Genomic DNA, 44,243 nt, shown 5'->3' on the forward strand with positions numbered 1-44,243 from the left:
GGCGGGCAGGGCACGGTAGCCCCGGTCGCGCCGCTGTGCCGTTTCGGCGTGCAGCAGCCAATGATCCGGCTGACGGGGGAAGGGGGCATGGGTGGGTTGCAGCCCGTTACGCCGCGCCCGGTTCAGCCGGTTGCGCCACTTCTGCGCCATGGCGGCTTCGCGGCTGTCCGCCCCGGCGGAGAGGTCCAGCACGGCCCGTGCCTGGGGGGTCATGACGGGAATGGCCCCACTTCGGCGCAGGGCGTGATCCATGGCGGCATCGGGGGAAGAGATCAGCGTCAGCCCGGATCGGCCCCGCAGCACCGGCACCTCGCTTGGGGCCGGAAGCCAGAGACAGCTGAGCCCGGCGATCCTGCGGCGCACACCGAAGGTCCCGTCCGGCATCAGGGTGATGTCGCTGCCAAGCTTTGTCAGCGTCTTGGCGTAGAAGGCGTGACGCTGCATCCGGTCGTCGGGGAAAGCTTCGGGAGAGACATGTTTCATGTCCCGGATTAACGCCCCGAAAACCTTATTCGCGGTTAATGGGGTTCATGAAATCGACGCCCGACACCCGGATATGCGAATGCCGCCCGACATGGCAGGCGGCATTGCTGGTCTTTCTTGGACTGTCCGCGCCGGTCTTTGTCATCCTGACGCTGATTGACTGGATCGTCTGACGATCAGAAGGGGATCTCGTCGTCGATGTCGCGCGACGGGGCACCGCCGCCGCCACCACCGCCACCGCCGGAAGAACCACCGCCGTAGCCTCCGCGATCATCGTAGCCGCCACGGTCGTCGTAACCGCCGCCACCGCCGGAAGATCCGCCACCGAAGTTGCCGCCGCCACCGCCACCGCCGCCGCCTTCACCGCGACCGTCAAGCATGGTCAGTTCCCCGGCGAAGGGACGCAGCACGACTTCGGTGGAATAGCGGTCCTGGCCAGATTGGTCCTGCCACTTGCGGGTTTCGAGCTTGCCCTCGATGTAGACCTTGGAGCCCTTGCGCAGGTATTGCTCTGCCACGCGCACCAGGGGTTCGTTGAAGATGGCAACCGTGTGCCACTCCGTACGCTCACGGCGCTCACCGGTGTTGCGGTCTTTCCAGTTCTCTGAGGTGGCAATGCGCAGGTTGCAGACCTTGCCGCCGTTCTGGAAAGAGCGGACTTCCGGGTCGCGGCCCAGGTTGCCGATCAGGATGACCTTGTTGACGGATCCGGCCATGCGGTGCCTCCTCATATCCTTCGGGAAGCGCCCCCGGCGAATCCGGCGGCGCGTGTTTCGCACGGTTACAGCAGAGCCGGGCGGCAGGGGCAAGTTCCCAGTCCGGTTCCATGGAAATTCACGGGATGTTTCAGGATGGGCGATGGCCTGCCGAAAGCGGCCCTTCGGGGGTGCAAAAACCGGCCACGCCCGCTATAGAGAGCCTCGATAAAAGGGACAGTCAGAGGGAAATTGCCGGTGCGATTGCAAATTCTTTGCTGCGCTCTTGCCGCGACGTTCGTGGTGGAGGGTGCCTCGGCGGATGTGTTCGGCTCCAGGACCCGGAAGGCGCAATTCGGCGACCAGACCCGTGTGTTGGACAGCCGGGCCGCAAAACAATACGCCAATTCGGTGCGCTTGACGCCGCGCGCGATTGAAACCCCGACGATCTGGGGTTCTGGCGTGGGCTACGAGGGCAGCTACAACGGGCCCTTCCTGGACATGGCGCGCTCTGCCGCGCGGCGCAACAACGTGCCAGAGGGGCTATTCCTGCGGCTGGTCCAGCAGGAAAGCGGCTGGCGCGATACTGCGCTGTCGCCCAAGGGCGCGATTGGCCTGGCGCAGATCATGCCGCAGACGGCGCGCCTGCTGAACATCGACGCGAATGACCCCTATGAGAACCTGGATGGCGGCGCGCGCTACCTCGCGCAGCAATACCGCGAGTTCGGCTCCTGGCCGCTGGCCCTGGCGGCCTATAACGCCGGTCCCCACGTGGTGAAGCGCTACGGCGGCATCCCGCCTTATAAAGAGACGAAGAATTACGTGAAGGTGATCTGGGGCGGCTGAGCTCTGGCCAACCAGCGCCGGGGACCTGCCTTTGCGCGCCGTGTTCTGCACAAACTGAAAGGTCCGGGCAGCATTTGTCCGGGCCTTTTGCGTGAGGGGTGTCCTATTTCGCAGCAACCTTGATGATCGGCTCCATTTGGCGGAATTTATCCTCGGACAGGTGGCACTTGATCTGGTGGCGCGCGCCCATGTCACGCAGTGGGGGCACCTCTGTTTCACAAAGCGCCCCGGGTACCATGGATTTCCAATGGCAGCGGGTCTGGAAAGGGCAGCCGGGGGGCGGGTTCATGGCAGAGGGGATGTCCCCATCCAGCACGATATGCTTCTTCTCGACAGAGGTATCGGCGATGGGCACGGCGGACAGCAGCGCCTCTGTGTAGGGGTGATAGGGCCGGGAAAAGACCTGGTCCGTCGTCCCGATCTCGACCACGTGGCCCAGGTACATGACCATCACCCGGTCACTGAGATAGCGCACGATGGAGAGATCGTGCGAAATGAAGAGCAGGGTGGTCTTCTGTTGCCTCTGAATTTCCATCAGCAGATCGGTGACGGCCGCCTGGACAGAGACATCCAGCGCCGAGGCCGGCTCATCCGCGACCACGATCCGCGCGTTGCCGGCAAAGGCCCGCGCGATCCCGACGCGCTGTTTCTGCCCGCCCGAAAGCTGGCGCGGCATCCTGTCGGCAAAGGCGCGGGGCAGCTTCACCAGGTCCAGCAGGGTCAGCATCCGCTCGCGTCGCTCCTGGTCACTGTCCCCGATCCCGAAGACCTCCAGTGCGCGGATGATCTGGCGTCCGACGGTCATGGAGGGGTTGAGCGTGTCGAAGAGGTTCTGGAACACCATCTGCACGTCTGACACCGTGCGGGTATCGCGGGTCTCGATCGGCGTTCCCTGGACCTCGCGGTTGTCCAGAAGTATGCGGCCGTCGGTGGCCGTCTCCAGCCCCATCAGGACCTTGGCAAAGGTGGACTTTCCGCACCCGCTTTCGCCCACGATGGCCAGCGTTTCGCTTTCTCTCGCTTCGAAGCTGAGCGTTTCATTGGCCTTCACCACCTTCTTCTCCCGCCCAGAGAACAGGGCAGAGGCGGCGACCTCGTAGTATTTCTTCAGGTTCTCGACCTTCAGGATCGGCGCGCCAAGGGTGCCTTTCTGCCTAGTCTGCGTGGCGACCCTGGGGGCGGTCCAGTCGATCTCCTGCGATCTGAGGCAGCGGGTCACGTGGCGCGCGTCCTCCTCGATCCGGATCATGGGGATCTTCTGCGCATCGCAGCGCCCGGCCTCGAAATAATCGCAACGCGGGCCGAAGTTGCAGCCCGCAGGGCGTTCATGGGGCAGGGGGAAATTGCCCGGAATGGCCAGCAACGGGCGCGCTGTCTTGTCCGCGCCGGGCAGGGGGATCGATCGGAAAAGCGCCTGGGTATAGGGGTGGCGCATGTTGTCGAAAACATCCGCGATGGAGCCGCGCTCGACCGCCTCGCCGGAATACATCACGCAGATGCGGTCGCAGGTCTCAAGCACCAGGCCAAGGTTGTGACTGATGAACAGCATAGAAGTGCCGTATTTCTTGCCGAGGTCCTTAACCAGGTCGACGATCGCGGCCTCCACCGTCACGTCAAGCGCCGTGGTGGGTTCATCCAGGATCAGCAGCGACGGCTTGGACATCAGCGCCATGGCGATGACGATCCGCTGCTGTTGTCCGCCCGAAAGCTGGTGGGGAAAGGCCTTCAAAATTCGCTCGGGGTCCGGCAGCTTGACGTCGGTCACGACCTGAAGGGCCCGCTGGTAGGCTTCCTTTTCGGTGATGCCCTCGTGGATCATGGGCACTTCCATGAGCTGCTTGCCGATCCGCATGGCCGGATTCAGGCTGGCCATGGGTTCCTGGTAGATCATCGCGATCTCGTTGCCGCGCAGCTGGCGCAGCTCTGCGGCGCCCATCTGGCCCAGGTCGCGGCCCTTGAACTTGATCGTGCCCCCCACGATGCGGCCGCTCACGCCCAGGTCCTGCATCACGCCAAGCGCCACGGTCGACTTGCCGCAGCCCGATTCCCCGACCAGCCCCACGGCTTCCCCCGGTTGGATTGAGACCGTGAAATCCATCACCGCCGGGATCTCCCGCAGCCGCGTGAAGAAGGAGATGGACAGGTTGTCGATCTCAAGGATGGGTCCGTCATAGTCGGTCATGACACCTCTCCCAGGGGCGGTTGCCCCGATTGTCACGTTTCGCAGACCGCGGGGCAGGGCAGCGGGCTCCGCTCCGCGGGATCAATCCTTCAGGCTTTCCTCGCGCAACCCATCGGCCAGCAGGTTCAGCCCCAGGACAAGGCTCAGCAGCGCTACGGCGGGCACGATAGCGGGATGCGGGTAGATGGACAGCAGCTTGCGGCCCTGGTTGATGGTGCTGCCCCAGTCCGGGCTTTCCGGCGGCAGGCCCAGGCCGAAGAAGCCCAGCGTGCCCAGCAGGATCGTGGTGTAACCGATGCGCAGGCAGAAATCGACGATCAGAGGACCACGGGTATTCGGCAGGATCTCCCACAGCATGATGTACCAGGGGCCTTCGCCTCGGGTTTGCGCGGCGGCCACGTAATCGCGCGTCTTGATGTCCAGCGTCAGCCCGCGCACGATCCGGAAGACGGTGGGCGCATTGACGAAGACGACAGAGACGAAGACCACCAGGATGCCGCCGGGAATGTTGAACAGGTCCAGCGCGTCGGGCAGGAAGGCGACCCGCGTTTCCGGGTCTGATATCAGCGACAGGTAGCTCCAGCCCAGCACCACGATCAGCCCCGTCAGTATCACGTTCCGCCGGGCGGGCTGCGTGTAGTAGCGGGCGTTGATCAGGATCGTCAGGAAGATCAGCGGGAAGATGAACAGGACCATCGCCATGTAGCTTGGGATCCCGGTCTGCACCATCTCAGGCGTGACCAGCAGGTAGAAAAGCAGGATTACCGGAAAGGCCAGGATCAGGTTGGCCAGGAAGCTCAGCACGGTGTCCAGCTTGCCGCCGATATAGCCCGCCGGCAGGCCGATGGTGATCCCCACCATGAAAGCGAAAAGCGTGGCCAGCGGCGCGATGCGGATGACCACCCAGCTGCCCGCGACCATGCGCGAAAAGACATCCCGCGCCAGGGTATCGCCGCCCAGGATGTAATGGGGGTAGTCGCCGTCTTCTGCGCCGCGCAGCGGTGTGCCCGGCGGCTTGTTCTTCATGCCAATGGCCGTGGACAGCGGATCATGCGTGATGATCATGTCGAAGATCCCCGCGAAAAGCGCGGTGTAGACCCAGAACATGACCAGCCCGAAGCCGACCATGCCGATCCAGTTGTCAAAGAGCTTGCCGTAAAGCCCAAGCCGGCGCTTGTAGGTGATCGACAGTGCAAAGGTGATGCCTAGCGCGATCCAGACCGGCAGAAAGCGCCCCAGCAGCGCGATCATGATCTGTCCCCAGGAAAGCGGTTCCATGCTTTGCACTCCTCAGGAAATGCGGATGCGCGGGTTGAGGTAGACGTAGCCGACATCCGAGATCAGCTGCGTCACCAGCACCACGATCACAGAGACGACGGAGATCCCCAGAAGAAGGTCGATATCGTTGTTGCCGGCCGCCTGCACCAGCGCCCAGCCCAGGCCCTTGTAGTTGAACAGCGTCTCGACCACGACGACGCCGTTCAGCAGCCAGGGAAACTGCAGCATGATCACCGTGAAGGGGGCGATCAGCGCGTTGCGCAGGGCGTGTTTGAGCACGATGTTGTGGAAGGCGACCCCCTTGAGCCGGGCGGTGCGGATATATTGCGTCGTCATCACCTCTGCCATGGAGGCACGGGTCATGCGCGCCACGTAGCCCATGCCAAAAAGGGCGATGGTCAGCACCGGCAGGAAGAAGTTCTCGAAGGTCGCGCCGTCCATGGCAGAGGTCGCCGTGCCTTTGAACCACTTCAGCCCCACGGCGGAAGAGGCAAAGACCGCGATCAGGATCACGCCCGAAACATATTCGGGCGTTGCCGTCGTGGCGATGGAAAAGGTCGAGAGCGTCCTGTCGGTGAACGAGCCATCCTTCATCCCCGCCAGAACGCCGATCACCAGCGCGGTCGGGATCATCAGAACCATGACCCAGAACATCAGCTTTCCGGTCTGGGCCAGGCGTATGGCGACGATGGTGCTGACATCCTCGCGGAAGACGCGGCTTTCGCCCCATTCGCCCTGCAGGATCCCGCAGAAGTCCGGAGCCTCTTGCGCCACCATGCCGCTTTCGATGCAGCGGCCGCTCACCTTGCCGTCGGCTGTTTCGTGGGTCCATCCCGGTACCACCCCCAGCCATTCACCGTAACGCACGATCATCGGCTGCTCAAAGCCGTTGTTTTCCAGCCAGCGGTCGACCTCTTCATCGGACATGCGGCTGTTGCCGGCGAACTTTGCGACCTTTTCCAGGTTTGGCGGCAGGTTGGTCAGGAAGAAAACGATGAAGCTGAGACAGAGCGTCGTCAGGATCATCGTGCCGGTCCGTTTCAGCAGGAAAAGAAGCATGAACTATCCCTTTCACTGGCAGCCGGGTACAGAAGGACCGTGGCCTTGGCCGGAGCGCCCGCATGGGCCGGCGCATGTGAAGCGGGGCCGTGCATCACTGCGCGGCCCCGGTCCTGTCAGCTGTCGAGCCACCACTTGTAGTGATGCATCTCGAAGGTCGGATGCATTTCCGCGCCCTTCACCTCTGGCTTGTAGTGCCGGAAGAGGGACCGCCAGTAGGGCTGCACCATCACGCCTTCGTCCAGCATGATCTGTTCAAGCTGAGCCATGATCACCCGGCGCTTGTCCGCATCGGCGATGGACATGGCTTCTGTCAGCAAATCGTCGAACTCGGCGTTGGACATGGCGCTTTCATTCCAGGCCACACCGCTGCGATAGGCCAGCGCCAGGATCTGTACACCCAGGGGCCGCATGTTCCATTCGGTGGCAGAGAAGGGATAGGCCAGCCAGTCGTTCCAGAAGGTCGAGCCGGGCAGGATCGTGCGCTTGATGTTGATCCCGGCGTCGCGCATCTGGGCCGCAACCGCGTCACAGGTTTCCGATTGCCACTGGTCGTCGATGGAGATCAGCTCGAACTCTGTATCGGCCATGCCCAGCTCTTCGAGCTTGGCAAGCGCGGCCTCTGGGTCCGTGGGCAGTGGCGGGATCTGCGCGTATTCCGGGTGGATCGGGCAGACGTGATGGTTTTCCGCGACGGTGCCATAACCGGCATAGCCAAGTTCCAGGATGACCTCGTTGTCCACGGCCATGATAAGGGCCCTGCGCAACTCTGGATCGCTGTAGGGCTCCTGGCTCTGGTTAAAACGCACGCAGATCGTGGCCGCCGTCACCGTTTCGGACTGGACCCAGTCCATGGCGTTCAGCACCTCGATGTATTCCCCGGTCGACTGGTAGGTCATGTCGATCTCGTCGGAATCGGCCGCTGCCACCCAGGAGGCCATGTCAGTCCCGAAGTCGATGAACTCGATCCGGTCCAGCCAGGCGCCTTCGCCCCACCAGTTGTGGTCGGTGTTCTTGACCAGCACCTGGGTCACGCCGACTTCGTTGGTTTCAGGCAGGAAGGGGCCGGTGCCGATCGGGTTGTCGGCTGGATCACCGCCATCGTAGCCTTGGTGAACCACCGCTGCCGGGTAATCGGCAAAGCTTGGAATGATCGTGATGTCGGGGGCCGAACAGGCCAGCTTGACCGTCAGGTCATCCACCACCGTGATCGCCCCTTCGGCGGCCTTGCCCGTGCTTTCGTCGATCAGGACCGTCATGCGCGAGGCCATGGAGTTGCCTTCGACCGTGGAATCGCACCAGCGGTCCAGGTTGAAGGCCACGTCCTCGGCGGTGAAGGGATCGCCGTTGTTCCAGGTCACCCCGGGGCGGACGTGCAGCATGTACTCGGTGGCGTTGTCGTTCACCTCCCAGCTTTCAAGCAGCATCGGCTTGAAGGAGCCGTCCCGCTGATATTCGATCAGGTATTCCAGCCAGCCGCGAGAGAAGTTGGCGTGCTGGGACCAATCGTAGGTGCGCGGATCCTTCAGCGCCTTGGTCTCCATCTGCACGCGCAGGGTGCCGCCGGATTTCGGGGTCTCCTGGGCTGCTGCGGGCTGAACCAGCCCGCCAAGGGCATAGGCGGTGGGTGCGGCAACGCCCAGGGCTGTGGCGCGGGTCAGGAATTCGCGGCGGCTCAGCTTGCCGGCCTTGAACTCATCGGCGTACATGCGGGCCGCGGGATGGACTGACCCCTGCGGTTGATTGCGATGCGTCATTGACGTTCTCCCTGCGACGTTTCTTCCACGATGCCCCGGTGGCCGACCGGCCCGAAGCCCAAAGATCTTTCCCCGCCCACCTTTCGCGCGTCTTACCTGACGCGATCATTTCCACATGGAAGCGGAAGATCCGTCAATCTGCACGTTCGCCATAACGGGGTCGGAAAGCGACGTATTTATATTTCAAAAGCGACATGGTCCCAATCCCAAGTGAAAAGGCGGCCACGCGCTCTACTCCCAGGTCAAAGTAGCGCGTTTTTCAGAACTTGGAGGCTTCATTTGCCTCCACGCGGCGCAGGGGTGTCACGTACCCGGCCCGACCGTGCCGCGGTCAATCAACAAAGGGTGCCGGGACGAGGCTTGCCGGTTCAATCCGGGTCTATGGGCTGCCAGTCCTTCATGCGGGCGCGGAACCAGGTTCGCTGACGCTTGGCGAACTGGCGTGTGGCGGTGATCGCGTTCTCGCGGGCCGCCTCGAAACTCGATTCGCCGCGCAGGTAGGTCACCAGTTCCGGCGCGCCGATGGCCTTGGCCGATGGCAGGGTGGGGTCCCAGGTGGGCAGGTTATCCTCCACTTCCTGAAGGGCGCCTTCCTCCAGCATCATGTCGAAGCGCCTTTCGATCCGCGGGCTCAGCCAGTCCTTCGGAGCGGTAAAGACCAGCCTTTCACAGGATTCCGGCGGCAGCAGCGGCGCGGGTGTGTCATCCTGCCAGGCGGCGATGCCACGGCCGGTGCTTTGCAAGACCTCCCATGCGCGTTGCACCCGTGCGGGATTGGCCAGGTCGATCCGTGCGGCGCTTTCGGCGTCCAGTGCCTGGCGCATGACGTCCATCTCCCCGGCCTCGCGCAGCGCATTGCCCTGGGCGCGGACCTCTTCCGGGATCGGCGGGATTTCGGCCAGCCCCTCTGTCAGGGCGCGGAAATACAGCCCGGTGCCACCGACGATGATCGCCCGCTCAGGGCCGCGCAGAATCGCTTCGACCTCTCTCAGCCATTCGCCGACGCTGTAGGGATGCGTCCGCCCGACATGGCCGAAAAGCCTGTGTGGCAAGGCTTCTTCGTCCTCTGCTGGCGGGCGGGCCGTGAGGATGCGCCAGTTGTCATAGACCTGTATGGCGTCGGCATTGACGATGACCCCTCCGTCCCGTGCCGCGATTTCCATCGCCAGGGCGGATTTTCCCGAGGCCGTTGGCCCCGCGATAAGTACCGGATGTGTAACGGAAAGGCGCTTTGCCCATGGCTTCTGCAAAGGGAACTCCCGAACGGGCCGAAGGCCAATTCGCGGATTGAACCCGCAGGGCTTTTCGGACATTTTGCCCGCGATCCTAGAACCCCGCTGCAGAGGAATGCAACATGGCCGATATCGCGCTTCAAACCACCTACAAGCGGGTGCTCCTCAAGATCTCGGGCGAGGCCCTGATGGGACCGCAGGGGTTCGGCCTGCATCCGCCCACCGTGGAACGCATTGCCCAGGAAGTGAAATCCGTTGCCGACCTTGGCGTAGAGGTCTGCATGGTCATCGGCGGTGGCAACATCTTCCGCGGTCTGGCCGGCTCTGCCCAGGGGATGGAGCGGACCACTGCCGACTACATGGGGATGCTTGCCACGGTGATGAACGCGCTGGCAATGCAGAGCGCCCTTGAGGGGCTGGGTGTCTTTACCCGCGTGATCTCTGCCATCACCATGAACGAAGTGGCAGAGCCCTATATCCGCCGCCGCGCCGTGCGCCACCTTGAAAAGAAGCGGGTCTGCATCTTTGCCGCCGGCACGGGCAATCCCTATTTCACCACCGACACCGCCGCCACGCTGCGCGCCAATGAAATGGCCTGCGAGGCGATCTTCATGGGCAAGAACGGCGTCGACGGGGTCTATGACAGCGATCCCAAGACCAACCCGGATGCGAAGCGCTACGATGACGTGACCTATGACGAGGTGCTGGCAAAGAACCTCAAGGTCATGGATGCCTCGGCCATCGCCCTGGCCCGCGACAACCGCAAGCCGATCATCGTTTTCTCGCTGGATGAGCCGGGCGGTTTCCTGGGCATCCTGGCCGGGCAGGGGACCTATACCAAGGTTCACGCCTGATCCGACAACGGCCCGGTACGCTTGCGCAACGTCATCCGTTTCACGGAGGGCCGCGTGGCTTGGCCGGGCCGATTTCTTTCAAAGTGACGCGCTCGGGCTTCCGCGCATGGGCCGGAATCCCCGCGTCCCGGGCTATACAAGCTCGCCCCGGTGGCGCTATAGGTGCTGCCATCACGCTAGACCGAGGACCAAGAGCAGATGGCTGAAGATTTCGAGCTGGATACCGACGATCTCGCGCGCCGCATGGATGGCGCAATGACGAGCCTGAGGACCGAATTCGCCTCGCTCCGGACAGGCCGGGCTTCGGCCTCCATGCTGGAGCCGGTGATGGTGGACGCCTACGGCCAGCTGACCCCGATCAACCAGGTCGGCACCGTGAACGTGCCGGAACCGCGCATGGTCACGATCAACGTCTGGGACAAAGGTCTTGTCGGCAAGGTCGAGAAGGCGATCCGCGAAAGCGGCCTGGGGATCAACCCGCAGCTGAACGGCACCATCATCATGCTGCCGATCCCCGAGCTGAACGAGGAACGCCGCCGCGAGCTGACCAAGGTTGCCGCGCAATATGCGGAACATGCCCGCGTTGCAGTCAGAAACCTGCGTCGTGACGGCATGGATCAGGTCAAAAAGGCGAAATCCGATGGCCTTTCCGAAGATGACCAGAAATTCTGGGAACAGGAAGTGCAGGATTTGACCAATACCTATATCGGCAAGATCGACGAAGCGCTGGAAACCAAGCAAGCGGAGATCATGCAGGTTTAAAACGATTTGATAAGAAAAGCTGGCTATAGCCGGTGGTCAGGACAGAAGGAGAGCTCATGGCGCAGGACGAGGGAACCCTGGTGGTGAAAGCCCCGCGCCATGTTGCGATCATCATGGATGGGAACGGCCGCTGGGCGCGGATGCGCGGGCGGCCGCGTCTCTTCGGGCATCACGCCGGCGCCCGCCGCGTTCGTGAGATCGTCGAGGCCTGCCCCGACCTGGGGGTAAAGTACCTGACGATCTTCGGGTTCTCGACAGAGAACTGGAAGCGCACCCAGATCGAGGTCGCCGGCCTGATGAGCCTGTTTCGGTCCTACATCCGCAAGGAAGCCCGTGCCCTGCGCGAAAAGAACGTGCGGGTGCGCTTTATCGGCGACCGTCCGGGGCTGGACGAAAAGCTACGGTCCCTGATGGACGAGCTTGAGGAAATGACCGCCGGTTGCACGGGCACCAACCTGACCATCGCGCTGAACTACGGCGGCCGGGACGAGGTGGCGCGTGCGACCAAGCGTCTGGCCGAGGATGTTGCGGCCGGCAGGCTTGATCCAGCCCAGATCGACGAAGAAACTCTTCCCAAATATCTTGATACCTGTGTGCTGCCGGATCCCGACCTGGTGATCCGGACCAGCGGAGAAGCGCGGATCTCCAATTTCCTTCTCTGGCAATCGGCCTATGCAGAGTATGAATTCATAGATACGCTCTGGCCTGATTTCAGCCGCGATGTGTTCGCGGGTGTCGTCCAGAGCTATGGTATGAGGGAACGCCGCTACGGCGGCGCAAAGGCCTAGGGGCCAAATTATGGCAGAACGCAATTGGTCCGACCTGATGCCGAGGGTCCTCTCCGGCGTCGTTATGGTCGTCCTCGGGATCGCATTGATCCTTTTGGGCGGTCCTTTCTTCAGTACGGCCTTGGCGCTGATATGCGGCGGCATGGTCTGGGAACTGGCGCGCATGGTCGCGCCCTACGCCAAGACCCGAGCCTTGCAGATGGGGGCGGCCGCGACGGCCTGTTTCCTGCTGGCACTGGTGCTGCCCCGGGGCTTTGGCCTTCCGCTGCTGCTGTTGCCGTCGATGCTGGGGATTTCCATGATCCCGCAACGCCGCACGATGTTCCTGACCTTCACCGCGATGATCCTGCTGGCCGGCTACGGCATGGCGCGTCTGCGCATGGACCAGGAAGTCATGTGGCTGGGCTGGCTGGTGGCCGTGGTGGTCCTGACCGATATCGCGGGATACTTCGCCGGGCGGGCGTTCGGTGGGCCCAAGTTCTGGCCGCGTGTGAGCCCCAAGAAGACCTGGTCCGGCACGATCGCGGGCTGGGTGGCAGCTGCCGTCGTCGGTGGGATTTTCGGTGTCTGGTCCGGGTTCGGCCCTGGTCTTGCCGGGATTTCCGTCGCGCTTTCCATGGCCTCCCAGATGGGGGACATCGCCGAAAGCGCCGCGAAGCGGAAGGTGGGGATCAAGGACAGCTCCAACCTGATCCCGGGACACGGCGGGCTGCTTGACCGGTTTGATGGAATGCTTGGGGCCTCTCTCATGCTGCTGCTGACGGGGCCCTGGACGGGGCTCTTCGCGACGACGACAATGGGAATGAACTGATGCGGCGGATCACCATACTGGGCGCAACCGGCTCGATCGGGCAAAGCACGATCGACCTGATTGCCCGCCAGCCCGAGGCTTTCGCCGTCGAGGCGCTGACCGGTGGTCACAACGTGGAGCTACTGGCTCGGGATGCGATCCGGCTGAACGCGAAGCTTGCCGTGACCGCCCATGAAAGCCGTCTTGGTGATTTGCGCGCCGCCCTTGCGGGGACCGGGATTGAATGCGCCGCCGGCGCCGCGGCCCTTGTCGAAGCGGGGCAGCGGCCTGCCGATTGGGTGATGTCGGCCATCGTGGGCGCTGCTGGCTTGGCACCCGGCCTGGCGGCCCTGAAGAACGGCGCGGCCCTTGCGCTTGCCAACAAGGAAAGCCTGGTCTGCGCCGGCCCGCTCATCATGTCCGAAGCGGCCCGCAGCGGTGGGCGCATCCTTCCCGTGGACAGTGAGCACTCTGCCGTCTTCCAAGCTCTGCTGGGCGAGCAGATCGAAAGCGTGGAGCGCGTGATCCTGACTGCCTCGGGTGGGGCCTTCCGCGACTGGCCGCTTGAAAAACTGGCCTCTGCGACACCTGAGCAGGCCTCGACCCATCCCAACTGGGACATGGGGCAGCGCATCACGATCGACAGCGCCTCCATGTTCAACAAGGCGCTTGAAGTTATTGAAGCGCATGAGTTTTTCGGAATTTCCGGGGATCGGATCGAGGTGTTGGTGCACCCCGAAAGCCTGGTCCATGCGCTGGTGGGCCATGTCGATGGCGCCATCCTTGCGCATTTGGGGGCGCCGGACATGCGCCACGCCATCGGCTATGCGCTGAACTGGCCCGAACGCGTCGACCTTCCGGTTGCGCGACTTGACCTCGCAAAAGTCGGCACGCTGAATTTCCGCCTCCCCGAAGAGGCCCGTTACCCGGCCCTCGGCATTGCCCGGCGCGTGATGGAACGGGGCGGCCTGTCTGGCGCCGTGATGAACGCTGCAAAGGAAGTTGCGCTGGACGCATTCCTGGCTCGGCGTATCGGTTTCATGGACATGGCTCCGCTTGTCTCGCGCGTTCTTGATCGGGCAGAGGGTGACAGTTGCGCGCTGGATGCGGAATGTACCCTTGACCATGTACTGGCAGCGGACCAGATGGCACGGAACTACGCGTCCGAGGAAATCTCAACGGGCGCGGAACAGAAGGCTGGTATCTCCTGATGAATTTTCTGCCCGAGTTCGGCAGCTCGCTCTACACGCTTGCCGCATTCATTATCGCCTTGTCGATCATCGTCGCGATCCATGAATACGGGCACTACATCGTTGGTCGCTGGTCCGGGATCAAGGCGGATGTCTTCTCGCTCGGGTTCGGGCCGGTGCTGTTCTCGCGTGTCGACCGGCACGGCACCCGGTGGCAAGTCGCGGCTCTTCCGTTCGGTGGCTATGTGAAGTTCCGCGGCGATGGCGATGCGGCTTCGGCAACGGCAGATGGTGAGGCCCTTCGCGGCATGAGCGCTGCTGAACGCCGGGCCACGATGCAGGGCGCGCCGCTTTGGGCGCGAGCCATCACGGTCGCCGCCGGGCCATTCTTCAATTTCATCCTCTCGACGCTGCTCTTCGCGATGCTGCTCTTCTTCCGTGGAGAGGTGGCAGAGCCGATGGCCGTGGGCGATATCCGCCCGCTGCCACCGCTGGAAAGCGCCGAGGAGACCCTGCAACCTGGTGATGAGATCCTTGCCATCGGCGGTGTGGACGTGCCGTCCTTCTCGGACGGCGCGGCAATGTCGGCCTTTTCCGCCGCGCTGCCTGTCGCGCCGGAGATGGACTACCGTGTGCGGCGCGGGAACGACGTGCTGAACGTGACCGGGCCTTACCTTTACCCAGCGATCATCCTGCAGCTTGCCCCGAACTCCGCCGCCTATGAGGCCGGGCTGGAGCAGGGCGATGTGATCACCGCCGTGGACGGCGCGCCCATCTTCGCCTTCGATCAGCTGAAGGAAGCGGTGGAAGGCTCTGCCGGTGCCACCCTGGCGCTCACCGTCTGGCGCGAGGGGGCCGCAGAACCGCTAAGCTTCGATCTGACCCCGCGCCGTGTCGATGAGCCGAACCCGGAGGGCGGTTTCCGAACCGAATGGCGGATCGGGATTGCCGGTGGAATGGCGATTGATCTTGCGACGACCCGTGCCGGGTTCTTCGAAAGCCTGACAGGGGGCGTGAGCCAGACCTGGGCCGTGATCACCAGCTCGCTGTCCGGCCTCTATCATATCTTCACCGGTGCGATTTCCTCTTGCAACATGAGCGGTCCGATCGGCATCGCCAAGACATCCGGCGCGATGGCCAGCCAAGGCGTGGTCAGCTTCGTCTGGTTCGTCGCTGCGCTCTCGACCGGGGTAGGGCTTCTGAACCTCTTCCCGGTGCCGGTGCTGGATGGCGGCCACCTGGTCTTTTACGCCTATGAGGCGATTGCCGGCCGGCCGCCTTCTGACAAGGCGCTTCAGGTGCTTATGATGGCGGGGCTGACACTGGTCATCGGCCTGATGCTCTTTGCCATCAGCAATGACGTTTTCTGCCCCTGAGCATGACATGCCGACCCGGGCGAAATTGCCCGGCCTGTCAGCTTGTCACCGAGACGTCGCGATAGGGCGCAGATTGACCGACAGGGCATTTTGACAAGTGATATCATTCCCGATACTGACTTGCTGAACGGAAGTCTAAACGGGTCCCAAAAATGCCAAAGAACCTCGCAGCGGAGGCCTCCGAGTCTCTTCCCATTCGGCGCCTTCATCTGCTGTTCCCGACCCTGGTTTTCCTGCTTCTCACGGCAGTTTCGGGTCTTAGCCCGGTACAGGCCCAAGCGCAGGCCTACAGTTTCAGCAACGTGACGGTGGATGGGAACGCACGGATCCCGACCGGAACGATAATTTCCTACGCGGGAATCGCACGCGGAGAGGCTGTCTCGGCAGCTCAGCTGAACGATGCCTACCAGCGGATCGTCGCCTCCGGTCTTTTTGAAACGGTGGAACTCACGCCGCGCGGCAATACGCTTGTGATCGAGGTCACGGAATATCCCACGATCAACGTCATCAACTTCGAGGGCAACCGCCGGATCGATGACGAAGCCCTGACAGCGATCGTGGAATCCTCTTCCCGGCAGGTCTTCTCGCCCACGCAGGCAGAAGCCGATGCCGCTGCGATTTCCGAAGCCTATTCCCAGCAGGGCCGGCTGGCCGCGCGCGTCACGCCGCGGATCATCCGCCGCTCCGACAACCGCGTTGACCTGGTCTTTGAAGTCTTCGAAGGCGGCAACATCGAGGTCGAGCGCATCTCGATCGTGGGCAACAGCAACTTTTCCGACCGCCGGCTGCGCCAGGTCCTGCAATCGAAGCAGGCCGGTCTGCTGCGCTATTTCTTCCGCTCCGACACCTTCATCGCGGACCGGATCGAGTTCGACAAACAGGTGCTGACCGATTTCTACCAATCGCGCGGTTTCGTCGATTTCCGTGTGACCGGCGTGAACGCGGAACTCTCGCGTGAGCGTGACGGCTACCTAGTGACCTTCAACGTGCTAGAGGGGCAGCAATTCCGGTTCGGCCAGATCACCACCACCAGCTCTTACGAAGGTGTCGATGCGGCGATCTACAACGACGTGCTCAAGGTCAAGCCGGGTGTGGTCTATTCGCCCACGGTGGTTGAGAACTCCGTCGCGCGGATCGAACGCCAGGCAGTGCGCCAGGGGCTCGACTTCCTGCGCGTCCAGCCGCGCATCACCCGCAATGACCGCGACCTGACGCTGGACGTGGACTTTGAACTGACCCGTGGTCCGCGCATCTTTGTTGAACGCATCGACATCGAGGGCAACACCACCACGCTTGACCGTGTCATCCGGTCCGAGTTCAAGACGGTGGAAGGCGACCCCTTCAACCCGCGTGCCATTCGCGAGGCGGCAGAGCGTATCCGCGCTCTTGGCTTCTTCGCCGATGCACAGGTCAATGCGCGTGAGGGCTCTTCCTCGGATCAGGTCATCGTCGACGTTGACGTGGAAGAAACGGCCACCGGCTCTCTCTCTCTGGGCGGTACCTATTCGACCACCGATGGCTTCGGCCTGGCGGTCAGCTTCCAGGAAGCGAACTTCCTGGGGCGCGGTCAGAACCTTCAGCTTGTGGTTACCGGCGTCTCTTCCGAGCGGGTCTACAGCCTTGCCTTCTCTGAGCCGCACTTCCTTGGACGGGACGTGAGGTTCAACACCAGCGGTAGCTGGCAGACCACGGAATCGAACTACGCCAACTACGATACCACCCAGGGCCTCTTCAACACCGGCTTCGTCTTCCCGGCGGGTGAGCTGTCTTCGCTTGATCTTCACTATTCGATCGACAGCACGGATATCTCGATCCCCTCCGGCTCCAACGTGGGTCCCCTGATCCAGTCCGAAGCGGCGCGCGGCAACGTGCTGGCAAGCATCGTGGGCTACAAGTATTCCTACGACTCCCGGCTCTCCGGTCTGAACCCGAACGCGGGCGTCCTGCTTGAGTTCGGCCAGGACTTTGCTGGCGTCGGTGGCGACACGGAATACGTCCGTACCTCGGCCCGCGCGATTGCGCAGACCAAGGTCTGGAACGAGGACGTAACCCTTCGCGCCACCTTCCGCGCCGGTTCGATCGAGACGCTGGGTTCCTCCAATACGTTGGTCACGGATCGCTATCTGATCGGCGGCAGCATCATGCGTGGCTTCACCCCGGACGGACTTGGTCCGCGTCAGTACCAGGCTGGGTCTTACAACGATGCCATCGGCGCGACGGCCTATGCAGTGGCCCAGTTCGACATGGAATTCCCGCTTGGCCTACCGGCTGAATACGGCGTGAGCGGCGGCCTGTTCTATGATGTGGGCAGCGCCTGGGGTGTCGACGGCAACGCGTCGAACATCCTCTATGCCGATGCTTCCGCGCGTCAGGTGCTTGGTGTGTCGCTCTTCTGGGATACGCCGATTGGTCCGCTGCGCTTCAACTGGTCGAGCGCTCTTCAGAAGGAAGAATTCGACGAAGAGCAGAACTTCGACCTGACCATCCGGACGAACTTCTGAGGCTGACATGATGACGGCTTGTCCGCTCCGCCGGCTTGGCCGTCTTCTACCGGTACTTGTGCTGGGCCTTTCCCTGGGCCCGGCACCACTTCTGGCGCAGCAGGCCCCAACGGCGCCGGCTGCTGCTGCGGAAGCAACGCTTCCCACCAGTCCTGTTCTGACCATTGATAGTGAACGCCTGTTTTCCGGCAGCCGCTTCGGCCAGGTCCTGGCCAGCAAGCTGGAGGCGGAAGCCGCCGCCATCGCTGCCGAGAACCGCGAGCTCGAGGCCAAGCTGGCCGACGAGGAACGCAGCCTTACCCAACGGCGCGCGACCATGGATCCGGATGCCTTCCGTGCTCTGGCGGAAGCCTTCGATGAAAAGGTCACCCGAATCCGCAAGGAGCGTGAAGAGCGCGCCGTGAATTTCGGGCAAAGCAGCGATGCGGCCCGCCAGCAGTTCCTTTCCGCCGCCGAACCCGTCCTGAAGGACATCATGCGTGAAGCCGGTGCGGCAGTCATGTTGGAACAGCACAGTGTCTTCCTGTCGCGGGAGGTGGTCGATATCACCGATGAGGCCGTCGCCCGAATTGACGCGACCCTATTGCAAGAGGAACCGCAGGCTGACTCCGATGCCAACACCCTACCGGAGGCGGGCGAAGCCCGTCCGGAAGGCAATGATACCGCAGCCGATCCGGCCACGTCCGCTGACGATGGAGCTAACAGTCAGGCACCGGAAAACGGCGACAAAACGGATCCCTGACAGATGGTCGCCGGATTGGCCGCGCTTGCCGCAGCCCCGATGTCTTGCTAGGGACAAGCTGAAAAGAAGGGCCGTCGCGGGCCCGCTACTTCCAAGAGGATGATTTTGCTATGAATGAAGTGCTGGAAAGCGCCGATATCGACCGTATCCAGAGGATCATCCCGCATCGCTATCCCTTCCTGCTGGTAGACAAGGTTGTGGAGATTGACGGCTACAAATCCGCGCTCGGCATCAAGAATGTCACCATGAACGAGCCCCATTTCACCGGGCACTTTCCGTCCAAGCCTGTGATGCCGGGCGTTTTGCAGGTCGAGGCGATGGCCCAGACCGCGGCCGTCATGGTTGGCGTGGCACTTGGCCTGGAAGACAAGAATATCCTGATCTACTTCATGTCGATCGAGAAGACGAAGTTCCGCCGCATGGTGGTGCCGGGCGACCGTCTGGAAATGCGTGTTGAAACCTTGCGCGGCAAGCCGGGTGGCAAGATCTGGAAGTTCGGTGGCGTGGCCTCGGTTGACGGTGAGATGGCCTGCGAAGTTGAATTCATGGCGATGCTCGAACAACCGGCGGAGACCTGAGCCAATGGCAATCAGCCCCGAAGCAAATGTGCATTCTCATGCCCTCGTGGAAGAGGGGGCAGAGATCGCGGCCGGGGCCAGGATCGGTCCCTTCTGCCATGTCGGGCCCAAGGCGGTCATCGGCCCGGACGTCGAGCTGATGAGCCACGTCGTGGTGCAGGGCATCACCGAGATCGGGGAAGGAACGCTGGTGCACCCTTTCACGGTCCTCGGCGGCATCCCGCAGGATCTGAAGTTCAAGGGCGAGGAAACTCGGCTTGTCATCGGCAAGCGGAACCGTATCCGGGAATCCGTCACCATGAACTCCGGCACTGAAGGCGGCGGCGGTCTGACCAGCGTGGGCGATGACGGGCTGTTCATGGCCGGCTGCCACGTGGCCCATGATTGCCGCGTCGGCAACAACGTCATCGTGGTGAACAATGCGGCCCTCGCGGGGCATTGCGTGATCGAGGATGAGGTCATCATCGGCGGCCTGTCCGGCGTGCACCAGTGGGTGCGGATCGGACGTGGTGCGATCATCGGCGCCGTAACGATGGTCACCGCCGACGTGATCCCCCATGGTCTTGTCCAAGCACCGCGCGGCAAGCTCGACGGGTTGAACCTGGTCGGTCTGAAACGCCGCGGCGTGGCGCGATCGGATATCACGGCGCTGCGGGCGGCCTTCCAGATGCTCGCACAGGGCGAGGGCGCCTTCCAGGAACGGGCCAAGCGGCTGGGCGACGAGACGGAAAGCGACTACGTGCGGGAAATCGTGAATTTCATCACCGGTGGCAGCGACCGTTCCTTCCTGACCCCGGGCAAGATCTGATTCAGGACGATGGCTGAAGTGCAGGATAATGTGACCGCGGCTGTGACCGGGACGGGCCGTCTGGCCGTTATTGCCGGGGCCGGCGGGTTGCCGGTCAAACTGGCCGAAGCCTATGGGGAGGCTTTCTTCGTTTCCCTCGCCGGTGTCGACTGTGATCTGTCAGAAGAGCAGCTTTCCCGTTTCCGCTTCGAACAGCTTGGCGCCATGTTCCAGGCCCTTGAGGCGGCAGGCGTAAAGCGGGTCGTGATGGCCGGGGCGATGTCCCGCCCGGATTTCGATCCCGCTGCCATGGACCAGAAGATGCAGCTTCTGGCGCCGCGTCTGGGCGCGGCGATGGCCGAGGGCAGGGATGATGCCCTGCTGCGCCTGATCATTTCCCTTTTCGAGGAAGAGGGCTTTGCCGTCGTGGGCGCGCATGAGCTGCTGCCTGACCTGACCGCGCCTGCCGGGCTTTTCGCCGGGACGGGGCTTTCGGACACGGCCTGGGCCGATGCCGCGCGGGCCCGTGAGATCCTGGAAGGACTTGCGCCGTTTGATATCGGCCAGGGCTGCGTCGTGGCCGGTGGCCTGTGCCTGGGGATCGAGACCGCCCAGGGCACCGATGCCTTGCTGCGCTTCGTCGCCCAGACCCCTGAACACCTTCGTCGGGGCCGTGGTGTCCTGTGCAAGCTGCCCAAGCGCGGGCAGGATCTGCGTGTGGACATGCCCACCGTGGGGCCGGACACGCTGCGCGGTGCTGTGACCGCCGGCCTGGAAGGGATCGTGATCGCTTCGGGTCAGGTGCTCTTGCTTGAACCCGAGGTTTTGCCAACCCTGGCCCGTGAGCTTGGGCTGACCATCGTGGCAGAGGATATCTGATGCGCGTCTTCGTCATTGCCGGGGAGCCATCCGGCGACCGCCTTGGCGGTGCTGTCATGGCCGGCCTCAAGGCGCTGGCCGGCGAAGAGGTGACCTTTGCCGGTGTCGGCGGGCCGCTGATGCAGGCGCAGGGACTGAACAGCCTATTCCCGATGGAAGAGCTGTCCGTCATGGGCTTGGCAGAGGTCCTGCCGAAGTACTTCGATCTGAAGCGCCGGATCCGCGAATGTGCCGATGCGGTTCTGCAGGATCCCCCGGATGTGCTTCTGACGATCGACAGCCCGGATTTCTGCCTGCGTGTCGCACGACTGGTCAAGGCGCAGTCCAACATCCGCACGGTGCACTACGTTGCGCCCACGGTCTGGGCCTGGCGTCCAAAGCGGGCGGACAGAATGGCGCAGGTGATTGACCAGGTCCTGGCGCTTTTCCCATTCGAGCCGCCATTCATGCAGGCCGCTGGCATGGACTGCGACTTCGTCGGGCACCCGGTCGTGACGGAACCACTGGCAAATGATGAAGACGTGCGGGCTTTCCGGGATGAAGCCGGGATCGGGGATGCCCCCTTGCTGTTGCTCCTGCCGGGGTCGCGCCGGGGCGAGGTCACCCGTCTGGCACCGGCTTTCGGCGAAACGCTGGCACAGATTAAAACACGGTTCCCCGATTTGCGTGCGGTGCTGCCCACCACGGAGAACGTCGCGGAACTGGTTGCGGAGCAAACCCGGGACTGGCCTGTCAAACCTCTGGTCCTCGACCCGCGCGGGCGGGAGCCGGGCGCACATGCCGCGCGCAAACGTGCGGCCTTCCGCGCCGCCGACGTGGCCCTTGCCGCCTCTGGCACCGTTTCGCTGGAACTTGCTGCTGCCGCCACCCCGATGGTCATCGCTTATGACATGCATTGGCTGACGGCACAGATCATGCGGCGGATGCTGCTGACGGATACGGTCACCCTGGTGAACATTGTCTCAGAAACCCGGACAATCCCCGAGTTCCTGGGCAAGGAATGCCGGGCCGAAAAGATCACCCCGGCGCTCGCCCGGGTTCTGTCTGATCCCCAGGCGCAACACGCGGCGATGGACCGAACGATGGAGCTCTTGGGTCGGGATGGCGAAGCGCCCGGCCTGCGCGCAGCCCGGGCGATCCTCAACCGGCTTTAAGCGCCTTTCCAGATCCAGCCGCCACCCAGGATGCGGGTGCCTTCGGTTTCATAGAAGACGCATGCCTGACCCGGAGAGACGCCTTCTTCGGCCGTCAGCAGCTCGACTTCTGCTTCCGTCTCAGAGATGGGTCGCAGGATCGCCTCACGCGGGGGGCGCGTAGAGCGGACCTTGACGGAGATCTCGTAGAAGGGCTGATCGGTGAAGTTCCCTTCACCCAGCCAGTTGATCTCACGAACAGGAATGATTCGCGTTGAAAGCATCTCTTTCGGGCCGACGATCACCTGCTTCTTGTCGACGTCGAGCTTAACGACATAGAGCGGCTCTGACAGCCCGCCGATGCCAAGACCCCGGCGTTGGCCGATCGTGTAGTGGATCACACCTTCGTGTGTGCCAAGAACGCGACCGTCTGCATGGACGATTTCACCGGATTCGGCTGCGCCGGGGCGCAGTTTCTCGATCACTGAGGCGTAGTTGCCGTTGGGGACGAAGCAGATGTCCTGGCTGTCCGGCTTGTCGGCGACGGACAGGCCGTATTGCGCGGCAAGGGCCCGGGTCTCTGCCTTCGACGCCAGATTGCCAAGGGGAAAACGCAGGAATTCCAATTGCTCGGGCGTGGTGGAGAACAGGAAATAGCTCTGGTCGCGGTTGGCATCGGCGGCGCTGTGCAGCTCCGGTCCGGTCTCACCCATCTTGCGCTGAATGTAGTGGCCGGTTGCCATGCAATCGGCGTCCAGGTCTTTCGCGGTCTCCAGCAGATCCTTGAATTTCACCCGCTCATTGCAGCGGATGCAGGGCACGGGCGTGGCGCCGGCAAGATAACTGTCGGCGAACTCGTCGATCACCGCGTCCTGGAAAATGTTCTCGTAATCAAGGACGTAGTGGGGGAATCCCATCTCTTCGGCGACCCGGCGGGCGTCATGGATATCCAGACCGGCACAGCAGGCGCCCTTCTTGGCCAGGGCCGCACCGTGGTCATAAAGCTGCAGGGTCACACCGACGACGTCATAGCCTTCCTCGGCCAGCTTGGCGGCCACCACGGAACTGTCGACGCCGCCAGACATGGCAACGACCACCCGAGTCTCTTCGGGCGGTTTGGGAAAACCTAGGGAATTCAGTCCGGTGACTGCGTCGAGTGCCATGATGTCTCCTGAATCTGCCCGTTTTCGGGGGCAGGACCGAAACAATATAGGAAAATGCGACATACTCTCAACCCGCTGTTTCACTTGCCGTTAAAGCCCAGGCCCAAGAATAGGCCCGATTTTGCAAGGGTCAGAGCGATGTATCTGAAGAAAACGCAGGGGCCGCGTGCCGTGAAGCTGGCCGATGGCAGTGTCCTGACGCGTGCGGATCTTCCGCCGCCGAACACGCGCAGGTGGGTCGCGTCACGCAAGGCCGCCGTTGTGCGGGGTGTGGTGCATGGGCTGGTGACCCAGGAGGAAGTGCAGGAAATGTATTCGATTTCTCCGGAAGAATTCCTAGAATGGGTCAGCGCCGTTGCCAATCACGGGGAAGAGGCGCTGAAGGCGACAGCCGTCCAGAAGTTCCGGCAGCCCTGAGTTGTTGAATGAATGCTGTATACACGGTAACGTGGGGTTAACCATTTCACGTCAGTGTCGGGAACGTCAAAAGAAGAACGGAGAGAACTCGGCATGCGTGTGCTTCTTGTAGAAGATGATCCGACGACGTCGAAAAGCATCGAACTGATGCTGACCCATGCCAATTTGAACGTCTACACGACGGATCTTGGTGAAGAAGGGATCGATCTGGCGAAACTCTATGACTACGATCTGATCCTGCTTGATCTCGGCCTGCCTGACATGAACGGCCATGAGGTGCTCAGGCAATTGCGCCTTGCCCGCATCGAAACGCCCATCCTGATCCTCTCCGGCGCGGATGATACCGAAAACAAATTGAAGGGCTTCGGCTTTGGTGCGGATGACTACCTGACCAAGCCGTTCCATCGCGAAGAACTGGTGGCGCGGATCCACGCGATCATCAGACGCTCCAAAGGGCACTCGCAGTCCGTCATCAGTACCGGCCGGATCGAGGTCAACCTTGATGCCAAGACGGTCGAAGCAGATGGCAAGCCAGTGCACCTAACCGGCAAGGAATACCAGATGCTGGAGTTGCTGAGCCTGCGCAAGGGCACGACGCTCACGAAGGAGATGTTCCTGAACCATCTCTACGGCGGCATGGATGAGCCCGAGTTGAAGATCATCGATGTCTTTATCTGCAAGCTGCGCAAGAAACTCTCCACCGCGACGGATGGGGATAACTACATCGAAACCGTCTGGGGTCGCGGCTACGTGCTGCGCGACCCAGAGCCGGGTCAAATGGATGAAGCGAAGATGGCAATCGGCGCGGCCAGCTAAGTCAGCTGGCTGTCCTTCACCCCGTCCACTCACGACTGGACCTCACAAAAATCGCCCCCTATCACTTTCTGCAAGACCGGTGTACCGGGACGGCGAAGTGAGAAGGGGGCGTTTGTATGTCAGCGCGGATGGAAGGGCTTGGGTCAGAGAACCTATCGCCCGAAGAGCTTACAGAAGAGCAGGCGCAAAAGGAACTTGCGGCTCTGGCAGAGGCTCTGAACGCCGCAAACCGTGCCTATCACCAGGAAGATGCGCCAGAGCTTTCGGATGCCGATTACGATCAGCTGAAGCGCCGCAACGCCGCTCTTGAAGCAGCTCACCCGGATCTTAAGCGCAAGGATTCTCCAAGCGAGCAGGTTGGGGCAGCCCCGGCAGAGGGGTTCGGAAAGGTCCGGCATGACGTGCGGATGCTGTCGCTGTCCAATGCCTTCGAAGATGAGGACATCACCGAATTCGACCTGCGGATTCGCCGCTACCTGAACATCGGCGAAGCGGAAGCGCTGACCTTCACAGCCGAGCCCAAGATCGATGGCCTGAGCCTGTCGATCCTGTACGAAGATGGCCAGCTGGTTCGTGCGGCCACCCGCGGGGACGGCGAAGAAGGCGAGAACGTCACTGCCAATGCCAGGATGATCGCCGATATTCCGCAAAGGCTGACGGGCGCACCGTCCCGGCTGGAAGTGCGCGGCGAAGTCTATATGAGCCACGCGGATTTCGAGGCGCTCAATATCCGGCAGGCAGAGGCCGGAGCGAAGACCTTTGCCAACCCGCGAAACGCCGCGGCCGGATCCCTGCGCCAGCTTGATGCCGAAATCACCCGGTCCCGTCCGCTGCGGTTCTTTGCCTATGCCTGGGGGGTGCTCTCCGATCCGCTGTCCGACACGCAGATGGGTTCCATCGAACGCCTGGAAACCCTGGGGTTCCAGGTCAATCCCTTGACACGTCTCTGCGATGGTCCGGAGGAAATGCTGAAGCACTACCGGCACATTGAAGAGCAACGCGCCACGCTTGGCTATGACATTGATGGCGTGGTCTACAAGGTGAACGATCTAACGCTGCAGGGGCGGTTGGGCTTCCGCTCCACCACGCCCCGCTGGGCAATCGCGCATAAATTTCCCGCAGAACTTGCCTGGACGCGCCTTGAAGCCATCGACATCCAGGTGGGGCGTACCGGCAAACTCAGCCCGGTCGCGCGCTTGTTGCCGGTGACTGTCGGCGGTGTCGTCGTTTCCAACGCCACGCTGCACAACGAGGATTACATCCTTGGCCGTGATAATCGTGGCGGGGAAATCCGGGGTGGCAAGGACATCCGCATTGGTGATTGGGTGCAGGTTTACCGCGCCGGGGACGTGATCCCGAAGATCGCAGATGTGGACCTGAGTAAGCGCCCGGACGATGCCACGCCCTACCACTTCCCGGAGACATGCCCGGAATGCGGATCCGATGCTATCCGCGAAGAAGGCGACAGTGACCGCCGCTGCACAGGCGGCCTGGTCTGTCCGGCACAGGCAATCGAGAAACTGAAGCATTTTGTCTCCCGTTCGGCCTTCGATATCGAAGGTCTTGGCGCGAAACAGGTCGAGTTCCTTCATGCGATGTGCTGGATCTCCGAACCTGCGGATATCTTCAGCCTGCCGGAGAGGGACGGCGCCGGCGAAAGGCTGACAGTCGATCCGCGCGACCGGCTCTCACATACGCTGCAGGCCAGCGACCGGCATGGCGACCTTTTGGCGAACCTTTCCGAGATGCTGCGCAGCGTCGGCATCCCGGTCGATGAAACAGACCCGGACCATGTGATCGCAGCGATCCGCCAGCTGGCGACCAAGTCCTTGGCCCAGCTGAAAGGGTGGGGTGAGAAATCCGCGGATAACCTCTTCGCCGCGATCGAGGAACGCCGCCGGATAGACCTTAACCGCCTGATCTTCGCTCTGGGCATCCGGCACGTCGGAGAGGTCGTGGCGACCGACCTCGCGCGTCACTTCGGAACATGGCGCGCGCTTCTGGAAACTCTGGATGCTGCACGTCCCGCGCAGGAACGCTATCTGCTTGCGGACGGGGCGGAGGCTGAAGAACGCGCTGCCGCGGCAAGCGAAGGTCGCAGGGCGCGGGTCAAGGAAAGCCGGGATGCGGTCTGGGCCGCGGAGCCGGCGCTGGAGCAGGCAGCAACCTCCGCCTGGTCGGAGCTGATTGGCATCGACGGGATTGGCGCAAAGGTCGCCACTTCCCTTGTCGCTGCCTTCGCGCAGCCTGCGGAACGTGCCTCGATCGACCGTCTGGCCGCCTATTTGGATATCCAGTCCGTCGAAGCCCCGCAGGACAGCGGCAGCCCGGTAGCGGGCATGACAGTGGTCTTCACCGGCACGCTGGAAAAGATGACCCGTTCCGAGGCCAAGGCCCGCGCGGAAGCGCTTGGCGCAAAGGTCTCCGGCTCCGTCTCGGCTAAGACCGATCTGCTGATCGCAGGCCCGGGTGCCGGGTCCAAGGCCAAGAAGGCCGCCGATCTTGGTGTGGAAACAATTGATGAGGACGGCTGGCTAAGCCTGATCGGCGACGCATGACAGGCCGGCCGGAGGTCCTCTTCCCGCTCTTCGGCAAGCTCGAGGCCTTGCCAGGTATCGGCAAGAAAACGGCAAAGCACCTTGAGCAGTTGAATGTGCATGTGCCGCGCGACATGCTGTTCCTGCTCCCCCATGCCATGATTGATCGCACACCGCGCGCCACGATCCAGGGCGCGCCTTTGCCAGCGACCGTGACGGTTGAGGTCACGGTCGGGCGGCATACGCCGCCACGGGGGCGGGGGGCCTACCGCGTGCAGGTGCTGGACGAGGAAACCTCTTTCGACCTCATCTTTTTCCACGCCCGTGGCGATTACCTGGAGCGGATCCTTCCGACCGGGTCGCGGCGGATCGTGTCGGGCCGGGTAGAGCAGTACGACGGCCACGCGCAGATGCCACATCCCGATTATGCCCTCCCTCCTGAGCAGGCAGACGATATTCCACGGTATGAACCCGTCTATCCGCTGACCGCCGGCGTGACGCAGAAGCTGATGGCCAAGGCCGTCGGGGGCGCTCTCGAAAAAGCCCCTCACCTGGCCGAATGGATCGATCCGCAACAGCGTTCCGCTGCCAGCTGGCCCGGATGGCGCGAAGCACTGACAGCGGCCCATCACCCAGAGAATACCGGCGCGGTTCAGCCACGAGATCCGGCACGCGAACGTCTGGCCTACGATGAATTGCTCGCCCACCAGCTGACGATGGCCTTGGCACGGGCACGGGAACGAAAAGCCAGCGGTCGCTCAAGCACTGGCAAGGGCCACCTGCGCCAGAAGGTGCTGGAGGCTCTCCCGTACAAGCCGACCGGTGCCCAAAGCCGCGCCGTGTCTGAGATCGCGGCCGATATGGCTGGCGCAGAGCGCATGGTCCGCCTTTTGCAGGGGGACGTGGGCGCGGGGAAGACGCTTGTCGCCTTCATGGCCTTGCTGATCGCCGTTGAGGCGGGCGGGCAGGGCGTGATGATGGCCCCGACAGAAATTCTGGCCCGCCAGCACATGGAGGGGCTAGCGTCGCTGGCAGAAAGCGCCGGCGTTCGGGTGGAGATCCTGACCGGGCGCGACAAGTCCGCGCCGCGTCAGGCGAAGCTCGCCGCCCTTGCCTCGGGTGAGATCGATATTCTTGTCGGAACCCATGCGGTCTTCCAGGAAAGCGTTGTTTACCACGATCTGCGGCTTGCCATCGTGGATGAACAGCACCGTTTCGGGGTCAAGCAACGCATGGAGCTTGGGCGTAAGGGGCGGGGGGCGGACATGTTGGTCATGACCGCCACGCCGATCCCGCGCAGCCTGTCGCTGGCCCAATATGGTGACATGGACATCTCCGTGCTGGATGAGAAGCCGCCGGGGCGCAAACCGGTGAAGACCACCTTGGCCTCTGCCGCGCGCATGGACGAGATCATCAATCACCTTGATCGGGCCACGGCGGGAGGGCGGCAGGCCTATTGGGTCTGCCCGCTGGTGGAGGAAAGCGAAAGCGTTGATCTGCCATCGGCCGAAGAACGGTTCCGCGCGCTTCGCGCCCGGCTGGGTGAAGGACGGGTCGGCCTGGTCCATGGGCAGATGGCGGCTGAAGAGAAAGACGCGGCCGTTTCCGCGTTTCAGCGCGGAGAGACCGATATCCTGGTTGCGACGACCGTGATCGAAGTCGGGGTGAACATCCCCAATGCCTCGATCATGGTCATCGAACAGGCCGAGATTTTCGGGCTCGCGCAATTGCACCAGCTCAGGGGGCGGGTCGGGCGCGGCAGCGCCGAATCCACTTGTCTGATGGTCTATCAGCCGCCGCTTTCGGAAAGCGGCCTGCGGCGCCTGTCGCTTCTCAGGGATACGGAAGACGGCTTCCGGATTGCAGAGGCCGACCTGGAAATGCGCGGTGCCGGTGATCTGATCGGCACTGCCCAAAGCGGCTTGCCCCGCTTCCGGATCGCCGATCTGGAGTTGCAGCCGGACCTGTTGAGGATCGCCCAAAGCGATGCACGCACGCTCTTGCTGCGCGATCCGGAGCTGACCTCTGACAGGGGGCGAGCAGCGCGAATCCTCTTGTGGTTGATGGGTCAGGACGAGGCAATTCGCCTTATGTCTGTCGGTTGAAATCAGGCACTTAGCCCTTATGTTCGCAAAAGTTCTTAAAAAGTTCTTTACTCAGCGACATCAATATGAGAACAAATAGGCAACACGCAACGTCAGCCTTATGAGGTGGGAAATGAGTGAAGTCCTGAAAATCGCACGCCGGTCCAAAGCCACGCTTCTGCAGGATCTCCTTGGGGTTGTCGCTTTGACAGTTCTGCTTGTCGGATCCCTTTACCTGCCCGTGATGCTCTAGGCCGCAAGCCGCATTCGATCTGCCTGCAAGTCGTTCAAGACGCCGCATGCCCCTGCGTTTCCGGGACCGCCTGTCCCCGAAGTCCGGGTCGCCTCATCCCCCGGTCCGCGTCTGGTCCCAAGCGACATTGCAAGACTGGCCGCCGCACTCCTGCCCGAGTGCGGCGGTTTTTTTATGAAGCGCGGTCAGAAGCCTGCACGCATGTCGGAGGATCAAAACCGATAGGCCAGGCGCAACCCACCCCAATGGCGGTTCCTCACGAAGATCGGGGCGGATAGATCCTTCATCAGGACAAAGTCCCCTCCGCCCATGTCACGCCGATAGATCTGCAGCAGGAAGGGTTCCTGGTTCCGCCCGGCCTTCAGACCCACGCGATCATCGAAGATCCGGCGGTTCCGGCAATGCGCCATGTTCCAGACCGGGTCGTCGCTCTGCGGTTCGGAGAATTGAGCGTTATGGGTCGGCAGGTAGCCATTGCGGTCGACAGCGGCGCAGAAGACGATACGCGGATCCAGTTCCAGCGCGGGTTCCTGGATGGCGGGCAGAAGGGCATCCGTCAGCGCGGTGAAACGCGCCACCACCTGTTCGGGATCGCTGTCGTGGACGGTGCGGTAGTCATGGTCAAAGAGATCCTCAAAGGCGATCCGCCCGTTTTCCACGGCCTCCTCGAAAAGCTCAGTGATCTGGGTGGCGCGCTCCTGCACGGCTTTGATCATCGCGCTGTCCGCGGAGCCGCCGCCGGCGAAGATGCTGTCCTGAACCAGCCGCTCTGACAGATCCACAAGCTCATGCAGGCGCTCATGGGCTTCTTCGATCCCTTCGGCGCTTTCCCGGACGGTGTTGAACGTGCTCTCGATCTGGGGGGCATAGTCGCGCAGGGCCTGATCCGCTTCCACCGCATCATCGCGGACAAGTTTCATCTGGGACACGGATCGATCCAGCGCCACGCGAACCTCGGCGTTCTGGGTCTGAGCCTCCTCGCTGACGGTTGAGAGCTTCAGGGAGGTTTGGCTGACCTTCTCCGTCTCTTTCTTCAGCTGAAGAATCCAGTCCTCCAGCCGGCTGACGTTGTCACTGATCTTTTCAGCAGCAACGCCGGTCTGGCTGGACAGGGCGTTGATCGCATCGGCCACCACAGAGAACCCGCGCCCCGCTTCGCCGGCCCGCGCCGCTTCGATCTTTGCGTTGATCGCTAGCATGTTGACCTGGGAGGCGATGGCGGCAATCTGATCGTTGCTGGTCTGGACGTCCTCCAGCACCGTTTCGACGGCACCGTTGCGCGCGTCCAGCGTGCCGATCCAGCTGCGCACTTCCTTGCCAAGCCGCCCCGCTTCCTGGGATTTTGTCAGCCCGGCAATGAAGCTTGCCTGGGTTTCCTCAAGATGAGCGTAGGCCTTCTGGATCGTGGTCATGACGCTGGCGTTCATCTGCAGCACATGACCGGATCCCTGGTGCACGTCTCGCAGCTGTTCCAGTAGGACAGCTGTGCGCGTGGTCAGATCCGTAAGGAAGCCATCGACATCAACAATTTCCTGGCTGACGGCCGCGGCATTCTCAGCCAGCCGGTCCAGCGACGGCGTGATGCGGGTCGGATCGGGAAAATCGGTTTCGTGTTCCATGCCTGACCGGTCTTGTAAGGGCCAGACCAGGCATAGGGGGCATTTCGGAAGAAGCGGTTAAGCGCAGTCGCTTTGCGCGGCCTTTTCCATCGCTTCACAGAGCGCATCCAGCGAGAGCATGATAGAGGCATGGCGGTTCTTGTATTCGCTTGCCGGGCTCAAGACTTCCAGGCCGTCGAAGGGGGCAGGGGGAACCGGTCCACCCTCCTTCAGCATGGCCTTCAGGCTGTCCCTTGCCGCATGAACCTGATCGCTGGTCTGGCCGATGACCGCGCCGCCGACGATACTTGCCGCGGCCTGTCCAAGCGCACAAGCGCGTACTTCCTGCCCGTAGTCGGCCACCTTGCCATCCTTGACCTTTACGTCGACCGTGATGGTCGACCCGCAAAGCGGCGCGCGCTTGCGAACCGTCGCGTCGGGATCTGCCAAGCGGTCTTGGCGCGGAATATCCGTCGCAAGGGCCAGGATCCGGTCCGAATAGAGTTTGATCAGGTCGCTCTCGCTCATGCGGTTCCTTTCCGCGCTGTTCATTTCAGCGCATCCCCCCTAGATAGACCGCGAACCATCCAAAGCAAAGAGCGACCCAATGAGCTTCAATCCGGAGACACTCAAATTTGATGCCAATGGTCTGATTCCCGCGATCGCCCAGGAAGAGGCGACCGGAGAAGTCCTGATGATGGCCTGGATGAATGCAGATGCCGTGGCGCGCACGCTGGACAGCGGGCGGGTGACCTATTGGTCCCGGTCCCGCCAGAGCTTCTGGGTGAAGGGCGAAAGCTCCGGCCACGTGCAGGAGCTTGTCGAAATGCGCGTGGATTGTGATCGTGATTGCCTGCTGGTGCTGGTGCGCCAGAAAGGGCCGGCCTGTCATACCAACCGCAGAAGCTGTTTCTACACGGCCATCCGCGATGGCGAAGAGACAGAGATCATGGCGCCCCTGACCGAAAGCTGAGGGCGCGCCATCGGTCTGAGGCCGCTTGCCAGACGAACCCTCAAAGCCCCAGCCGTTGGCGGATATCTCCGGGTGTCAGCCCCTGTTCCCGGTAGGTCGCAATGGCGCGGGCATCATCGCGTTTCGCCAACCGCTTGCCGGCATCGTCCCGGATCAAACAATGGTGGTGGTACCGGGGTGTCGGCAGGCGCAGGAGGCGCTGAAGAAGCACGTGGATCGCGGTTGCTTCGAACAGATCGCGGCCTCTGACCACATCGGTGATCTCCTGCTCGGCGTCATCGACCACCACGGAGAGGTGATAAGAGGTCCCCATGTCGCGCCGTGCCAGGATCACGTCTCCGATATTGTCGCACATATGGGCTGCTGACAGGTGAATTGTTCCGGTCTCTCCGCCAGGTCCCGCGCCCGTCTCATGGAAGGACAGCTCCAGGCCCTCCAGTGCCTTGGCCATGTTCAGGCGTAGCGGCAGATCATCCGGCATCTCTCCGGTGGGGGGCGTTGAAGGGCGGCAGGTGCCCGGATAGACCAGGCCATCCGGCCCAAGCACGGGCTCTGCGCCTTCCTGGGGCGCGGCCAGGGCCGCAGCGATGTCCCGTCGGTTGCAGCTGCAGGGATAAAGCAGACCCCGATCCCAGAGCGCGCCAAGCGCCGCGCGATACTGGGGCAGGCGGTCGGACTGTCGCATCACCGGCGCTGGCCAGTCCAGGCCAAGCCAGTGCAGGTCATCATAGATCTGTGCCTCCCATTCCGGGCGTGCACGGGAGCGGTCGATATCCTCGATCCGAAGCAGGAAGCTGCCCCCCGCCTGTGCCGCCAGCTTCTGCGCCGTCAGCGCAGAGAAGGCGTGACCCAGATGCAGCGGGCCTGTCGGCGAGGGGGCGAAGCGGGTTCTCAAGGGTCAGTCGTTGCGCCCGTATTGCCGGGCACGACGGTCTTCACGGCCCTGGAGGATCAGGATCCAGGCCAGTAGGATGAACATCGGGTGTGTCAGCCCGCCTGAGAAGATCACGGCGGGAATCCAGATCACAAAGGTCACGATGGCCACGATGGGCCGCCCGGCGAAAAGGATCGAAAGCGGCGGCAGCAGCAGGGCAAGCACATAGTTCATGCGGTTTCCGCCTCCTGAGCGGCAAGCCATTCGGCCCAGAGTTCCTTGGCGCGGTCGGTGTAACCCTTGTAGCGGCCCTTGCGGCCGCGACGGCCCCCGCGCACGCCTTCCAGCGGGGGGAAGAGCCCGAAGTTGACGTTCATCGGCTGGAAGGTCTTCGCCTCTGCACCGCCGGTGATATGGGTGACAAGCGCCCCAAGCGCGGTTTCCGGCGGCGGCGGTGGCAGATCACGGCCAGCCATCTCAGCGGCGGCCATGCGTCCTGCCAGCAGGCCCATGGCGGCGCTTTCGACGTAGCCCTCGACCCCGGTGATCTGGCCTGCGAACCGGATATGCGGCTGGCTTTTAAGACGCATGCGGTCATCGAGCAGCCGGGGGGAGTTGATGAAGGTGTTGCGGTGGATGCCGCCTAGCCGCGCGAACCGCGCCTCTTCAAGGCCGGGGATCATCCGCAGCACCTCTGTCTGGGCGCCGTACTTCATCTTCGTCTGGAAGCCAACGATGTTGTAGAGCGTGCCCAACTTGTTGTCCCGGCGCAGCTGCACCACCGCATAGGCCTTTTCTTCGGGCTTGTGCGCGTTGGTCAGTCCGATGGGTTTCATTGGCCCATGGCGCAGGGTTTCGCGCCCGCGCTCGGCCATGACCTCGATCGGCAGGCAACCGTCGAAATAGCCCGCGGTTTCGCCCTCGTGGAACTCCGTCTTATCCGCTGCAATCAGCGCGTCGATGAAGGCTTCGTATTGATCCTTCGTCATCGGGCAGTTCAGGTAGGCCTTCTGCTCTTCCTCGGTCTCACCCTTGTCGTAGCGCGATTGCATCCAGGCCACGTCCATGTTGACGCTGTCCGCATAGACGATCGGCGCGATTGCATCGAAGAAGGCCAGTGCATCAGCCCCGGTCTCCTGCGCGATGGCGCCCCCAAGCCCTTCCGAGGTGAGCGGACCGGTGGCAATGATCCACTGGCCGTCACGGGGAAGCGCGTCGATCTCTCCATCCTGGATCTCGATCAGCGGGTGCTCGCGCAGCTTTGCGGTCACAGCTTCAGAGAAGGGATCGCGGTCCACGGCCAGCGCGCCGCCCGCCGGCAGGCGGTGGCGGTCCGCCATTTCCATGATGATCCCGCCTGCCTGCCGCATCTCCCAGTGCAACAGGCCGACGGCGTTCTGTTCGCTGTCGTCCGAGCGGAAGGAGTTGGAGCAGACCATCTCTGCCAGGTTGCCGGTGCGGTGCGCGAAAGTGCCCTTGTTCGGACGCATTTCGTGAATGACGACCGGGCAGCCGGAGCGGGCCGCCTGCCAGGCGGCCTCGGAACCGGCCATGCCGCCGCCAATGATGTGAAGCTTTTCTGTCATGGCCGCGATGTAGGGTATCGCCGGGCGGAAATCAAAACCTATCGCGTCTTCCCGCTTGCCTCATCGGCGGCTTTGCGGAACCTTGCAGGCCGGAGGACGGCATGACGGTGAAAATGGATGTGGCGGCCCTGCACGCCTTTCTGGAAAGCGAGTTTCCCCAGGTGGCCTCGGACTACGTGGTGGAAGAGGTGCTTGAGAACAGGCTGCGCATGCGCCTTCGGGTCGGCCCCGGCCACCTGCGGCCCGGCGGAACGATCTCCGGCCCGTCGATCTTCGCCTTGGCGGATGTGGCGGTCTACCTGGCCGTGCTGGCCATGATCGGGCCCAAGGCCCTGGCCGTGACGACAAATGCGACCCTGGATTTCATGCGCAAACCGGCGGCCGGCTGCGACCTGATCGCGGAATGCGAACTGCTGAAACTGGGCAGGGTCCTGGCCGTGGGGGACGTGCGGATCCACTCGCAAGGGCAGGCCGCTCCCGTCGCCCGCGCCAGCCTGACCTATTCGATCCCTCCCGGGACATAAATAATTGGGGTATATAGATACCTAAATTTTAAGGCATTGTTTTTAATTGGTAAAATAGAATTTCAGCCGCTTGACTGGGGCGTGGCGCCCTGTATAACCCGCCCATCAATTCGCGCGTGGAGCTTCCGGCCCCACGCGCTGCCAATTTCCAAAGGGCACCCGACATGAAAACCTACTCTGCAACTCCGGCAGATATCGACAAGAAATGGATCCTGATCGACGCTGAAGGCGTTGTTCTGGGCCGTCTCGCCTCGATCATCGCCTCCCGCCTGCGTGGCAAGCACAAGGCCACCTTCACCCCGCACATGGACATGGGCGACAACGTCATTGTCATCAACGCGGACAAGATCCAGCTAACCGGCAAGAAGCGCTCCGACAAGGTGTACTACTGGCACACCGGCTACCCGGGCGGCATCAAGAACCGTACCGCGGATGAGCTGCTGACCGGTGCGCACCCCGAGCGTGTCGTCACTGCTGCCGTCAAGCGCATGCTTCCGGGCAACCGTCTGTCCCGCCAGCAAATGACCAACCTGCGCGTCTACGCTGGTTCCGACCATCCGCATGAGGCACAGGCGCCCGAAGTGCTGGATGTCAAATCCATGAACTCCAAGAACACGCGGAGCTGATAGATGGCTGATCAAGTGAACACTCTCGAAGATCTGAAAGACGTCGTGGCCGAAGGCACTGGCGTCGCCGTCGAAGCCGAAACCCCGCGTGAGCCCGTCCGTGACGAGCTGGGCCGCTCCTATGCGACCGGCAAGCGGAAAGATGCGGTTGCCCGCGTCTGGATCAAGCCGGGTTCCGGCAAGGTCACCGTCAACGGCAAGGACATGAACGCCTATTTCGCACGCCCCGTGCTGCAGATGATCCTGGCACAACCCTTCACGGTTGCCGGTGTCGAAGGCGAATTCGACGTTCAGGCCACCGTCAAGGGCGGCGGTCTGTCCGGTCAGGCCGGTGCTGTGAAGCACGGCATTTCCAAGGCTCTGCAACTCTACAACCCCAGCCTGCGTGGCGCTCTGAAAGCCGCTGGTTTCCTGACCCGCGACAGCCGGGTGGTGGAACGGAAGAAATACGGTAAGGCCAAGGCCCGCCGGAGCTTCCAGTTCTCCAAGCGTTGATACATTCGGGCCTGGCCCGAACCATCATGGGAGAGGCGCGCCAATGGCGCGCCTTTTCTGTTTTCTGGGGACGCTTTTCGACGGGACCCTTACAGGTGGCGGTCCCCGGGTCGCGCCGCTTTCCTTCTGGGCTCAGGCGCTGGCCGCGCCCAAGTCCCGGCTGTCGAAGGCGTAGTCGGAAATGCATCCGGTATCGGGCTGGTCCTTGATCCGGAACTGGGCAATGCGCTCTGAAAGCGCCTTGGTCGTCTTGAAGAGCACGGCGTTGGCGCTCTGGGTTTCTTCGAAGATGGCCGCGTTGTTCTGGGTAAAGCTCTCCAGCTCACTGATCGCGGCATTGACCTCCGTAAGGCCTCGCGATTGTTCATTGGTGGCTTCGGACACGGCTTGAATACGCTCCGCCGTGCGTTCTACCGCATCCCGGATGGAGCTCAGGGCATTGCCGGTGTTCTTCACCAGCCCGACGCCATCTGCGACATGTCCCGCGCTGCCGCTGATCAGCTCGTCGATCTCCTTTGCCGCGTTGGAGCTGCGCTGCGCAAGGGCGCGGACCTCGTTGGCCACGACGGCGAAGCCCCGGCCGGCCTCACCGGCGCGCGCAGCCTCCACGCCGGCATTCAGCGCCAGCAGGTTGGTCTGGAAGGCGATGTCGTCGATCACCGTGATGATCTTGCGCACCTCGGAAGAGCTCTGTTCAATCTTGTCCATGGCGCTGACGGTATTGGTCATGACATCGGTGCCAGAGGCCGCCTCACTCCGGGTTTCCTCCGTCGCCTGACGAGCCGCGCGCGTGTCACCGGCAATCTCCGTGATAAGGGTCGTGAGCTGCTGCAGGGTAGAGGCCGCCTCTGTCAGCGTCTTGACCTGTTTCTCGGTTCGTTGACCAAGGTCGGCCGCCGCATCGTTGATCTCCTGCGATTGCACCTGGATGGAGACCACCTCGTTGCGCACCTCGGCTAGCGCGCCCTCAAGACGGGCAACCCCCAGGTTGAAGCTTTGGGACAGTTCCGCGAAGGCCGGGGGCAGGGGCCGTTCGATCCGCGTGGTCAGATCCCCCTCGGCCAGGCGGAAAAGCTTTTCCTGCAAGTGTGCGATGACCTCGTCGATCTCCGCCTTGAACTTGCGCCTCGTCTCCTCTGTCTGCTCCTCGGCGCGGCGGGCGGCGGCGGCATTCTCTTCGGCGTTGCGCAGGGCCGCTTCGGCCTCTGTCTGGGACCGCGCAGCCGCACTTAGAGCTTCCTCTGCACGACTTTTCTCTTCGAGAGCCTCGGCGCTTTTTCTTTCCGCTGTGGCCAAGGCCTGTTCAGATTCCTCCATGGCCTCTTCAAGCTTCATCGCCCGGCGTTCCGCATAGACGGTCTGAAGCAGGCGGATGTTTACGATCAGGACCAGGTTGCCAACGGCCAGCGCCGCAGCGACGGCGTGAAAGCCGCTGCGCATGATGTCGTACCATAGGTCCGCCGTGGGAAAGGCGAGGGCTGGGAAAAACACGCTGGCAAGAAGGTGATGGGCCACGATCACGGCCAATGCGGCCAGCAAAGCCGGGCGCGAGCTGAGCGTGGCGATGGCTGTCAGCGCCGTGAAATAGAACAGGTGACTGTCGGCTTGCATCGGGTGCCCGATCATCGCGGCGTTCAACAGGATGCACTGGCCGATCAGCGCCAGAGACAGCACGACCCGGCCCTGTGCGCCGCTCATCCGCAGGGCACCAAAGCCGATCCCGGTCAGCACGAGGCTAAAGGCGACGATGGCCCAGGTGGCATTGCTGCCGGTCAGCACCGCGGCGCCCGCGACCGCGATCACGGACACCGCCGTGACCCAGGCCACGATCCGCATGGCCAGCTGGCGGTGTTTCTCGAACCTTGGCCCGAGTGTCTCGGGCGTGATCAAGATCTTGTCTTTTGGTGAAAAAATCGGTTTCGACACGGTTCGCCCCACGCAGTCGCATATAGGGCAGGTGTGACAGAAGACTCTTTAACTCAGCTTAATGTTCCCAATTGTCGGCTTCTATCAGCCCCAGGCCCCGCAGGTAGACGCCGATCCCGCTTTCCAGAAGATCTTCGGGATTATGGGGGCTTTGGCTGCCGGGGGAATTGCGCGCGAAAAGCTCCACGACCCCGTGGCTCAGCGCCCAGACATGGGCGGTGAACATGGAGGCGGGCGGGCGGCGGTCCTCCGGGATATGCTTGGAAAGATCCTCTGCGGCGCGCTCCAGCACATCCCAGGCACGTCGCGCAACTGCCGCAAGCTCTGGCGTCCGGTTCACGGAAATGCCGCTTTCGAACATGGCGATGTAATGGCCGGGATATTTCCGGGCAAAGGCCAGGTAGGCCCGGCCCGTGGATTCAAACGCCGCCAAGGCCGATGGCTGGCCGCTCTGATAGGCGTAATCCATCACGTCGGCAAAGATCTCGTAGCCCTGCCGCGCCGCTTCTGCGATCAGGTCCTCACGCCCTTCGAAGTGGCGATAGACGGCGGCCGGCGTTACGCCGGCCTGTTTCGCCGCTTCCGACAGGGTAAAGCCGGTGGGGCCCTTGGCCTCGATCAGCTCAAGGGCGGCTTCGACGAGCGCCTGTCGCAGGTTGCCGTGGTGATAGCCGCGTTTCTTAGCCATTCCAGATATCCGTTCCGCCGCAGATCAGCGGATCGATCTCTCCGATCGCCTTTTCGGATTTCCCGTCGTAATCCAGCGCGTGCAGCACGTGGCGGATCGCGGACAGGCGCGCGCGGCGCTTGTCGTCAGCGCGAATGATCGTCCAGGGGGCCGGCTTGATATCCGTGCGGTCAAGCGTTTCACGGATCGCTTCGGTGTACTCGTCCCACAGCGCCAGCCCCTCCACGTCGATCTTGCTGAGCTTCCATTGCTTGCGGGGATCGGCCTCGCGGGCGATGAACCGGTTCAGCTGCTCTGCCCGTCCGACGTTCAGCCAGAACTTGAAGAAGTGGATCCCCTCGTGGACCAGCATGGTCTCGAAGTAGGGGACCTGGGTGAAGAACTTCTCGCGCTCTTCGGGCGTGCAGAATCCGAAGACGGGCTCCACGACGCCGCGGTTGTACCAGGAGCGGTCGAAGAAACAGATCTCTCCGGCGCTTGGCAGATGGGTGATGTAGCGCTGGAAATACCATTGGCCCTGCTCGTACTTGCTGGGCGCGGGCAGGGCGACAACGCGGGCACCGCGTGGGTTCAGGTTCTGGCGGAACCGTTCGATAACGCCGCCCTTGCCGGCCGCATCGCGCCCCTCGAACAGGCAGACGACGCGGGCGCCGGTCTCCTTGGCCCAGGCCTGCATGCGCACGAGCTGGATTTGAAGCTTGGCCAGGTCCTTTTCGTATTCCTTGCGCGGCATCCGCTCTGCATAGGGATAGGTGTCATTCAGGATCTCATCCCGCTTGGCATTCCGGATCGCGTTGCGCACGTCATGCGGCGCATCTTCCAGGTAGTAGGCGGTGATTGCACCGTTGAAGGGCAACTGCATGCGGATCGGTCCTTTTCTCCTGAATATGGCGGTCAGGGGCGCTTAGCGCAATCCGGCGCGGGCGGCGGCACGGTCGATGGCTGCGATGACCTGCGTGCGGGCCACATGTTGGGGCATATGTCCGATGCCGGGAAGGCGGGTCAGATGGGCCTCCGCCACTTCCCGGGACAGGGGCAGGGAGTGGATCTCAAGCCCAACGGTCGTATCGGCCGTCCCATGCAGGATTTCAACCGGAAGCTTCAGGGTGGGGTAAAGCGCGCTCTGAACGCGCAGCTCCTCCCGCAGGTCGATCCGCTGTTGGGCATTGGCGCGCAGGCTGCGGGGGCGCAGCACCAGTTCTGCGCCGATGTGATCCGCGTAGCCGTCCGGGTCCCCCTGCGGGCGGAAGGTCTGGGCAATCTGGGCGCGCACGTAGCTGTCCGGCACCCAGGCCGCAGCCAGGTTGGAAATCACCGGCCCCACAAGTGGGTGGGCCAGGGCGCGGTTCAGCGGGCTGTCGGGCCCCTCCCAGGGGTGGGTCGCCCCGGCAAGTGACACGAGCGCCGAGAGGCGATCCGGGAAGTGCACGGCCCATGCTGCCGCAACGGCGCCGCCAAAGCTTTGACCGACCACGACAGGCGCCTCCAGCCCCAGCTTGACAGCAGCCCCGGAGAGCAGCGCGGCCTGGTCGCGGATCGAAACCCCTCTGGCGGCAAGGCGCGGCGTATGGCCAAGGCCGGGGCGATCAAACAGCGTCACGCGGTAATGCCGTGCCAGTTCCGGCGCCAGGGCGAAGGTGAAATCGCGGATATTGCCGGAGGCCCCGTGCAGCAGCACAAGGTCCGGCCCCTCACCCATTTGCAGGTAATGCACCGGATGCCCATCGACGGTGATGAACTGCCCCTCTGGGGGAAAATCGCGCAGCGCGGCGGCCTTGCGCGACGCCAGCCGCCAGGCCGTCGCCACGAGCGCGATCAGGAGAAGAATTAAGAGGAAAAGCAGCGCTTTAGACAACTTCTTTCTCAGGCCAGACATGGGTACCGATCCGCTCCAGATCAAAGGGCGTGCTCTGGTAGATCTGGTTGATCCAATTGCCGTAAAGCAGATGCGCATGGCTGCGCCAGCGGTTCAGCGGCTTCCGGCTGGGATCGTCCTCCGGATAATAATTCACCGGCAGGTCGATCGGCTTGCCGCTTTCAACGTCGCGGTCATATTCCTGCTTCAGCGTGTCGCTGTCATATTCAAAATGGTTGAAGACATAGAGTGCGCGATGCTCCGGGTCCTCGACCAGGCAGGGCCCCGTGTCCTCGTTGCCAAGAAGCGTTTCCAGCTTGCCGGTGGCCGTCACGTCTTCCTGCCGGATCTCCGTCCAGCGGCTGACCGGCACCGTGCAGATATCCGAGAACCCGCGCAGGTAGGGAGAGGCCGGGGCAAGATTGGTCTGCTTGTAAAGACCAAAGGACTTTTCACTCAGCATGTGCTTGGGCAGCCCGTGGAAGTAATGGGCCATGGCCATGCCGCCCCAGCAGACGCCGAAGGTGGAATGCACGTTGCTCTGGGTCCAGTCGAAGACCTGGCAGATCTCGTCCCAATAGGTCACGTCCTGGAAATCCAGGTGTTCGATGGGCGCGCCAGTGATGATGAAACCGTCGAACTTCTCGCCGCTCGCCTGCACTTCCGCAAAGGGGCGGTAGAAGCTTTCCATGTGCTCGGCGGCGGTGTTCTTGGTCTGATGCTCTGACATGCGGATCAGCGACAGCTCGATCTGCAGGGGCGTAGCCCCGATCAGGCGGGCGAACTGGTTCTCCGTCTGGATCTTCTTCGGCATCAGGTTCAACAACCCAATCCGCAGCGCCCGGATATCCTGCCGCGATGCCTGGTCCTCGGACATGACCGACACACCCTCACGCGTGAGAACGTCATAGGCAGGCAGGTCTGAGGGGATCTTGATGGGCATATGCTGACTCGAAGATTTGAATGGACGGTCTAAGTAGTATCGCGTTCGCGAGACGCAAGCGCTTCTGCGATCAATGCGTCGAAATCTTCCGCCGTGCGGACCGCGGCAACGGCATCGGCCGTCACTGTCACCCCGTGTTTCGCCATCGCGGCATAACGCGGTTGCCGGTGGGCCAGGGCGCGGGCGTAGGTCCAGCGCACAAAGGCATCCGGGTCGACGCTTTCGGGGCTGTCCCCGGTCTGGTCCAGGTAATCCGACCAGGCCTTCCGGAGGAAGTTCGGTTCGTAATACATCGGTTTGGGCGCGCGGTCAAAACGGCGGATCAGTTCATCCGTATGGGCATCATCCCCCTTGATCCAGACCAGCAGCGTGCTCTCCGACAGGGCGCTCAGAACCGGATCGGCGGGATCCTCCGGGTCGATCACCTCGCAGATGGAGCCGCCGCTGTCACAGACGAAGTTCGGATAGCCATAAAGGTTGTACGACCGCCGCGCGAAACGCTCGGTATCCAGCAGGGCGTATACCTCGCCCTGGCGATGCTGTTCCTGGCGGATCATGTATTCTTCGAAATCGAGCCCGCCCTTTGCCTGGTCCCCTGGCTTGCCCAGGTAGGTGGACAGGGGGGTGAGGTTGTTGAAGGTGATGTTGGAGCCGATGTAGATGGAATCCGTCATCAAAAGCTTACGCAGGAAGGGCACCTGCATGGCATGTTTCTTCGCATTGTCCGAAATATGCTCCCCCATGTAGCGGGTGCCGATGCGGTAATCGATGGAATAGTGGAACCAGGTCCCGGAGTCCCGAAGGATGTTGGACACATGGGTCTTTCCCAACCCGGACATGCCGAAAAGCAGGACACGTTTCTCTTTGGCGTCACGCCATTCCTGCTCGGATTCGTACAGCATCGCTTCTCCTACCGGCGAAAGTTCGGTCCAGGTTGAGGGCCGTGATCAGGTGCGGCCAACCGGGTCGTGCCATGGGTAGGGGAGCAGCGCGAAAGGGTCAAACCCTAATCCCCGCAAGGGGTTCGTGCCCGGTCCATAGGGCCGGGCACGCCGTTTTCAGAAGCTGTAGGACACTTTCATGCCGACGGCCGTGTAGGAGTTGTCGCTGAAGTCCGCGCGCGCCGTCCCGCTGGTGGCCGGGGTCGCATCGCCCAGCATCATGTAGCTGACGCCGCCGGAAATCTCGACCTGATCGCTGGCCTTGTAGGCAAGGCCGAAGGTGATGCCCTTCATGCCCGTGCGCGGCGCCAGCGGAGAGACCAGAGGATCGCCCTCGGGTTCGTAGGTCACCATGACAGAGCCCGAAAGCTGATCGTTCAGCTGCCGGCCAACGCCCAGGCGATAGGTCGTGGTATCTTCCAGATTCACCAGCGAACGGTTCGCCAGGGCCGTGAAGGTCTGCGGGTAAAGCTTGAACTGGGAATGCTTCACGTAGCGGATCGACCCCATGAGCAGGGTGCCCGGGGCGACACCTGTCTGGAACTCCAGGTTCCAGGAGCTGGGCGTCTTGGACTCCGTCTGCGTGGTGGCGCCGGGGTTGATGTTCTCGACCGTGTCGTAGCTGTGATCGATGGCGGAGTTGTAGGTCAGCGCCACGCGCATCGCCATTTCCGGGATCTCGTAGGCTGCCCCCAGCACGTAACCGTAGCCGACGTCGTCCCCGAAGGTCACGTCATAGCCGTCAAGCGGGCCATAGGCCGCCCCACCCAGGTGCGTCATGCCGCCCGAGCGCTGGATGCGCAGGCCGCCGAAGGCACTCAGGTTCTTGTCGAACTGGTACTTGGCAAGGGCCGTCACGGCCTTTGTATTGGACTCGGCTGCCGTGGCCCCCAGAACAGCATTGCTGGCATCGTAGTAGACGCTCGCTCCGAAGGGTTCATCGTAGATCAGTGCAAAGGACAGCTGGTCATTGATGTCCATTTTCAACGACATGGCGGGCAGGTTGAACCTGTCGCTCACGTTGCCGGTGCCCTGTGCTGCGAAAGGACCCACGGCATAGGTCGTGCCGCTGACCGTGGGATTGACCGTGCCGAAGCTGAAGCTCAGCTTGTTGCCCCGCTCGTAGAGCACCATGGCGGATTGCGTCGTACGCTCGATACCACCTGCCAGCGCCGGCGCTGCTGCCAGACCGGCCCCAACGCCCAGACCGGCCGCAATGACTGCGACTCTTTTCATCGTTTCTCCTCCCTAAACTGCGAAATCTCGCATTATGGGAGGTTAGCCAAGAGTCGGGGTTGCGCAAGCTGGCGCCGCAATAATGTGACCGATTCGTGGCGTCAGATGGAAGATTCCGTCACGTCATTTCGACCTGCGGAAAAGCCCGGGGATACCAATTACTTGGTTACCGCCCCTTTGGGCGTCATATGCCGTTTTCAGACCGAATCGACTGCCTGTCGGGCCCGGGTCTCCCAGCGGATGTTCAGGTAATTGCCCAGGAAGATCAGCGCGGCACCGATCAGCACCCACATGTCCAGCGGCTCTCCCAGGAAGAGCGCGCCCAGCAGCGCGGCCAATGGAAGGCGGGTGAAGTCGATCGGCACGACGACCGTGGCCGGGGCCAGCGCCAAGGCCGAGGTCACGCAGAAATGCGCGAAGAGACCGGCACAGCCGACCAGGACCAGAAGGGGCAGGGTGTCCAGCGTGGGCAGCGCCATCTCTCCGTCGAAAAGCGCGGTGACAAGGCCGAAGACGGATTGGGTCACGGTCATCCAGAAGATGATGGACAGCGTGCTGATGTCGCGCGTCAGCCGCTTGGTGAAAACGGTGGTGAGCGCAAAGAACACCGCGCAGGCTGCGGCTGCGATCAGGCCCGGTGACAGGCTTTCCGCACCGGGGCGCGTCACAACCAGGATCCCGCAGAATCCGATCAGGGCCGCAAGGATGCGCGGACGGGTCAGCCGCTCGCCAAGGATGATGGCCGACAGGATCAGCACCCAGATCGGGGAAGAGAACTCCAGCGCGAAAAGCTGGG

The 44,243-nt window shown here is 62.7% G+C and carries 43 protein-coding genes (1 of these 43 only partly in view); 22 read left to right on the top strand and 21 right to left on the bottom strand.

Annotated features, from left to right (window positions below; genetic code table 11):
• Nucleotides 1–483 carry the 5' portion of a GNAT family N-acetyltransferase gene (locus tag HCZ97_RS05275; RefSeq protein ID WP_167687631.1) on the bottom strand. It extends 345 nt beyond the left edge of the window, so the window shows 483 of its 828 coding nt (coding positions 1–483); it begins with the start codon at nucleotides 481–483; its stop codon lies off the left edge, out of view.
• A 47-nt stretch (nucleotides 484–530) separates the two neighbouring features.
• Here HCZ97_RS05275 and HCZ97_RS20705 point away from each other — a divergent pair, with 47 nt between their 5' ends.
• A complete protein-coding gene (locus tag HCZ97_RS20705) occupies nucleotides 531–656 on the top strand; it encodes a hypothetical protein (protein WP_303048694.1) in 126 nt (41 codons plus the stop codon).
• Nucleotides 657–659: 3 nt separating this feature from the next.
• On the opposite strand, the gene ssb is transcribed toward HCZ97_RS20705, so the two are convergent.
• Complete coding sequence (ssb, locus tag HCZ97_RS05280; protein WP_167687632.1) at nucleotides 660–1,199, bottom strand: single-stranded DNA-binding protein; 540 nt, start codon at nucleotides 1,197–1,199, stop codon at nucleotides 660–662.
• A gap of 243 nt (nucleotides 1,200–1,442) precedes the next feature.
• Between ssb and HCZ97_RS05285 the strand changes: the two genes are divergently transcribed.
• The gene (locus tag HCZ97_RS05285) at nucleotides 1,443–2,024 is read left to right on the top strand and encodes a lytic transglycosylase domain-containing protein (protein WP_167687677.1); all 582 of its coding nucleotides are present in this window, start codon (nucleotides 1,443–1,445) and stop codon (nucleotides 2,022–2,024) included.
• Between the two features lie 103 nt (nucleotides 2,025–2,127).
• On the opposite strand, the gene HCZ97_RS05290 is transcribed toward HCZ97_RS05285, so the two are convergent.
• The 5 genes from HCZ97_RS05290 to miaA form a co-directional block, all read right to left on the bottom strand.
• Entirely contained in the window at nucleotides 2,128–4,206 is a 2,079-nt protein-coding gene (locus HCZ97_RS05290) for an ABC transporter ATP-binding protein (protein ID WP_167687633.1), read from the bottom strand.
• An 81-nt stretch (nucleotides 4,207–4,287) separates the two neighbouring features.
• Nucleotides 4,288–5,484 (bottom strand): ABC transporter permease, encoded by a 1,197-nt coding sequence (locus HCZ97_RS05295; RefSeq protein WP_167687634.1) that lies wholly within the window; start codon nucleotides 5,482–5,484, stop codon nucleotides 4,288–4,290.
• A gap of 12 nt (nucleotides 5,485–5,496) precedes the next feature.
• Nucleotides 5,497–6,543, bottom strand: coding sequence for an ABC transporter permease (locus tag HCZ97_RS05300; protein WP_167687635.1), 1,047 nt, complete (start codon nucleotides 6,541–6,543; stop codon nucleotides 5,497–5,499).
• Nucleotides 6,544–6,659: 116 nt separating this feature from the next.
• The gene (locus HCZ97_RS05305; protein ID WP_167687636.1) at nucleotides 6,660–8,300 is read right to left on the bottom strand and encodes an ABC transporter substrate-binding protein; all 1,641 of its coding nucleotides are present in this window, start codon (nucleotides 8,298–8,300) and stop codon (nucleotides 6,660–6,662) included.
• Between the two features lie 368 nt (nucleotides 8,301–8,668).
• Entirely contained in the window at nucleotides 8,669–9,550 is an 882-nt protein-coding gene (gene miaA / locus HCZ97_RS05310; RefSeq protein WP_254871362.1) for a tRNA (adenosine(37)-N6)-dimethylallyltransferase MiaA, read from the bottom strand.
• A gap of 104 nt (nucleotides 9,551–9,654) precedes the next feature.
• On the opposite strand from miaA, the gene pyrH reads away from it, so the two are divergent.
• The 12 genes from pyrH (at nucleotide 9,655) to lpxB (ending at nucleotide 21,933) form a co-directional block, all read left to right on the top strand.
• Nucleotides 9,655–10,386 carry a UMP kinase gene (gene pyrH, locus HCZ97_RS05315; protein ID WP_167687638.1) on the top strand — a complete coding sequence of 244 codons (732 nt, stop codon included), beginning with the start codon at nucleotides 9,655–9,657 and terminating at the stop codon, nucleotides 10,384–10,386.
• A 198-nt stretch (nucleotides 10,387–10,584) separates the two neighbouring features.
• Nucleotides 10,585–11,148 carry a ribosome recycling factor gene (gene frr, locus HCZ97_RS05320; RefSeq protein WP_167687639.1) on the top strand — a complete coding sequence of 188 codons (564 nt, stop codon included), beginning with the start codon at nucleotides 10,585–10,587 and terminating at the stop codon, nucleotides 11,146–11,148.
• 56 nt (nucleotides 11,149–11,204) lie between these two features.
• The gene (uppS, locus tag HCZ97_RS05325) at nucleotides 11,205–11,936 is read left to right on the top strand and encodes a polyprenyl diphosphate synthase (RefSeq protein WP_167687640.1); all 732 of its coding nucleotides are present in this window, start codon (nucleotides 11,205–11,207) and stop codon (nucleotides 11,934–11,936) included.
• Nucleotides 11,937–11,946: 10 nt separating this feature from the next.
• Nucleotides 11,947–12,747, top strand: a complete 801-nt coding sequence (locus HCZ97_RS05330; RefSeq protein ID WP_167687641.1) for a phosphatidate cytidylyltransferase — start codon at nucleotides 11,947–11,949, stop codon at nucleotides 12,745–12,747.
• Nucleotides 12,747–13,937, top strand: coding sequence for a 1-deoxy-D-xylulose-5-phosphate reductoisomerase (gene dxr / locus HCZ97_RS05335; protein ID WP_167687642.1), 1,191 nt, complete (start codon nucleotides 12,747–12,749; stop codon nucleotides 13,935–13,937). The genes HCZ97_RS05330 and dxr overlap by 1 nt, the downstream gene beginning before the upstream one ends.
• Nucleotides 13,937–15,292, top strand: a complete 1,356-nt coding sequence (gene rseP / locus HCZ97_RS05340; RefSeq protein WP_167687643.1) for an RIP metalloprotease RseP — start codon at nucleotides 13,937–13,939, stop codon at nucleotides 15,290–15,292. The genes dxr and rseP overlap by 1 nt, the downstream gene beginning before the upstream one ends.
• A gap of 302 nt (nucleotides 15,293–15,594) precedes the next feature.
• Nucleotides 15,595–17,793 (top strand): outer membrane protein assembly factor BamA, encoded by a 2,199-nt coding sequence (gene bamA / locus HCZ97_RS05345; protein WP_368484326.1) that lies wholly within the window; start codon nucleotides 15,595–15,597, stop codon nucleotides 17,791–17,793.
• Between the two features lie 7 nt (nucleotides 17,794–17,800).
• Nucleotides 17,801–18,535, top strand: a complete 735-nt coding sequence (locus HCZ97_RS05350) for an OmpH family outer membrane protein (protein ID WP_254871363.1) — start codon at nucleotides 17,801–17,803, stop codon at nucleotides 18,533–18,535.
• A 110-nt stretch (nucleotides 18,536–18,645) separates the two neighbouring features.
• Nucleotides 18,646–19,113, top strand: coding sequence for a 3-hydroxyacyl-ACP dehydratase FabZ (gene fabZ / locus HCZ97_RS05355; RefSeq protein ID WP_167687645.1), 468 nt, complete (start codon nucleotides 18,646–18,648; stop codon nucleotides 19,111–19,113).
• Nucleotides 19,114–19,117: 4 nt separating this feature from the next.
• Nucleotides 19,118–19,921 carry an acyl-ACP--UDP-N-acetylglucosamine O-acyltransferase gene (gene lpxA, locus HCZ97_RS05360; protein WP_167687646.1) on the top strand — a complete coding sequence of 268 codons (804 nt, stop codon included), beginning with the start codon at nucleotides 19,118–19,120 and terminating at the stop codon, nucleotides 19,919–19,921.
• A 9-nt stretch (nucleotides 19,922–19,930) separates the two neighbouring features.
• Nucleotides 19,931–20,779 (top strand): LpxI family protein, encoded by an 849-nt coding sequence (locus tag HCZ97_RS05365; protein ID WP_167687647.1) that lies wholly within the window; start codon nucleotides 19,931–19,933, stop codon nucleotides 20,777–20,779.
• Nucleotides 20,779–21,933: a lipid-A-disaccharide synthase gene (gene lpxB, locus HCZ97_RS05370; RefSeq protein WP_167687648.1), complete on the top strand. Its 1,155-nt coding sequence runs from the start codon at nucleotides 20,779–20,781 to the stop codon at nucleotides 21,931–21,933. Before HCZ97_RS05365 ends, lpxB begins: the two co-directional genes overlap by 1 nt.
• On the opposite strand, the gene mnmA is transcribed toward lpxB, so the two are convergent.
• Nucleotides 21,930–23,075: a tRNA 2-thiouridine(34) synthase MnmA gene (gene mnmA, locus HCZ97_RS05375; RefSeq protein ID WP_167687649.1), complete on the bottom strand. Its 1,146-nt coding sequence runs from the start codon at nucleotides 23,073–23,075 to the stop codon at nucleotides 21,930–21,932. The genes lpxB and mnmA overlap by 4 nt on opposite strands.
• A gap of 138 nt (nucleotides 23,076–23,213) precedes the next feature.
• On the opposite strand from mnmA, the gene HCZ97_RS05380 reads away from it, so the two are divergent.
• The 4 genes from HCZ97_RS05380 (at nucleotide 23,214) to recG (ending at nucleotide 28,950) form a co-directional block, all read left to right on the top strand.
• Entirely contained in the window at nucleotides 23,214–23,492 is a 279-nt protein-coding gene (locus HCZ97_RS05380; protein WP_167687650.1) for a DUF1153 domain-containing protein, read from the top strand.
• A 93-nt stretch (nucleotides 23,493–23,585) separates the two neighbouring features.
• Nucleotides 23,586–24,308 (top strand): response regulator transcription factor CtrA, encoded by a 723-nt coding sequence (ctrA, locus tag HCZ97_RS05385; RefSeq protein WP_167687651.1) that lies wholly within the window; start codon nucleotides 23,586–23,588, stop codon nucleotides 24,306–24,308.
• Between the two features lie 116 nt (nucleotides 24,309–24,424).
• The gene (ligA, locus tag HCZ97_RS05390) at nucleotides 24,425–26,866 is read left to right on the top strand and encodes an NAD-dependent DNA ligase LigA (protein WP_167687652.1); all 2,442 of its coding nucleotides are present in this window, start codon (nucleotides 24,425–24,427) and stop codon (nucleotides 26,864–26,866) included.
• Complete coding sequence (gene recG / locus HCZ97_RS05395; protein ID WP_167687653.1) at nucleotides 26,863–28,950, top strand: ATP-dependent DNA helicase RecG; 2,088 nt, start codon at nucleotides 26,863–26,865, stop codon at nucleotides 28,948–28,950. Before ligA ends, recG begins: the two co-directional genes overlap by 4 nt.
• A gap of 444 nt (nucleotides 28,951–29,394) precedes the next feature.
• Here the strand turns inward: recG and HCZ97_RS05400 are convergent, their stop codons facing one another.
• Both HCZ97_RS05400 and HCZ97_RS05405 read right to left on the bottom strand, forming a co-directional pair.
• Nucleotides 29,395–30,801, bottom strand: a complete 1,407-nt coding sequence (locus HCZ97_RS05400; protein WP_167687654.1) for a methyl-accepting chemotaxis protein — start codon at nucleotides 30,799–30,801, stop codon at nucleotides 29,395–29,397.
• A 57-nt stretch (nucleotides 30,802–30,858) separates the two neighbouring features.
• Nucleotides 30,859–31,308: an iron-sulfur cluster assembly scaffold protein gene (locus tag HCZ97_RS05405; RefSeq protein WP_167687655.1), complete on the bottom strand. Its 450-nt coding sequence runs from the start codon at nucleotides 31,306–31,308 to the stop codon at nucleotides 30,859–30,861.
• 79 nt (nucleotides 31,309–31,387) lie between these two features.
• Here HCZ97_RS05405 and hisI point away from each other — a divergent pair, with 79 nt between their 5' ends.
• Complete coding sequence (gene hisI / locus HCZ97_RS05410) at nucleotides 31,388–31,753, top strand: phosphoribosyl-AMP cyclohydrolase (RefSeq protein ID WP_167687656.1); 366 nt, start codon at nucleotides 31,388–31,390, stop codon at nucleotides 31,751–31,753.
• 40 nt (nucleotides 31,754–31,793) lie between these two features.
• Here the strand turns inward: hisI and gluQRS are convergent, their stop codons facing one another.
• From gluQRS to trmFO, 3 genes are read right to left on the bottom strand one after another with little or no spacing between them, the layout of a single operon-like run.
• Complete coding sequence (gluQRS, locus tag HCZ97_RS05415) at nucleotides 31,794–32,648, bottom strand: tRNA glutamyl-Q(34) synthetase GluQRS (RefSeq protein ID WP_167687657.1); 855 nt, start codon at nucleotides 32,646–32,648, stop codon at nucleotides 31,794–31,796.
• A gap of 3 nt (nucleotides 32,649–32,651) precedes the next feature.
• Nucleotides 32,652–32,861: a hypothetical protein gene (locus HCZ97_RS05420; RefSeq protein ID WP_167687658.1), complete on the bottom strand. Its 210-nt coding sequence runs from the start codon at nucleotides 32,859–32,861 to the stop codon at nucleotides 32,652–32,654.
• Nucleotides 32,858–34,213 carry a methylenetetrahydrofolate--tRNA-(uracil(54)-C(5))-methyltransferase (FADH(2)-oxidizing) TrmFO gene (gene trmFO / locus HCZ97_RS05425; protein ID WP_167687659.1) on the bottom strand — a complete coding sequence of 452 codons (1,356 nt, stop codon included), beginning with the start codon at nucleotides 34,211–34,213 and terminating at the stop codon, nucleotides 32,858–32,860. The genes HCZ97_RS05420 and trmFO overlap by 4 nt, the downstream gene beginning before the upstream one ends.
• Nucleotides 34,214–34,314: 101 nt before the next feature.
• Here trmFO and HCZ97_RS05430 point away from each other — a divergent pair, with 101 nt between their 5' ends.
• From HCZ97_RS05430 to rpsI, 3 genes are all read left to right on the top strand, one after another.
• Nucleotides 34,315–34,737: a PaaI family thioesterase gene (locus HCZ97_RS05430; protein WP_167687660.1), complete on the top strand. Its 423-nt coding sequence runs from the start codon at nucleotides 34,315–34,317 to the stop codon at nucleotides 34,735–34,737.
• A gap of 164 nt (nucleotides 34,738–34,901) precedes the next feature.
• Complete coding sequence (gene rplM, locus HCZ97_RS05435; RefSeq protein WP_167687661.1) at nucleotides 34,902–35,363, top strand: 50S ribosomal protein L13; 462 nt, start codon at nucleotides 34,902–34,904, stop codon at nucleotides 35,361–35,363.
• A 3-nt stretch (nucleotides 35,364–35,366) separates the two neighbouring features.
• On the top strand, nucleotides 35,367–35,858 hold the full coding sequence (rpsI, locus tag HCZ97_RS05440; protein WP_167687662.1) for a 30S ribosomal protein S9: 492 nt from the start codon (nucleotides 35,367–35,369) through the stop codon (nucleotides 35,856–35,858).
• A 132-nt stretch (nucleotides 35,859–35,990) separates the two neighbouring features.
• On the opposite strand, the gene HCZ97_RS05445 is transcribed toward rpsI, so the two are convergent.
• From HCZ97_RS05445 to HCZ97_RS05480, 8 genes are all read right to left on the bottom strand, one after another.
• Nucleotides 35,991–37,748: a methyl-accepting chemotaxis protein gene (locus HCZ97_RS05445; protein ID WP_167687663.1), complete on the bottom strand. Its 1,758-nt coding sequence runs from the start codon at nucleotides 37,746–37,748 to the stop codon at nucleotides 35,991–35,993.
• Nucleotides 37,749–37,842: 94 nt separating this feature from the next.
• A complete protein-coding gene (locus tag HCZ97_RS05450; protein WP_167687664.1) occupies nucleotides 37,843–38,472 on the bottom strand; it encodes a TetR/AcrR family transcriptional regulator in 630 nt (209 codons plus the stop codon).
• Nucleotides 38,465–39,334 (bottom strand): polyphosphate kinase 2, encoded by an 870-nt coding sequence (gene ppk2 / locus HCZ97_RS05455; RefSeq protein WP_167687665.1) that lies wholly within the window; start codon nucleotides 39,332–39,334, stop codon nucleotides 38,465–38,467. Before ppk2 ends, HCZ97_RS05450 begins: the two co-directional genes overlap by 8 nt.
• 42 nt (nucleotides 39,335–39,376) lie before the next feature.
• The gene (locus HCZ97_RS05460) at nucleotides 39,377–40,327 is read right to left on the bottom strand and encodes an alpha/beta fold hydrolase (protein WP_254871364.1); all 951 of its coding nucleotides are present in this window, start codon (nucleotides 40,325–40,327) and stop codon (nucleotides 39,377–39,379) included.
• The gene (gene metA / locus HCZ97_RS05465) at nucleotides 40,320–41,270 is read right to left on the bottom strand and encodes a homoserine O-succinyltransferase (RefSeq protein WP_167687667.1); all 951 of its coding nucleotides are present in this window, start codon (nucleotides 41,268–41,270) and stop codon (nucleotides 40,320–40,322) included. Before metA ends, HCZ97_RS05460 begins: the two co-directional genes overlap by 8 nt.
• A 29-nt stretch (nucleotides 41,271–41,299) precedes the next feature.
• Nucleotides 41,300–42,172 (bottom strand): ATPase, encoded by an 873-nt coding sequence (locus tag HCZ97_RS05470; RefSeq protein ID WP_167687668.1) that lies wholly within the window; start codon nucleotides 42,170–42,172, stop codon nucleotides 41,300–41,302.
• Between the two features lie 156 nt (nucleotides 42,173–42,328).
• Nucleotides 42,329–43,447, bottom strand: a complete 1,119-nt coding sequence (locus HCZ97_RS05475; protein WP_167687669.1) for an OmpP1/FadL family transporter — start codon at nucleotides 43,445–43,447, stop codon at nucleotides 42,329–42,331.
• A 197-nt stretch (nucleotides 43,448–43,644) separates the two neighbouring features.
• Nucleotides 43,645–44,243: DMT family transporter (locus tag HCZ97_RS05480; protein ID WP_167687670.1), on the bottom strand; the 599-nt coding region annotated here is incomplete at its 5' end.

Source organism: Pseudooceanicola sp. HF7 (assembly GCF_011806405.1).
Lineage (GTDB): Bacteria > Pseudomonadota > Alphaproteobacteria > Rhodobacterales > Rhodobacteraceae > Pseudooceanicola.

What these genes read in the sequence shown, in the direction of transcription:
- HCZ97_RS20705 (WP_303048694.1), top strand. Translation starts at nt 531, where the DNA reads ATGAAATCGACGCCCGACACCCGGATATGCGAATGCCGCCCGACATGG.
- ssb (WP_167687632.1), bottom strand. Translation starts at nt 1,199, where the DNA reads ATGGCCGGATCCGTCAACAAGGTCATCCTGATCGGCAACCTGGGCCGC.
- HCZ97_RS05290 (WP_167687633.1), bottom strand. Translation starts at nt 4,206, where the DNA reads ATGACCGACTATGACGGACCCATCCTTGAGATCGACAACCTGTCCATC.
- HCZ97_RS05295 (WP_167687634.1), bottom strand. Translation starts at nt 5,484, where the DNA reads ATGGAACCGCTTTCCTGGGGACAGATCATGATCGCGCTGCTGGGGCGC.
- HCZ97_RS05300 (WP_167687635.1), bottom strand. Translation starts at nt 6,543, where the DNA reads ATGCTTCTTTTCCTGCTGAAACGGACCGGCACGATGATCCTGACGACG.
- HCZ97_RS05305 (WP_167687636.1), bottom strand. Translation starts at nt 8,300, where the DNA reads ATGACGCATCGCAATCAACCGCAGGGGTCAGTCCATCCCGCGGCCCGC.
- pyrH (WP_167687638.1), top strand. Translation starts at nt 9,655, where the DNA reads ATGGCCGATATCGCGCTTCAAACCACCTACAAGCGGGTGCTCCTCAAG.
- frr (WP_167687639.1), top strand. Translation starts at nt 10,585, where the DNA reads ATGGCTGAAGATTTCGAGCTGGATACCGACGATCTCGCGCGCCGCATG.
- uppS (WP_167687640.1), top strand. Translation starts at nt 11,205, where the DNA reads ATGGCGCAGGACGAGGGAACCCTGGTGGTGAAAGCCCCGCGCCATGTT.
- HCZ97_RS05330 (WP_167687641.1), top strand. Translation starts at nt 11,947, where the DNA reads ATGGCAGAACGCAATTGGTCCGACCTGATGCCGAGGGTCCTCTCCGGC.
- dxr (WP_167687642.1), top strand. Translation starts at nt 12,747, where the DNA reads ATGCGGCGGATCACCATACTGGGCGCAACCGGCTCGATCGGGCAAAGC.
- rseP (WP_167687643.1), top strand. Translation starts at nt 13,937, where the DNA reads ATGAATTTTCTGCCCGAGTTCGGCAGCTCGCTCTACACGCTTGCCGCA.
- HCZ97_RS05350 (WP_254871363.1), top strand. Translation starts at nt 17,801, where the DNA reads ATGATGACGGCTTGTCCGCTCCGCCGGCTTGGCCGTCTTCTACCGGTA.
- fabZ (WP_167687645.1), top strand. Translation starts at nt 18,646, where the DNA reads ATGAATGAAGTGCTGGAAAGCGCCGATATCGACCGTATCCAGAGGATC.
- lpxA (WP_167687646.1), top strand. Translation starts at nt 19,118, where the DNA reads ATGGCAATCAGCCCCGAAGCAAATGTGCATTCTCATGCCCTCGTGGAA.
- HCZ97_RS05365 (WP_167687647.1), top strand. Translation starts at nt 19,931, where the DNA reads ATGGCTGAAGTGCAGGATAATGTGACCGCGGCTGTGACCGGGACGGGC.
- lpxB (WP_167687648.1), top strand. Translation starts at nt 20,779, where the DNA reads ATGCGCGTCTTCGTCATTGCCGGGGAGCCATCCGGCGACCGCCTTGGC.
- mnmA (WP_167687649.1), bottom strand. Translation starts at nt 23,075, where the DNA reads ATGGCACTCGACGCAGTCACCGGACTGAATTCCCTAGGTTTTCCCAAA.
- HCZ97_RS05380 (WP_167687650.1), top strand. Translation starts at nt 23,214, where the DNA reads ATGTATCTGAAGAAAACGCAGGGGCCGCGTGCCGTGAAGCTGGCCGAT.
- ctrA (WP_167687651.1), top strand. Translation starts at nt 23,586, where the DNA reads ATGCGTGTGCTTCTTGTAGAAGATGATCCGACGACGTCGAAAAGCATC.
- ligA (WP_167687652.1), top strand. Translation starts at nt 24,425, where the DNA reads ATGTCAGCGCGGATGGAAGGGCTTGGGTCAGAGAACCTATCGCCCGAA.
- recG (WP_167687653.1), top strand. Translation starts at nt 26,863, where the DNA reads ATGACAGGCCGGCCGGAGGTCCTCTTCCCGCTCTTCGGCAAGCTCGAG.
- HCZ97_RS05400 (WP_167687654.1), bottom strand. Translation starts at nt 30,801, where the DNA reads ATGGAACACGAAACCGATTTTCCCGATCCGACCCGCATCACGCCGTCG.
- HCZ97_RS05405 (WP_167687655.1), bottom strand. Translation starts at nt 31,308, where the DNA reads ATGAGCGAGAGCGACCTGATCAAACTCTATTCGGACCGGATCCTGGCC.
- hisI (WP_167687656.1), top strand. Translation starts at nt 31,388, where the DNA reads ATGAGCTTCAATCCGGAGACACTCAAATTTGATGCCAATGGTCTGATT.
- HCZ97_RS05420 (WP_167687658.1), bottom strand. Translation starts at nt 32,861, where the DNA reads ATGAACTATGTGCTTGCCCTGCTGCTGCCGCCGCTTTCGATCCTTTTC.
- trmFO (WP_167687659.1), bottom strand. Translation starts at nt 34,213, where the DNA reads ATGACAGAAAAGCTTCACATCATTGGCGGCGGCATGGCCGGTTCCGAG.
- HCZ97_RS05430 (WP_167687660.1), top strand. Translation starts at nt 34,315, where the DNA reads ATGACGGTGAAAATGGATGTGGCGGCCCTGCACGCCTTTCTGGAAAGC.
- rplM (WP_167687661.1), top strand. Translation starts at nt 34,902, where the DNA reads ATGAAAACCTACTCTGCAACTCCGGCAGATATCGACAAGAAATGGATC.
- rpsI (WP_167687662.1), top strand. Translation starts at nt 35,367, where the DNA reads ATGGCTGATCAAGTGAACACTCTCGAAGATCTGAAAGACGTCGTGGCC.
- HCZ97_RS05450 (WP_167687664.1), bottom strand. Translation starts at nt 38,472, where the DNA reads ATGGCTAAGAAACGCGGCTATCACCACGGCAACCTGCGACAGGCGCTC.
- ppk2 (WP_167687665.1), bottom strand. Translation starts at nt 39,334, where the DNA reads ATGCAGTTGCCCTTCAACGGTGCAATCACCGCCTACTACCTGGAAGAT.
- metA (WP_167687667.1), bottom strand. Translation starts at nt 41,270, where the DNA reads ATGCCCATCAAGATCCCCTCAGACCTGCCTGCCTATGACGTTCTCACG.
- HCZ97_RS05470 (WP_167687668.1), bottom strand. Translation starts at nt 42,172, where the DNA reads ATGCTGTACGAATCCGAGCAGGAATGGCGTGACGCCAAAGAGAAACGT.
- HCZ97_RS05475 (WP_167687669.1), bottom strand. Translation starts at nt 43,447, where the DNA reads ATGAAAAGAGTCGCAGTCATTGCGGCCGGTCTGGGCGTTGGGGCCGGT.